This is a genomic window from Legionella nagasakiensis (genome assembly GCF_900639915.1).
GTDB classification, from domain to species: domain Bacteria; phylum Pseudomonadota; class Gammaproteobacteria; order Legionellales; family Legionellaceae; genus Legionella_A; species Legionella_A nagasakiensis.
The window spans coordinates 115,344-173,014 of sequence record NZ_CAAAID010000004.1; the positions used below are offsets into that span (position 1 = coordinate 115,344).

Here is a 57,671-nt window from a genome sequence, read left to right on the forward strand (position 1 = left end):
ATCTTCCTACCAAGATTTAAATTCAAGCCAAAAGTTATTGATAATCATTTTCATTTGGTATAAGGTATCAATCCTGTTGCCCGTCTGCCTGAATCATCATGAATTCATTATCCAAAAAACGCTTAAAAAAACTTCCTTATTACCTTGCCTTGCTGCTGCTGACGACCGGCGCCAGTCTGATTATTGGATTCTTAAGTTTCGGTGGCATGTACGCCTTATGGCCGGTACTTCCTCTGGCTTTCGCCACGTTTGGGCTTTCTGTGGCTTATGAAGGTGAAATTTATCTGCAAAACATCAAGGGCGCTCTGAATAAATTATTCAAGCATCAACATCTGGAACGCCAACTAGCCAAAGAGTACTTGCTCGAACAGTTCCCTGATACAACGTCTGAGGATTGCCCTCAGTTTTTCAAAGATTATGAAGTGCAACTGAACTTACTTCATGCATTCGGGCACCATCGTCTGGATAAAGCAAGTCTGGTACGAAAAAAACAGGTAGAGAAAACGCTGCGCGACATGGAAAAGTGGTTTGCAGCGCAATTGTTTGCCCAACATAACGATGAGAAAGAATTAACGGCTTATGAACTCGAACTGCGTAACTGGCTTGCCCACCATGAACAGGAAAAATGGCTGGCGAAACGCAACCAACGCCAAAACACCTATCTAGGCGTAAAGCTTTTTAGTGGTCTTGCTGGACTATTCATGGGGTTAGGCACGACTTATCTTTTGGTTGAAGCCTTTTCCACCATTCCCTTCATAGCAGCCATCTCATTTACCGCCTGGCCACTCTTCATTGTTCCTATGGCCATCGTTGCCGGCTCTGCTTATGCCTTGCTGACTTACAATGCCGTGACCGACATGATAGCCAACGACACCCTGCGTAAGTGGTATAGAAAAATTCGTGACGATTTAAGTCATGGCTTAAGCATACGCAACGTATTCATAGCGTCTATGGCGGTGGTACTTGTTGCCTTAGCACTTGCATTAACCATTTGCACCGCCGGCACCTGGTGGACAGTCGCCAAAGAAGCCCGCCCGCTTTTTACCTGGATGGGCAGAATGCCTGGATTTATTATGGGGGTTATCAATCCTCTCATCACCGGCTTATCGGCTGTGGTTTTTAACTTGCAAAACACCAGCGAATCACTGGAAATGATTGATGACGTTACCCGCACGAAAGGTAATGTCTTCTCTCGTATGTGGAATGGTATTAAGCATGGTTTTAATTACTTACAACAGCATGAAAACTGGCTGCAACGTCTTAACCCTTTCCGACTGTTATTAAAAATCACCTTAACACCCTTGCGCATTCTGTTGTTTTTTGGACATTTGATAAGCATTGGCGTCACCTCCGATCGCGTGCCCGGCATACCACAAATCGTTTCTGCACTGTTAGGCATCATCAGCGAAGGTTTTGAAGACGCTCATTATTTTGTTAGTCAGGATCATGATGACCATGAGCATCATGACGCGCATGAACACACCAAGTCTTTATTGCAGGAACGATTGGGTGAAGAACATGGCCATAACCATGATGCGGACCTGCCGACCCGTTTTCTTAAATTACTGTTCTCTCCGATTTATTTTCTAGCCGCCAGCTGGGATTATTTAACCAGCAAAATGAATCAGGCACCACGGCAATCCATTACCTTTGTCCGTGCCTGGGAAAAACAAATGGGACTTCAGGAAGAAAAAACCATAACACTTCCGGATGATGCATCACGCCCATCTTCCGCCTGGACGATTGAACACGCCCTCTATCGCATAGAACGACATAAGGAAAAGCAATTACAAGGTACATGGGTTGGCCAAGACATTGCTCAGGAAAAAAGCAAGCAACTAACCCAATTGCAACAGGATATACGGCGATTAGATACCAGCGATAAAACGGCCGTAAGCATCCGGCTAGTCGCCGAGAAAAAATGCGATGTTTATCATAAACACCGCTTCTTCAATTCCGGTCCTACAAGCACGGCTGCCTTCATAGAAGAATTGCCGCAAAGAATCGCCAGTCCCACAGCTTGATGACGCAACGCCATATCCGACCTGGTTATCGCTGTGCGTTAACCAGGCCCGATTAAGCTAATAAACTTTTTATTCCCGCCAGATGAGATTTCGCCAGAGCTTTTGATTTAGCCTCATTACGATCGCCGGCACGTCCAAACCACTCCAGGCTATCTTGTGGTAATTCATCTAAAAAACGGCTGGGAAGGCAATCCTGCAGCTCCCCTCCACGTCTTCTTTGCTTCGCAAGCGATAAACATAATCCCTTTTGCGCACGTGTAATCCCCACATAGGCCAGACGACGTTCTTCCTCAATTTGATCGTCATCAATACTGACACGATGCGGCAGCAATTCTTCTTCCATGCCAACTAAATAAACATAAGGAAACTCTAGGCCTTTTGAGGCATGCAGCGTCATCAGTTGCAAGGTATTGCCATCGTACTCCTCTGTTTGCTCCAGAATATCAATTAAAATCAATTTGTTTATCACATCGGTCAATTGACCATTTGATTCCTGATTCAACAATCGCTCCACCCATTCCAGCAACTCCCAAATATTCTCCATTTTCTTTTGCGCTTTCATGGGTGTGTCGCATTGTTCGTAAATATAGGCCTCATAACCACTATCCTCAATCATCTCGCGCAACACAGCAGTGACAGTTCCCTGTTGGCAGCGAAGGCGGATAGATTCTAACCATTGTTTGAAATTCTGCAAGGCAGCGCGTGGTTGATCACTTACATATTCTGATAATGCCAAGTGATCACAACAGGCATAAAGACTTTGCTCTTGCGATTGCGCATAACGACCTAATGCCGAGAGCGTTGTCTCACCAATACCACGCTTAGGCGTATTAATCACCCGTAAAAAAGCAGCATCATCCGCTGTATTATTTAATAACTTCAAATAAGCAAAGACATCCTTAATTTCGGTGCGGGCAAACCACGACTGACCACCGCTGATGTGATACGGAATGCTATGATGGCGCAATACTTTTTCAAACACTCGGGATTGGTGATTACCGCGATATAAAATAGCGTAATCCCCATAAGACTTCCCGACACGTAACTTATGACTGATGAGATCGGCGATGATTTGCTCCGCCTCATCCTGCTCATCTTTACAACACAGAACACGAATTAAATCACCATGCCCTAGTTCGCTCCATAATTTTTTGATAAACAAATGCGAATTATTGGCGATTAAATGATTTGCCGCATTTAAAATACGTATGGTTGAGCGGTAATTTTGTTCAAGCTTAATAAATTTTAGCTGTGGATAATCTTTTTGCAATTGTGCCAGATTTTCAGGACGAGCGCCCCGCCAGGCATAAATGGATTGATCATCATCGCCCACTACCGTAAAACGAGCCCGTTCTCCCACTAATAATTTTACTAAGGCATATTGGCAAGCATTGGAATCCTGATATTCATCAATCAACAAATGACGAATCTTATTTTGCCAGTGTTCCCGACTATCCGCATGTTGCGTCAGCAAAAAAACGGGCAGACGAATCAAATCATCAAAATCAACGGCATTATAAGCTTGTAGTGATTGTTGATATAGCGGGTAAAGTGATGCGGCCTCTGCAACTAATGGATCTTCGCTCCCTCCTGGATACACCTTATTAGGGGCCAACAATTCATTTTTCCAACGGGAAATCTGCTGTTGTAATCTTAATAAATCGTCGCGTTGATTTGCTCTTGACGCCGGGAGCAAACTACGGAGTACTTGTAAACAATCTTCCTGATCAAAAATGCTAAACCCCGGCTTAAGACCACAATGGTTTGCCTCGCGTTTAACGATGGTTAATCCCAGGGTATGAAACGTCGCTATCTTCAAACCACGGCGAGTGATAGCAGGAAGCGTGGAGGCAACACGCTCACGCATTTCATTCGCCGCCTTATTGGTGAAGGTAACGGCAAAAACGTTGTGAGCGGCATAACCACATTCCTCAATCAGGTAAGCAATTTTTTGGGTAATCACCCGGGTTTTGCCGCTGCCTGCGCCGGCAAGCACCAGTAAAGGTCCGTCAATGTATTTAACCGCCGCCATTTGTTGCGGATTAAGCATGTGGAAATACTCGTGCAAAAAAAGAGCATTATTATGCCATGTAAACCAGGGCAGGAAAATCTTGTTTCATACAGCAGAAAAAAATTATGCTAGAATCGCATCTTTTTGATTGAATGTACATCTCAATGAACGAAACGGATACCTTACAACGCTTCTTGTTTGAACACGCCAATATTCGCGGCGAAATCGTTCATCTACATGAAACTTACAAAACCATTATGAGCCAACACCCCTATCCGCCACAGGTCAAAAGCCTTCTGGGTGAAGCATTGGTTTCCTGTATTTTATTGACTGCCAGCATTAAATTTGAGGGGGAAGTAAGTCTACAGTTTCATGGCGATCAACGCCTGTCGCTGCTTGTCGTCCAATGCGATCATCAATTGCAAGTCCGGGCATTTGCCAAGTACCAGGAGAATGAGCATGCCGTAGACTATCATGAAGCCTTTTTACAAGGGAAAATGGTATTAACCATTAATCAATACCAGCAAACGCAAACCTATCAAAGTGTGGTGCCCATTCGTTCTACCTCGATGAGCGAAAATCTCATGCATTATTTTGCCCAGTCAGAACAGGTATCGACGCGTGTCTGGCTGGCTGCTGACGACCATCAGGCAGCCGGCATGCTGCTGCAGCTCATGCCGGGCCAGGATACCTTACAACGCGAACAATTTTGGGAGTATGCCGTTCAACTTGGACAAACCATTACCGAAAAAGAATTATTTACATTGGATAATCCCACGATTTTACATCGTTTGTATCATGAAACTGAGCTGCGCTTATATCCGGCGCGAGCCATACAATTTCATTGCCGTTGCAGTGCCGAAAAAATGAAAGAAGTACTCAAAATTTTAGGAGAAGAAGATTTAAAGCAGCTGTTAGCTGAAAAAGGTAGTGTTGAAATCAGCTGTGATTTTTGTAATAAAAGTTACGCTTTTGATGCCATTGATGTCACCATGCTCTTTCGTTAATAGGGAAATAAGCAATCTGACCTCATCAAAGATGCTCTAGATTGCCGGAACTGGAATCGCGTCTAAATGTTTTTCCAACTCATTCACTTTGCTTATGGAATTGGTTTCGCTGAAAAATAAAAACCGGCCATTCACTGCCAAATTGATCAACCCGGCAGCAAGATAACCCATGCCCATACCCAAAACAGCAAACCCAATATTGGCCAAAATGTAATTGTAATCCCGATGTTTTTCCAACTCTGGCCGTGCCACCTTAATTGCAGCGTCGCAAGTTCGTTTAAATATTTGATAGGTTGCAGCATTTTTATTTTGTCGATAGGCTGCCATTGCATTGCTAAGGTCTGTGTGAAGGGCTCTGGCATTATGAGCAGCCAACTCATAAGTAGCACGATCTCTTTCAGCCTTATGTTCAAGCTCGCTTGCTTTCGTATGTAAGATAAGCAATTGATCCATAAATTTTTGTTCTGCGGGATCTGCCACAACATTGGCTTGACGATACGCTTCCAGGCAGTGTGCTTTTTCTTCCGTCGACAGGATGTTACGGTCAACAAATACCGTCAAAACCTGACGAAATTTTGCCTCATCAATCGGTGCTCGAAATTGCGCATGCATATGCGTTTCATCCCGGTCAAACGCATCTTGGTGGTATTGATCATGATCAGCGTCTTCCCGATGAATAAAACGGCGAATACCTAACTCTGTGGCACCATGGGTGTATGTAATGATTTGAAATTGCTCTGCTGTAAAATTCGTCACTTCGGCGTAGTAACAATCAATCTCTACAAACACCGGAAGCCCAAAGAGTGACGCGAGCTGTCTTGACTTGCCACCCGTTTTTTTAGGATACAAGGTGATGGTATCGTTGAATAAACTGATATTGACTTTTTCACAAAGATGAGTAAATGCTCGCATGTCAGACCTTGATTTGAAAAACCCAGGCCATTATAAGATTTAAAAATTAACAATTTATTAAGGTTTTTCACTGCATCGGCAAATCAACTGCGGCCAATATGCCACCATGAACATCAGCAATCTGTAAATAATTACCGCGCATGGCCTGCAGGATTTGCTTTAACATCATAAACTGCTTACTGAGCTGAAAATACAAATTGGCTGATTCATTATCCTGCAATTCACCAACGGTCATATAGGCGGCTTGCCCCATATCACTGAAGTAATCCAGACTGACATGACGCTTATTTGCCATACCGGGGAAAAGACCACAAAAGAGCAGGCTTTTATCACCAACATCACGAAGCAGCTCAACTTGGCGTTTGCCAGGAGAGTGCATGGATTCAAGAAAATCAAGCGCGAGGACCGATTCAAGTAATTGGGTAGTTTGAGAAAAACGCATTAACAAGAAGACCAAATAGCTTTCTGTGTTTTCATTAAGAACCAGACGCGTGGATGCTTGAGCCTCATTCACTAAAGCATGCCATTGGCTAGTGTCGGTGGGATGCAAAATTAATTTTTTCATAATTATCCACCTTTTTTCATTTAGCTTACTATTAGTGTAGCAAAGCTTGTGCCACATGAAAGGATTTTTATTACAAAACAGGCATGCTTCGTTGTATAATGGTAAATACATATACAAAAGTTCGTCCATACTGGCATAACGATTTGTTTGTTTTCTCATCATTCTCTCTTTTTGTAAAAGGATCAGGAGGATTTTAAACATCCCTCCCTGCCTCCCTTTAAGAAAGAGAGAGCTTATAAAAATCGTTTTTACCAGTATTATTACTAAAGGCTCCTATGATAGAAAAAATCCGCAACATCGCCATCATCGCGCACGTTGATCATGGCAAAACCACCTTAGTTGACAAATTATTACAACAGACAGGGACACTAAATGAACGCGCACCGATGGTTGAACGCCTCATGGACTCCAATGCATTGGAAAAAGAACGCGGCATTACCATTTTAGCTAAAAATACCTGTGTTCACTGGCAAGGCTATCAAATCAACATCGTTGATACCCCGGGACACGCGGATTTTGGTGGCGAAGTTGAACGCATACTCTCCATGGTTGACAGCGTTTTATTATTGGTCGATGCGGTAGATGGCCCTATGCCCCAAACCCGTTTTGTGACGCAAAAAGCATTTGCGCGCGGATTAAACCCCATTGTCGTCATTAATAAAATCGACCGCCCTGGTGCCAGACCGCATTGGGTTATGGATCAAGTGTTTGATTTATTTGATAACCTTGGAGCAACTGATAAACAATTAGATTTCCCAGTGGTGTACGCTTCTGCACTTCAAGGTTATGCGCGACTCAATTTAGAGGATCATAATGAAGATATGCAGCCCTTGTTGCAAACGATTGTTCATGGCGTTAATCCACCAGATGTTGACGACCAGGGACCTTTCCAAATGCAAATCAGTTCGCTGGATTATTCTTCCTACGTGGGCACCATTGGCATAGGCCGGGTAAGCCGAGGAAACATTAAAGCCAAATCACCCATTAAAATCATTGATAAACATGGCGAGATCCGCAGTGGGCGCCTACTGCAACTTTTGGGCTTTAAAGGACTCGATCGCATTGAAATTGAACAGGCAAGCGCTGGAGATATCATTGCCATCACGGGGATAGATCAACTGAATATATCCGATACTATTTGTGACCCGACCCATGTAGAAGCCATGCCACCATTGACCGTTGATGAACCCACGATTAACATGACGTTTCAGGTTAATGACTCTCCTTTTGCCGGGCAAGAAGGAAAATTTGTAACCAGCAGAAAACTTCGTGAAAGATTGCAAACCGAATTATTGCACAACGTTGCTTTACGAGTTGAAGATACTGAAGACCCCGATAAATTCCGTGTATCCGGCCGTGGAGAACTGCATTTATCCATTCTCATTGAAAATATGCGTCGTGAAGGCTATGAATTGGCCATATCCAAACCAGAAGTTATTTTACGCGAACAGCAAGGCGAATTGCTTGAGCCTTATGAACGATTGACGGTAGATGTTGAAGAAACGCATCAAGGCAGTATCATGGAAAAACTGGGCGAACGCCGTGGTGAATTGCAAAATATGATGCCTGATGGGAAAGGACGAGTTCGGCTGGATTATGTGATTCCTACACGTGGATTGATTGGTTTTCATACCGAATTTTTATCCAGTACATCCGGTACAGGTCTCATGTATCATGTCTACGATCATTATGGTCCTGCGGTCCGTGGCCGGATTGGTAAGCGCAATAATGGGGTATTAATAGCCAATTGCCAAGGAACGGCTCGGGCGTTTGCGCTGTTTAATTTACAGGAACGAGGACGTTTATTTATTGAACCACAAACGGTTTGTTATGAAGGGATGATTGTTGGTATTCATGCCCGCGATAATGATTTGGTAGTGAATGTCACGAAAGAAAAACAATTGACTAATATCCGTGCTTCTGGCAGCGACGAAAATATTATCCTGACACCGCCCGTTAAATTTTCACTGGAACAAGCTTTGGAATTTATTGATGATGATGAGCTGGTTGAAGTAACACCGCAATCCATACGTTTACGTAAGAAAGAACTAAAAGAACACGATCGTAAACGCACAGCACGAGCAGCAAATAGCGAAGATTAATGAGTTTGAAGCAGGGAAAATGTATGGATGGAATACTGCATGACCAAACAAAAATTTAAACGGGTTATTTTATACGCTCGGCAGCACCGTGCTAATCAAGACGTCAATGAAACCCTTCATCGACTAATGGATTATTTAGCAACTCTGCAAATTGATACTTATCAAGACACAGATACTGCCAAAAATTTTAAACTTAAGCTGCCCACGCTTGCTCGCGATAAAATGGGTGCACAAGAAGATTTAATCATCGTGGTTGGTGGTGATGGAAGCTTATTATCTGCCGCTCGCATGGCCATCAAAGTCAATGTGCCAGTGATCGGTATCAATCGTGGGCGTTTGGGGTTTTTAACAGACATTTCGCCCCAGGATATTGAAACGCAGCTCGCAGGCATATTAAATGGAGAATATTCAGAAGAACGACGATTTTTGCTGCAAAGCCTCATCCATGATCAAGAAAGTACTTATTTTCAAGGGGATGCTTTAAACGACGTTGTCTTAAGCCGCGGGAAAGAAACGCATTTAATTGAATTTGATGTTTATATTAACAATCAATTCGTCAGTCATTATCGAGCCGATGGTTTAATTCTTTCTACACCAACTGGCTCCACAGCGTATGCGTTATCGGCAGGCGGACCCATTATGCATCCGCAGCTTAATGCAATAGTGATGGTGCCGATGTTTTCTCATAGTTTAAGCACGCGTCCTCTAGTGGTAGATGGACGGACATCCATCGATTTAAGAATTAGTGAAAGCAATGAAAGTGACTTGCAAATCAGTTGTGATGGTCATGAATCTCATTTAGTCAAACCAGGCCAAATTGTTACTATTGAGAAGAACGCTCAACAATTACGATTGTTGCATCCTAAGGAATATCACTATTATGATACTTTACGTATTAAATTAGGATGGGGAACAAACTCTCAAGGATAATCTATGCTCACCTCCTTACGCATCGAAAACTTTGCCATTGTATCGCAACTGGAATTGGATTTCAGTCAGGGTATGACTGCCTTTACTGGGGAAACAGGAGCCGGGAAATCAATCATGATTGATGCGTTAATGCTTGCACTTGGAGAACGCGCTGATGCTTCAGTTATCCGGCCAGGCGCAGAAAAATGTGACATTAATGCCTGTTTTCATTATGACGAAAACTCCCCCCCTGAGCATTGGCTGCATGAGCATGATGTGGCCACCGAAGACGGCTTGCTTTACTTGCGTCGAATTATATATGCCGAGGGGCGCTCCAAATCCTACATCAATGGCCAGCCTTTTCCTCTACAAAAAGTAAAGGAATTAAGTGGATTATTGGTCGATGTTCATGGTCAACATCAACATCAATCCTTGCTGCAACATACCACCCACCGCCAGCAATTAGATCAGTTTGCTGAACACGCCGATTTATTACAAACGGTTGAAGAGGCTTACCAGCACTGTCAGCACACACAACAGCAATTACAAACACTAAAAAAAGAGCAAGGTTCAAGCAGCGAGCGTGTTGAATTGCTTCAATACCAAATTGAGGAGCTGGCACATTTGAACCTGGAGCATGATGAAATGCAAAAGCTGCATGAAGAACATCAGCTGCTGCATCATGCAAAAGACTATCTCGAACATACACAACAGATTACTGAATTATTCAACGCGGATGAGCAACCCAATGTAACCCGAAACTTAAATTACATTTTGCAATTATTGGCCTCTTTGCCGCAAGAACAAGCTTGCATCAAAAACATCTGTGAACTAGTAAACAGCGCCCTCATTCAATGTGAAGAGGCTTTAGATGAAATAAACAAATTTTCAGCACAAATACAGCTTGATCCTGAACGGTTGCATGAGGTGGAGGAACGGATTAGCCTCTTGCATCAAGCAGCGCGTAAACACCATGTAGAGGCAAGTCAATTGCCAGCACATCACTTAAGCTTACAAAAAGAACTGGAAACCTTACAGAATGCAGAACAAGAGTTCCATAAACGACAGCAGCAATATCAGCAACAATTAGAAACGTATGAAAAAGCCGCACTTGCATTACGACAATCTCGGCACCATTATGCTGAGAAACTTGCTGAAGAAATCAGTCAAACCATCCGTCAACTTGGTATGCCGCAAGGATTTATTAAAATTGAGCTGAACCCTTTGGATAAAATGCAGCAGCATGGCCTCGATAAGGTGGAATATAAAGTGTGCACCAATCCCGGCATGCTCCCAGACAGCCTGGCGAAAATTGCTTCCGGAGGAGAACTGTCCCGAATCAGCCTTGCAATCCATATGGTCACCGCTCAACGTGGTGCCACGCCAACCTTATTATTTGATGAAGTAGATGTGGGGATTGGTGGAGCAACCGCGGCCTTGGTCGGCCAGTTACTGCGTAAACTGGGCGAGCGCTTGCAACTATTCTGCGTGACGCATCAGCCCCAGGTTGCTTCTTCTGCTCATCATCATTTTATTGTGGAAAAATACATTGAGCACGGTCAAACTTTTTCTTCGGTTAAGGAATTGACAAATCATGAAAAAGTTGAAGAGCTCGCCCGCATGCTGGGCGGTTTGAAAATCACTGAGCAGACTCGTTCCCATGCTCGTGAATTGCTGGAGCAGGACTTACGAAAAACCCCAATCTCTGCTTTAAAAAGAAATTCTGATTCGGTCATTTAGTTCGTCTAAACTCCCTCATCAATATTTCTTTTTGCCTTAGCTTTGAGATTTTTCGTAAGTCCTGTGGATTTCTTCGCAAGTTCGGAGGATAACATCATTTATGATTCTCCCGTGAGGTAAGTCCGCCTCTCTTGCATGGTTTCAATACTATTAACAACCGATTGATAACAAATCTCCTTCATGATTGGAATTGAGTCTAACGGCAATCCGGTATGAATGGCATAAGCAATGAAGAGGCAATCTTGCCATGTCCGTTCATTGTTTCGTGCTTTTGGTTTCAGCCATAAGGAAACCCATAAAAAATGAAAGATCCAGCGTTCACGATGTAACTCCATTTCATCCGCGAAGACAGCAGCCATGGCCTCATCAAATCGACAAACTTTTACGCCCTCAACGTAGCTGCAAAAACGATTTACTAAACGATCAATTTGCGCATTTTCAACAAACCATGACTCAGTAAATCGTTTATTTTTTGGCCAACTTTTTGAGCGTATGAATGCTTCTCGCATACGCTCTGGTGTAAATGGGCTGAGTTGAATAGTAAGTTGTTGTAAAACATCGACCACATTCAGCTTGCGGGGAATAAACTGCAAACCAAGCGCCTCTTGCATTTCCAGTAAATGCAAATCAGGCATATGGCCGCGCTCGATGGTCACAGCCAAAAAATGGTTGGTCAACAACTCTAAATAAGGCCTATCTACTGAGCGCAGCATGACGCTGCCATCAAACGATTCATCATAATAACGAGCCACATCCTCTGCAGGAATCACCGGTGTAATCCAGGCATCTTTGATACCTACTTCCTGTTTAAACAACAAACCGCAAAGTCGGCTTTTACGATTTTTTTTAAAATGAATAAAAATACCTTGGGCACCACTACCATCTACTTCACTTGCCTTAATGTCCAGGAAAGGTTTCTTACTGGTTTCACGTGGAAATAAAACACCTTTCTTGCGTTGCTTTTTTATCCAAAAATCAAATTGCTCATGATAAATGGAAGGATACCAGTTTTTTATAGTCTGCAAACGAGAAAGAGAAAGAGAATTTAAGGTAATCTTGTCAATGATTAAATCCAGAGTTGCTACGACCATGGCACGAACGTCTTCTTTAGGATGTAATAAATGCAATAAAGCAATATCCTGACCTTCTTTAATGCTGTAAAGATCAATAACCAAATCAGCGAAAAAATCAGCAGGCATTGCATAACTTTGGGCAAAGAAATTTTCGGCAATATCAAAAATACTTAAGTCTGACAATTCCTCAATCAAATCACGAATGGCATCTAAATGAGAGATGGAATCTTCGGTTGTTAAAACATCGTCTTCATTGGCCAAATTAAAATAAGCCACTTTTAATTCATCAGACAATTCAACATGCACTTCATAAAAGGCATTCAAAACAGGTAACCAGAAACTAAGCGAATGGTTGCCATCACGAATCACGGCAGCCATATGGCTCATCAGCTCATTGAGTCGCTTAGCAGCCAACTTATTTTCAGCCTCAGCCGCAGATTGCAATTGCGCAACACAAATTTCAAGCGCAAAAACACACGCTGAATAATACGCTCGATCGGCATCCACTTCCGACTCATCTAACGTTTCAATTAAATCAACCAAGCGTAACGCCAATTCGGGTTCTTGTAAAAAATGAGCATAATGTTCCGGATCAAGATGCTCGCTTTGTTCAATCAAAACGGCAATATCCTGTATCCAGCGCTGCAAACCGTCTGTATTATCCATCATTTTGCAACAGGCACCATGCGGGGTTGCCCATGCTCATCAATCGCTACGAAAACAAATGTCCCTTCCGTTACCCGATATTTTTTACCCGTTGAAAGTGTCTCAGTCCAGACTTCTACGGCAATCGTCATAGAGGTTTTGCCCTGCTTGATCAATTCAACATGACAACTAACCACGTCACCGACATGCACCGGTTTAAGAAAGGACATGGAATGAATTGCCACCGTAGCGGCACGGCCATGCGCCAGTTTTTTCGCCAGCACACCGGCCGCCAAATCCATTTGTGAAACCAGCCAACCACCAAAAATATCACCATTTGCATTGGTGTCTGCCGGCATCGCCAATGTTTGAATGGTGATTTCACCTCGAGGTGTTGCTATCATTCCGATCCTCGTTTCAATTTTGCCAAGGCATCTGCCATAGCAGTATTAAATATCGGTTTTTTATTTACAGAAGCTTTCTGAGATTTTTCCGGCTTCTTAACCAGTGGTTTAGACTTGATGACGAGCGATTTTTTTAATCGCTCGGATTTTTCTGGCTTTTTCTGTGGCAACGCTGCTTTTTCTTCTTCTAATTTCATACTCAAGCTAATTCGTCGACGCTCTTTGTCTACCTCAATCACTTTAACTTTAATAATATCCCCAGCTTTAACCACCGTTCGCGGATCGGTGATAAATCGCGATGTCATAGCAGAAATATGAACCAATCCATCTTGATGAACCCCAATATCAACAAAGGCACCAAAATTAGTCACATTGCTTACCACGCCCTCCAAAATCATTCCTTCCTGTAAATGGCTGATGTCTTCAATCCCTTCTTTAAAACGAGCCGTTTTAAATTCAGGCCTTGGATCCCGTCCTGGTTTTTCCAATTCCTTTAAAACATCGCAAATGGTTGGTAAACCAAATTGTTCGTCAACATAGTCAGCCGCATTTACACTTTGTAATAATTCCTGACGACCTACTATCTGTGCAATTTCAACCTGCTTATTCGTTAATATTTTCTGAACCAAAGGATAGGCTTCCGGATGCACAGCTGACGCATCCAATGGATTATCTCCTCCCATAATTCGTAAAAATCCGGCCGATTGCTGAAATGTTTTTTCACCCATGCGAGCAACCTGTTTCAGCTGTTCGCGATTTTGGAAACAACCATGCTCATCGCGATATTGCACTAAATTCTTAGCTAATGTTTCATTAAATCCCGATACTCGAGTTAGTAACGCCATCGATGCCGTATTAACATCCACACCGACAGCATTCACACAGTCTTCCACAACCGCCTCAAGGCTACGCGCCAGACGGGATTGATTAACGTCATGCTGATACTGTCCCACGCCGATGGATTTAGGCTCAATTTTCACCAATTCAGCAAGGGGGTCCTGCAATCTCCTGGCAATAGAAACCGCTCCCCGCAGGGTAACATCCAACTCAGGGAATTCATTGGCAGCCAACTCGGAGGCGGAATAAACCGATGCCCCTGCTTCACTAACCATCATTTTATTTAATTTTAAATCCGGATACATTTTAATCATATCCGTTACCAAACGTTCCGTCTCACGTGAAGCGGTCCCATTACCGATGCTGATGAGCTCAACGTTATATTTGGCAGCCAATTTAGCCATGGCAGCAATCGCTTCATGCCACTCATTTTGTGGGGAAAAAGGAAAGATGGTGGTGTAATCTAGAAGCTTTCCTGTGTGATCAACCACAGCCACTTTTACACCGGTACGAATACCTGGATCCAAGCCCATAGTAACCTTTGGCCCTGCCGGTGCCGCCAATAACAGATCACGTAAATTAGAAGCAAATACTCTGATTGCCTCTTCATCCGCCAATTCACGTATACGAGCCAAAAGTTCCAGTTCAAGTTTGGTAAAGAGCTTGATTTTCCAAGTCAGCCTTACCGTTTCCTGCAGCCAGTCTCGCTCTGTCTGTGCTTGCAAAGCAATATTAAAATAAGCAGCAATCCGCTTCTCACCGTAATCTGGCTCATTCGGCAATGTCAGTGCTAATTGCAACACCCCTTCGCGCCGTGCGCGAAACAACGCTAATGCACGATGGGAAGGGATTTTCTTGATTGGTTCTGCATAATCAAAATAATCCGCATACTTACTACCGGCAGCCTTTTTATCTTTTACTCTTTTTGCCTGCAAAATACCCTCACGCCATAGATATTGGCGAAGCTCATCAATGAGATCAGCGTCTTCGGCAAATTTTTCCATCAAAATTTGGCGGGCGCCTTCCAATGCGGTTGCAGCATCTGGCACAGCCGCCTCTGGATTAATAAACTGAACCGCATAGGTTTCCGGATTAAGAGAAGTGTCCTGCCATAAAGCCATTGCCAAAGGCTCCAATCCTGCTTCTATCGCAATGTGCGCTTTGGTGCGACGCTTCGGTCGGTAAGGTAAATACAAGTCTTCCAAACGCGCTTTTGTATCAGCCGCGAGAACCGCTTGCTCCAATTCGGGCGTTAATTTTTCCTGCTCGCGAATACTTTGTAAAATATGAATACGCCGCTCATCCAGTTCACGCAGATAATGCAGACGTTCTGCAAGTAAACGCAGCTGACTATCATTTAGTCCTTGGGTGGCTTCTTTACGATACCGTGCAATAAATGGCACAGTCGCACCATCATCAAGCAAACGAATAGCAGCCTCTACCTGCACAACATTGGCTTTAATCTCCTGGGCAATAATTGCCGCTGCCGTCAACCTTTGTTGAGTCATTTGTTTCCCCGTAAAACATCTGTAAAAAACCTAATCGCGAACTCGTTGACATCGGCTTTCACGGCCGAACATGTCAACAAACATCCGCTATTCTGACCTCTGTATGCACTGCAATGATGCAAAAATCGGCTTATTATATACTCATCAACCATAAAACTGCATCTTACTCTACTGTAACCGATTTTGCTAAATTACGTGGCTGATCGACATCCGTACCTTTCATCACCGCCACATGATACGCCAATAATTGTAATGGAAGCGTATAAATCATTGGTGCTATCCATTGCCCGCAAGCAGGCACCCCAATAAGTCGCGCACCATTGGCCGACCAAGATTGTGAATCATCAACAAAAACAATCAATTGCCCACCGCGCGCGCTGACTTCATGCAAATTCGACTTTAATTTATCAAGTAATTCATCATTCGGGGCTATCGCCACAACAGGCATGTCTTTGTCAACCAACGCCAATGGCCCATGTTTTAACTCTCCAGCAGGATAAGCTTCGGCATGAATATAAGAAATTTCCTTTAATTTCAAAGCCCCTTCCAATGCCACGGGGTATTGCACACCACGCCCTAAAAATAAGGCATGAGCTTTATTAACAAACTGCGTAGACAGTAATGAAATATCCTCATTCATTTGTAAGGCGCGCTCACACAACGTCGGTAATTGCTGCAATTGTGCCAAAACCTCCGAGGCGCGTGCGTCGCGGCAAAGTGCAGTAGCCAACATCAAAAATGCGGCAAGTTGCGTCGTAAATGCCTTAGTAGACGCCACACCAATTTCTACGCCAGCACGTGTCAAAAAGACCAGATCAGATTCCCGAACCAAAGAGCTGGTTGCAACATTACAAATCGCAAAGGTTGCCAGGTAATTCATTGCCTTGGCTTTATGAAGAGCTGCCAAGGTATCGGCTGTTTCCCCTGATTGCGACACCGTAATAAACAAGGTGTTATCATTGACAACTACTTCTCGATAGCGATATTCACTGGCTATTTCCACCTGTGTTGGCAAACCAGCCAAAGATTCCAACCAATATCTGGCGATCAAACCAGCATGATAACTGGTACCGCAAGCAACAATATGTATTTGTTTTACTTCGCTGAAAATTTTAGCAGCCCGCTCACCAAAACTGGCTTTAAGCACCGATAAACTTGCAACGCGCCCTTCCAAAGTGTCCGCAAGCACTTTGCTTTGTTCAAAAATTTCTTTAAGCATGAAATGACGATAAGAACCTTTACTCACTGCAAGAGAATCATCATTTAAAATTTGAATTTGGCGTTGCACAGGCTGATTATGAACATCAAATAATTCCAATTTTGTTGCCGTCAACCGTGCACTGTCGCCTTCCTCAAGATAAATAATTGATTGCGCAAAAGAGCGTAAAGCCAACGCATCGGAAGCAATAAAATATTCGTCAATACCAACGCCAACAACCAATGGACTGCCTTTACGGATAGCCACCAATTCATGAGGGGAGCGTTGATGAATGACGCCAAGGGCAAAAGCCCCTATCATTTGTGCCGCACTAGCCTGCACCGCCGCCAACAGGGACTGAGACTGTTGATAATGATAATGAATAAGATGGGCGGCTACTTCAGTGTCTGTCTCAGAAGTAAACTCATAGCCATGTTCCTGCAAATAATGGCGCAGCTCATCATGGTTTTCAATGATGCCATTATGGACCACTGCAATTTCACCATGTGACATATGGGGATGAGCATTTTGCTCACAGGGCTTGCCATGGGTTGCCCAACGGGTATGAGCAATCCCTGCATTACCGGCAATGGCTGTTTCCTGCATCGCATCAACCAGGGCTTGAACTTTCCCTTGAATCCTTAAGCGTTTTAATTGAAAATCACCATCAATAACCGCAATGCCTGCTGAATCGTAGCCACGGTATTCGAGCCTTCGTAAACCTTCCAACAATATTCGACTGCTTTCCCGGTGTGAAACTGCTCCCATTATTCCGCACATACTCGTTCCTCTCAATTATTTTTTGTACTTTTCATAATCCGAGATCGATCCCGCTGCCAATCCCTTTCTTTGATAGTATCCCGCTTATCATGTGTTTTTTTACCTTTAGCTAGGGCAATTTTTATTTTAATTACATTTTTCTTCCAATACATCGATAAAGGCACCAGTGTATATCCTTGACGTTCTACACTGCCAATGAGTTGATTCAACTCACGCCGATTCAATAATAATTTACGCGTACGAACAGGGTCAGGATGAATATGAGTGGATGCGGTAGGCAATGGTTGAATCTGTGCCCCCAACAACCATGCTTCACCATATTTAACAATCACATGCGCATCAGAAAGATTGACTTTTCCAGCGCGCAGACTTTTTACTTCCCAACCTTCAAGCACCAGACCTGCTTCATATTCATCTTCTATGAAATAATCGAAACGTGCCTTTTTGTTCACTACAATCGTCGTGCTTTGTTGTTTGTTAACCGCCATAAAACACCTAAAAGAGGACTTAGAACAGCAGGGTAAATTGCGTAGGATACCACGTCCTGCTATTATACGCAGTTATTCAGGAGAAATTTCCAATGAATGTGGGTGACGAACTACCATCTTGTTCAATTCAGGCCACTGGTGGCCTTGAAGCACATCTTAACGATTATCGTGGCCAATGGCTAATTCTTTATTTCTACCCCAAAGATGCCACGCCAGGATGCACCAAGGAAGGGCAAGATTTCCGGGATAATTACCAAACGTTTCAATCCTTAAACACCATCATCTTTGGAATTTCACGCGACAATTTAAAATCTCATGAACGATTCAAAACCAAACAAGCCTTTCCCTTTGAACTGATTAGCGATACTGATGAAATACTTTGTCAGCAGTTTGCTGTGATTAAAATGAAGTCCATGTATGGCAAACAGGTACGAGGCATTGAACGCAGTACTTTTCTGTTTGACCCGAGAGGAAAATTACGTCACATTTGGCGCAAGGTCAATGTTAAAGAGCATGTTCATGACGTATTAGACACCTTGAAATCACTACAAGCAGGATGAACTACCCTGCCGCGTAGTGCTTTGGCACTTCTGTAAAGGGGAGAAATGATAGGGACCATACTAATGATATATATCTACTTGACGCCAACCCTTCGTCTTATCAAAATAAATCATCTCGGATGACAGGATAAATTCATGGAACAAACCAGTAAAGAAGCAAAACTCTTCGTGCTTGACACCAATATTCTTATGCACGACCCTACCGCCATCTTCCGCTTTGAAGAACATGATGTTTACTTGCCAATGGTGGTACTTGAAGAGCTGGATAATCACAAAACAGGGCTTTCCGAAGTCGCACGGAACGTTCGTCAGACCAACCGTATGCTGGTAGAATTGATGAGCAATGCCAGTCATGAGCAAATTGTTGAGGGACTGCCCATTCCAAATTATCTTGCGGTAGAACACGTAAAAAGCAGTGGCCGACTCTTCTTCCAAACGGATGATTTTGAACCATTACGGCCAACATCACTCCCTGGCCATAAAGTCGACAATACGTTGCTGGCAACAGCGCTTGGTTTGCAAAAAAAATACTGCGATAAAAAAGTTATTATCATTTCCAAAGACATAAATTTGCGAATTAAAGCCGGCATTCTTGGCATTCATGCCGAAGATTATTACAACGATCGCGTATTAGATGATGTCAATCTACTGCATAGCGGTCTTCATATTCTAGAAAACAACTTCTGGGATTCGCACGCCAAAGACATGGAAGCCTGGCAAGAAAGTGGTACAACCTTTTATCGGCTTAACGGCCCTCTCACCAGCCAATGGAATCCTAATGATTGCCTCAGCACTGAAGATGATCAATTCCAAGCCATAGTCCGGGACGTCGAAGAAACACATGCCGTTATACAAATCGCACGTGACTATACGCAAGACAATCACGCCGTTTGGGGTATTACTGCCCGTAACCGCGAACAAAATTTTGCCTTAAACTTACTTCTTGATCCTGACATTGATTTTGTCACCCTGCAAGGTTCTGCAGGCACCGGAAAAACTCTGCTAACCATTGCTGCCGGTTTAACACAAGTGCTCGATCTGAAGCGCTACACAGAAATTATCATGACACGTGTTACCATTCCTGTGGGTGAAGATATTGGCTTTTTACCGGGAACAGAAGAAGAAAAAATGACGCCTTGGATGGGTGCATTAATGGATAATCTTGAGGTACTGCACAGTGCCCAGGAAGGGGGCAGTTTTGGCCGCGGCGCAACCCAAGATTTGCTGCAAAACAAAATTAAAATTCGCTCGTTGAATTACATGCGCGGCCGTACTTTCTTAAATCGCTTTATTATCATCGACGAAGCGCAAAATCTCACCTCAAAACAAATTAAGACACTAGTCACTCGTGCAGGTCCCGGTAGTAAAATCATCTGTCTTGGTGATATCAAACAAATCGACACCCCTTATTTGAGTGAAACCACTTCAGGACTGACGTTTGCCGTCGACCGATTTAAACATTGGCAGCACAGTGCGCACATGACCTTGACCCGCGGTGAACGATCAAGACTTGCATATTATGCCGCAGAACATTTATAGTACGTGCTTTTGACCAATACTGCTGCAAACAGGATAAATCATGTCAACACAAGCCATTACTTTTGACGATGTGCTGCTCGTTCCTTCCTATAATCACCACGAATCCAGACGGGTAGTCGATATCAGTATGACCGACCGTCTTGGCAAGCTGCATCTGAAATTGCCGGTGATAAGTTCCAATATGGATACCATCACCGAAAGTAAAATGGCCAATTTCATGCACAGCAAAGGCGGGATAGGGGCATTGCATCGCTTTTTAAGCATTGAAGACAACATTAATGAGTTTAAAGCCTGTGAAGGGCCAGTGTTTGTTTCAATCGGTTGTACTGCGGCAGAATTGGAGCGGGCACAAGCATTGCGTGATGCAGGTGCTGACTTTTTTTGCGTAGACGTCGCGCATGCCCATGCCAAGTATGTAGGAAAAACGTTGAAAAGTTTGCGGCAACTACTTGGTGGCGACCGCTGCATCATGGCAGGCAACGTCGCCACCTACGCTGGCGCAGATTACCTTGCTTCCTGCGGTGCCGACATCATTAAAGCTGGAATTGGTGGAGGCTCAGTGTGCAGCACTCGCATTAAAACCGGGTTTGGTGTACCCATGCTGACCTGCATTCAAGATTGTGCCCGCACGGATCGCTCCATTGTCGCTGATGGCGGCATCCGCACTTCCGGCGATATTGTCAAGGCGTTGGCGTTTGGCGCCGATTTTGTAATGATTGGCGGCCTGCTGGCCGGAACAGAACCAACACCCGGAGACATCATTACTAAAGATGATGGCACACAAGTCAAACGTTACCGCGGCATGGCTTCGCGTGAAGCCCAGGAAGACTTTCTTGGGCAAATGCATGAATGGAAAACCGCAGAAGGGGTTGCCACAGAAGTACCCTACCGAGCCCAACAAGATGCCATCATCGCCGATATTATTGGCGGTTTACGTTCTGGTTTGACCTATGCTGGCGCTGATTCCATCAGTGAACTGCAACGAAAACTTAACTACGTACTGGTGACACAGGCAGGCCGACTCGAAAGCTTACCGCATAAACTGATGGAACGTTAGCCAACTACTCAGCATGGGAATATAGATTTTTATCTATGTTCCCATGCCTAGAGTCGATACTGCCTCTAGTGTTTGGTCATCTGCAACAGGGCTAGGCATGCTCGCCTCACTAAGCTGATTTGCTTCATCCGCCCCATCTGGAGAAAGGCTCGCCATCTGTGACAAACCCATCGTATCAGGCAGCGAGCCCATGTTGGCAGTAGCACCCATACCACCATCCAGAGCTGCATCCATACCACCATCCAGAGCTGCATCCATACCAACATCCAAAGCTGCATCCATACCAACATCCAAAGCTGCATCCATACCAACATCCAAAGCTGCATCCATACCAACATCCAAAGCGCCATCAAGAGCAACGTCAGTAGCAACATTCAACACAGGCGCAGCAACCTCCCCTATGCCTCCAGTTGCAACACCGAGAGCAACATCTTCGGCAACATCGACAGCAACATCGACAGCGGCATCAACAGCAACATCGACAGCGGCATCAACAGCAACATCGACAGCGGCATCAACAGCAACATCAACCGTGGCATCAACGGCAACATCAGCCGTGGCATCAACAGCAGCATCAGCCGTGGCATCAACAGCAGCATCAGCCGTGGCATCAACAGCAGCATCAGCCGTGGCATCAACAGCAGCATCAGCCGTGGCATCAACAGCAGCATCAGCTGTAGCATCATCCGTGGGAGCCGCATCATCGTCAGGAGCAGGATCATCGTCAGGAGCCTCATCATCCTTGGATCTGCCTCCAGGTTCATCAGGATTTTCACTCTGCTGAGCGTCGTCTTCTTTCCCTTTTTTAGACCGAAAATCATCCCAGGCCTTTCCAGCTTTTTCAGACAATGCATCTAGGGGTTTTTTTAAGGTCATATCATGAATTTCTTTACCAACCTGCTGCATTTCGGCGGCCATTCTCATCATGCCAGCCGCCCAGCCGCTCATCTCGCCGGCTGCTTGCCCCATATCGCTTTTTTTTGCTTTTTTACGGATCTCATCGGCTGGATCTATTTCTTTCTTCTTCTCATCCTTCTCATCTTCCTCCTCATCATCGTCTTCATCAGCCGTTGCACTGGTTGATTTGGGGGTTGCGTCTGAAGAGGCGTCTGGTTTCGGAGCAGCAGAAGGTGTCGCATCCGAAGTTGCAGGCGCAGGCCCTGTTGCATCAGGCTGGGTTGGTGCAGAAGCAGTAGGGTCTGTTGATGGGGCATCATCGGAAGTCGGTTCTGTCATAAATAAATCTCCACATAAAACACTATTTTAAGTATAGATGAATAAACACCTGTAAGAGGCAGGCCAGTAAACCGCAAACTCAAATAAGCATCGATTCAGAGCAGCCCTGGTCGTAGTGGTCGTAGCATCAGGTTAAAGATGATGGCACACAAGTCAAACGTTACCGCGGCATGGCTTCGTGTGAAGCTCAGGAAGGCTTTCTTGGGCAAATGCAGAATGGAAAACCGCAGAAGGGGTTGCCACAGAAGTACCCTATCGAGCCCAACAAGGTGCCATCATCACCGATATCATTGGCGGTTTACGTTCTGGTTTAACCTATACCAGCGTTGATTCCATCAGTGAATTGCAACGAAAACTTAACTACGTACTGGTAACACAAGCAGGCCGACTTGAAAGCCTGCCCCATAAGTTGATGGAGCGCTAACGGCTTGTGCTCCATCCCAAATTTTACATTGAAGCACTGAGACCTTCCGCTGCGCTTTCATCCATCTGAGGTGCTGGCTGGTCGCCAGAAGAAGGCATACTGCTTTCACTCAGCTGATTTGCTTCAGCTGCCCCATCTGGAGAAAGGCTCACCACCTGTGACAAATCTGCCGTATCAGGCAGCGGGTCCATATCAGCATCAACATCATCCGTGGGAGCCGCATCATCGTCAGGAGCAGGATCATCGTCAGGAGCAGGATCATCGTCAGGAGCCTCATCATCCTTGGATCTGCCTCCAGGTTGCTCAGCGTCGTCTTCTTTCCCTTTTTTAGACCGAAAATCATCCCAGGCCTTTCCAGCTTTTTCAGACAATGCATCTAGGGGTTTTTTTAAGGTCATATCATGAATTTCTTTACCGACCTGTGCCATTTCGGCGGCCATTTTCATCATGCCAGCTGCCCAGCCACTCATCTCACCGGCTGCCTGTCCCATATCGCTTTTTTTTGCTTTTTTACGGATATCATCGGCTGGATCTATTTCTTTCTTCTTCTCATCCTTTTCGTCCTCCTCCTCATCATCGCCGTCTTCATCAGCCGTCGCACTTGTCGATTTGGGTTTTGCATCTGGTTCTGGAGCAGCAGGAGGGGTCGCATCCGAAGTTGCAGGCGCAGGCCCTGTTGCATCAGGCTGGGTTGGTGCAGAAGCAGTAGGGTCTGTTGATGGGGCATCATCGGAAGTCGGTTCTGTCATAAATAAATCTCCACATAAAACGCTATTTTAAGTATAGATCAGGATTTAAGTCCTATAGATAACAATAAACACCTGTAATAGGCAGCGCGAACTCAGACAAGCCTCATTTCGGAGCAACTTTTGGCGGCGTAGCATCGAGGTCTGGAGAAGCACTTGGGCTGCTATCTGGTTGAGTTGCAGCGCTCAGCCCATCCATCTGCGCTGCACTCCGTGTGGAAAGCGCATCTGGTGTGGCCGTCGTACTTGCAGGAGGACTCATGGCCGCAGGCTTTTGTTCTGCTTCCTCTTTTTTACCCGCCCGAAAATCGTCCCAGGCCTTTCCAGCTTTTTCAGATAATGCATCCAGGGGTTTTTTTAAAGTCATGTCATGAATTTCTTTACCGACCTGTGCCATTTCGGCGGCCATTCCCATCATACTTTTGGCCCAGCCACTCATCTCGCCAGCGGCCTGCCCCATATCACTTTTTTTTGCTTTTTTACGGATCTCATCGGCTGGATCTATTTCTTGTTTCTTCTCATCTTTATCCTTTTTATCAGCCTTTTTGCCAGGCTTGGGCGCATCGGGTGATGCTGCTGCATCCGGTTGCGGCGCAGGGGGAGTTGCATCCGCAGTAGGAGAGGCGGCCGTAGGCCCTGCTGTCGTGGGCTGTGCTGGTGCCGAAGCAGTATCTGCTGGCGCACTAAGCGGTGGTGTAACATCGTCTGAACCAGGCATAATGCGAATCTCCTAATCTATTTACTCTATTATTAAAAGTATAGACACCATGCCATCATCATGCGAATAGCAGATCATAGCTATGGGCGTTATACTTAAGATTATTATTGTTAGTATACCGTCTTAACGTTTATTAAAATGATCCAAACTATATTTTTACACTTATTTTTCAAAAATTAACCAATGAGACCGCTCATGAATCTTGATGATTTCCGCTACATGTGGCGAGGAAAAACACTGCAAGCTTTATCCAGCCAACATGCCAATTTACTGGCTCCAATTCATCACCAAAATGGAAAAAAAGAACGGGCACTATTGCTACTGCACGGCTTTTCTTCATCCCCGGCAGTCTTTCGCGAGCTTCTGCCAACGCTTATAAATCTATATGATGCTGTCGTTTGCCCAGCATTACCTGGGCATGCGAGCAACATTGAAATATTTGCCAAAACACAAGCGTCTGAATGGCTTTCTTGCGCTGAAACATCATGTAGCGAACTGTTAAAAGACTATCATGCCGTGGATGTCATGGGGCTTTCCTTAGGGGGATTACTGGCTTGCCATTTAGCAAATCGCTTCTCTTTACATCATTTATATTTGCTGGCACCGGCATTAGCATTACGATTAAATATGACGCTCGCGCTGACGGCTGCTCGTATTTTACATAGGCTGGGCTTCAGGCATCTTCGCAATCGTGCGGGGAATCTGCATACGAATCGCAGCAGTGAACTTGCCTATCGTCAGCTTCCCATCGCAACCATCATCGAAATACTTTCACTCGTTCAAAAGCATCAATTTATTCCACCCACTTGCTCCGTCGACTTATTTTTAGGGCGATACGATGAGGTAGTACAAACCACATTGGTCGCTGAGTATTTTACAGGTTTATCCAATGCTCGTATTCATTGGCTAAACCACTCCGCTCATGTCCTGCCTCTTGATGGCGATGTTGATACCATCATTGCATGCCTTAAGAAAGGTTAGAGACTATTTATTGTAACGATTATATTCTTGCATAAATGGCATATTCCAATCACGCATATCCAATACTGAACCATTGAAGGCCATAAAATCAGTCCTCATTTCCGGAATATTATAAAAATAAATATTACTGGTATCACTGGCAAGCGTGTGTTGGCGATCCACACTGGAAATCTCTGCTAACGATTGATCATGGGTCTTAATAAATGCTCTGCTGGCACGCAAATAGCGACCGTTAAAATGCGCCGAATCACATAATTCAACAAGCAGTTTATCCGCAATTCCGGCCAATTGAATATAGGCATGGTCTCGCCCTCGAACTCTAAGCACTTTACTTTTAACCCAATACAAACTCAGCCGAGCATTTTCTTCCATATTCAAGGAAGCCACATTCACCACCCCGTTTAGTCGCACGTTAGTTCTGCCTGCAAGTTTTAAATTAAGCATCTGGCTATGAATATCATTAATTTGCACCTGCCCTTCGCCACTTAATTCAAGTTTACGCAATCCTAAATATCCGCCCAGCGTTGTGGTGCCTTTATTGTCAATCACAACGTCCAAGAGGCTTGAATGCATCTTCGTGCCAACAATCACCCCGGCTCCCTGATAAACAAATGAATTCAAGTAATGCCCTCGTATTTCCGCTTGCACACTGCCGTAATGAGGAAGACCCTTTGCAAGCTCAACAACTAAGGTGCCCCGAACAACTCTCGTTGCAATAAAAGCCAGATCCCGAGGATCACCGCGCAAAATCACCTGTGGTCGCGAATACCCTGTATGTAAACTCACATTGATGTTGCCACTGACACGAACACGAGTAAACGCCGAAACCGACCGAATCTGCTTGGTGCTATGCACCACAGGAGAAACTGCAACAGGAGGACGACTGCATGCCATGAGTAATAACGTACAAAAAACCAGTAAAAAAGACCGTTTTAACATAGCGACTCATCCTGTTGCGATACTATTAAAAAATTACCATCCGACGCGAGAATAATACATGTTTATCATGCACATAGTACATTAGAGGAAGTTCCAGCATTGTGCAAGATTATCCTCTATTTCCAACAATAGGCCATTCGCTTATACGCTCTTTAGGTGCTTGCATAAAAATCTGAAATAACGACCTTCTGTGGACAACTATTGCCGCGCTTGGCATGACTTGCCTTCTGAACCAAATTAAATAATGGTTCATCTTGTGGGATAAGGGCTGGTAATCGGACATACATATCAACCAAACGACCGCTTTTGCAACCCAAATACACTTTATTTATAGCATCGTGACCAAACGTGTTTTTAATTTCTTCGGTGATTTGCGACAACTCAACCACTTCACCAACATGTTCTTGCAACCATTGTCCTAACGTTGTCTGATTCATCTCATCGGTCAAACGCGTCGCCAACAAGAAATATTGCTCCATGGATAATATCTGGCAGCTGCCATGTTTATTCCACTCATGACGTTCAAGGCAACTGCCATAAGCATAGCTTGGCATAAACTGGCCAAGTTTATCAGCAGCAGGCTCACTTAAAATAACTGGCGGGTAATCACAATGCGCTTTCCGCGCCTCGACACCACAATAACCATAGCTGGTACCACAGACTATGTTATTCGGCCATAAACCATGCAATACCATATGTTTTGCCTGATAAGAATCAGGAGGAAGTTTTAAACACTCCGGCTTCCCCGCCTCATAGCCATAGGTTTCACAAAACCCGGGCAACCAATTAAGCGCCAGCACATGCGAGTCGGCCATACCGGGGGAATTATCGCACGGCTTCTTTTGCTTTATTTCATATTGGAATGTACCACAATCTGCTTTTATCCAGCGCAAAGCAAATTGCTCGCCTGGAAACTCGATCCTGACCCATTGCGGGGGCACACGAATGATCTCATGCAAACGGTAGCGTTGTTGTGCTTGTACATTTAGATTATCGGGATTGGTTGTTTTATTTTTGGAGATAAAGGCAGGACAGGCCTTTTTGGCAGTAAAAGTTCCCTCAACAGGAATGGATGCGCTACAAAACAAGGGAAATATCATGAAAAGCAAGGCGGTAAATCTTATCATCCATGCCTCCTAGCATAAGCATAAGATAATATTCATTATACCGAACTCAGCAAGATATGCCACCGACATTCCACACATCTTCATGGTGCGAAATATAGGATTCCAAATATTGATTAACAGAATTTTAAAATAAAAGCTTTTCCCCTTTATAGCCAATACAATTTGGGCATAAAGGGGAAAATGGGAGAAAAAGTGGGATTAAACCGCAGATACCTCTTCGGCTTGTAAACCTTTCGGTCCCTTAGTTACTGTGAACTCTACACGTTGACCTTCCATCAGAGTTTTGCGATTTGCTGAGCTGACAATTGAACGAAAATGGACAAATACATCATCTTGACCATTATCACGGCTGATAAAACCATAGCCTTTATCATCATTAAACCACTTTACGTGGCCAGTTTCTTTAACAGACATGTCTACTTTCCAAAATTAAATTAAAAACACACTTACTGCACACGAAATCATGGAAAAACATTAACAATATAAATTCACTGCCTTAGAATTTAACAAAGAGGGAACTTATGAATAATACTGTTTATCGTGAAAAATGTACTAGTAAGTGTTCTTAGTATAACTCAAAACACATGAAATAGCGAGAATAAGTTTCACTTTCTAAGAGCCAAAGGGCAAGTGTTCATATGTTTTGCGCCAAGAGACTCAGTCAACTTTGCCAAAGCTTCCTCATTATTCTTATAAAAATGATGCTCGCCCAATTGATCAAATAATCCACCACGTTTTAAGACGGTTAGGACAGGTCGCCGTACACGAGTAAACCATAATTCAAGCCCACCTTCCTGCAAACGAGAACAAACACTACGCAATGTTTCCAAACCACTTGCATCCAATTGATTAATGCTGACGCAATCAAGAATGATGTAGCGCAGCTTTTGCTTGGCGGAAATCAGCTTTAATATTTTTTCTTCAAAGTATGCGGCGTTGGCAAAATATAATGAACCATTCAATCGTACCAAGCTTATAAGGTAACAGGTTTCCTGTTCATCCTCCTCACTAACTTCGACTAATTCTCCTTCTTCATTACGAGTTAATTCAGTAAATCTCGGCCGCATGGTTTCATAAAGATAAAGCCCCAGTGATAACAACATACTTAACAAAACAGCATAAGCAAGTCGTGGTGCTAACACAAGCGTTAATAAAAAGGTCACTAACACCACCACACCTTCTTTTCGACTTACGTTCCAAACTCTCCACATTTCCTTAACATCAAGTAGACCCAACACACCAACCATGATGACCACTGCCAATGTCGCATAAGGCAGGTAATAAAATAACGGGGTGAACCACAGCAAGACGGTCATCACAATTAAGCCTGCAACAATGGATGAAAAACCGGTTTTAGCACCGGCTTGGAAATTCACTGCCGAACGGGTAAACCCGCCGGATACGGGCATGGATTGAAAGAAACTGCCCACGCATTTTGCCAATCCCTGGCCCACCAACTCCTGATTGATATTTAATCGCTGGCGACTTTCCGTAGCAATGCGCTTGGCAATCGTAATGGCTTCTGTAAAACCAACCAAAGCAATTACAATCGCTGCCATAAACAAATTTGACATGGCATCCCAGTTAAAAGTAACTGACTTAAAGGCAGGTAACCCACGAGGAATGTTGCCAACAACTTCTCCTCCGGCTTGTAATGTTAATTTACCATCACGCGGCAAACTCGCGATTCGCCACTCGTAGGAATCCACTTCACCAATGGGCGTCATTTGCTCATCCACAAAGAATACTTCTTGCTGGTTATGGGTCATTAAACGGCGAAAACGCAAACGGCTTAATTCGCCGACCTCAACATTATGGCGGGTAATTAAGCGCTCTAGCTGCCATTTAGCCTGAGCAGCGTTATTGAAAGCTTCATCCGTTTCTTCCGCATTCGGACCCGCTTTCTTAATTGTCTTTTGTACGATTTTTTTAGTCTTGGTCACTTCTTCTAACAGGTGCTGCATCTCTTCAGGATAATGCTGATAATTTGCAAGCATTTGTTGTACGGGCAAATTAATAATTTGATCAACCCGAATGGTTTCCAGCTTTTCATATCCGCTCAACCAGGCAATGATGGTCGTGACTACCACAGCAATAAGAATATGAGGAAGATTTGGCCATAGCCAGCGTCCACCAAGAATGATAATAAATGCTAATGTCGCGATCCCTACCGTCGGCCAATGGATATTGATGATTGCGTCATTCAGTACCTGCCAAACCATTTGATAATAATGCGGTGCCGTGACTGCATAGACACCGAATAAATTGCCGAACTGCATACTGGCAATGATCAGTGCCACGGCATTTATGAATCCAAGAATCACAGGATAAGAAATAAAATTCACCACCACGCCAAATCGCAAAAATCCCAAAGCCAGTTGTATGGCACCAGCAAGGAAAGTCAGCAATAAAACATATTGGATGTAATCGGTTGTACCGGCAGCTGCCAAAGGTTGCATGGCAACAGCCGTCAGTAGCGAAGCAACGGGAACAGGGCCTGTAGACAAAATACGTGATGAGCCAAATAAAGCGGCAATGATAGGGGGTAAAAAGGCAGCGTATAAACCCATGTAGACGGGCAATCCTGCTAAATGAGCATAAGCCATAGACTGAGGAATCAATAACATGGCAACCGTAAAACCTGCGATTAAGTCGGCTCTAAGCGTTCCCCATTGTTTAAGTTCCGATAACCATTCCAGAAAGGGGAAAATCCGGCTCAATACAACACGCCATTGTAACCAATAGGTTTGCAGAAGCTGCATTTATATACCCTATCTTTTATAGCGGATTAATAGGAGGTAAATCACCTGTTTTATTATCTTTAGACACTTTACCTTTTCTATACGCGACAATACATTGCCATAACTCTTTGCCCTGCCAAGGTATTTTTTTATCTGGACTGTATAGTATCTGTGACAAAAGATGCAGTTGTTTTTTAAATTGCGAATCATGTATTCGTTTTGTCAAATCCCTTAAATTTAAAAACTCAAAGCCAGGCCATTGTAATCTTGCCCAATGCAATAAGGCATCGCGCGCTTCATAAGGATTATTATAGATGCACGCTTTATGCAAGCGTTTCAGCACCAAACGTTTATCATGATTTTTAAGTAATTTGGAACGATACCACCAGATAATGAGCGTCATGACCCAAATAGCAGCAAATCCAGCCGCCAACCACCAAGCGATATTATTTGATTTTTCTGTACGGGAGGGAAAAGTCATTTTTTCTTGAGATTGGGATGACAAATCATTTGATTTTATTGACACAACCGCATTAGGTGTTTCAGGTTGTTGTGATGCTGCATATTTTGCTGTAATGTTTATCGTACGCTCTGGCAATACAGCAACTTCTTCTTTACCAGTCATGGTATTAAACCAGGGAAGTTCCAGACGCGGGATAGTAACGTGGCCCGGTTTATTCAGTAAATAGGTTACCTTAGTCGTGGCTTCCCCTATTAATTCTTGCTGACGAATGACATTATTCACCTGTGGTTTCTCAGGATAAACACTGTATTGACTGCCCGCAAAATCCAAGGTAGGTAACAACTGCCCAGGTACGGCTGCCGCCTGCAACGTCACCGTACGTACCAAGGTATCTCCCTCGGACATCGTTGCGACATCCTTATCATATTGTTCAGCCAGTGTGACCTGTTTTGCCGGCAACCATAGCCTATTGTTAAAATTAGGCGGAACTGGCTTTACAGTCAGCGTGGTTACTTGCGAACGTTGATTGATTTGTCGTGGAATCGTATCATAACTTAAAGCATGAAATGATGGACCGATAATTCTTACCGTTCCACTTTTTTGTGGGAACACCGCATAGCGTTGTTCTTCAACCATATAGGCTCGACCATGTTCTACCGTTTGATAACGATCCGCATCCCCCAGCGCGATAAGCAGCGCGTTTTCCGCTTTGGGTGGCTGATATTCCGCGTCTAATAAACGTCCGCTATTGTATAGTCTAACGGTATAAATAACTTGTTGACTCACATAAGGATTGTTTTCACTTACCTCTGTTTTCAGCACAACTTCTTCCTGCGTTGCCGCTAAAGGCTTTGTATCAGATGAAGTCACTGTCGATGCATCATCAAGTACTTCCACACGCATGGCCTTGCTCTGCTGGTGACCGACTTGCAACGGTGGAATGGATAAGACACCCACTTTTTTGGCAATTAACAAGACGGTCCATCGGCTCGTAGCACGTGATTGACCATTGATAAACGTATAATTCATACTTCTTTCTGTTCCCACAATACGAAAATCTTTCTGCAGAGGTGTCAAATCAGGCACTCCAGTAGATTGAGCATCATCCGTCATTAAAATCAATCGGATTGTATCTCCCAATTGGACTTTGTCAGGTTCTACTTGAACTGTTATGGCCGCTAATGCCATCACAGACCACAAACATCCTATAAAAATCAGCAATAAAGATTTATTCATTTTGCCACCCATGTTGCCTACGTAAATGATCTCGCAGGAATTTTTCTCGCATTAAACCACCAGGATCGTCAGGAATCAGACGCAACCATTGTTCTTTGGCCTGTTGCTGTTCTTGCTTACTCTGCGATGGTTCTGGTGATTGCAGGCTTTTTTCTTGCAATTTTTTTTGTTCTTGCATGCTTTGATCTCGCTTGTCCTGGCTTTGCTTGTCCTGGTTTTGCTTGTCCTGGTTTTGCTTGTCCTGGTTTTGCTTGTCCTGGTTTTGCTTGTCCTGGTTTTGCTTATCCTGGTTTTGCTTATCCTGGTTTTGCTTATCCTGGTTTTGCTTATCCTGGTTTTGCTTATCCTGGTTTTGCTTATCCTGGTTTTGCTTATCCTGGTTTTGCTTATCCTGGTTTTGCTTATCCTGGTTTTGCTTGTCCTGGTTTTGCTTGTCCTGGTTTTGCTTGTCCTGGTTTTGCTTATCCTTTCTGAGCAAATCTTCTAACAACCGACGATTGTGCAATGCGTCCTGGTGATCTGGATTTAGAGTCAGTGCTTGATCATAAGCCTTGATCGCTTGTTCATATTGACCCATATGAGCCAAAGCATTTCCCTGATTATAAAATCCCTCTTCATCATTAAACGATTGATACAATCGTGCAGCCTGCTCATAGTCTCCTGCGCGATAGGCAGCAGCAGCCTGCCAATCATTGCGTTTGAACGTATCTTTTGCCCTAGAATACTGTCCTTTATTCATCATCATTTGAGCTTGTTGATTTTTAGTTGCCCATAAATCCTGCCAACTGATTGCATACGTTGGCGAAATGACGCTGCTCAAAATAAATACCAATAAGCTGCCATACTTCATGCTATAATCCTCTGCAGCCATCCGCGTTGAAACACCGGTAACAATAAAAAAAGAGCGGGGATAAGAAACCAGCGTCCTTGATCTCGCCATACTGGAACATCATTTTGTAAATCGGCACCAAATTGACGCTCCTTTCCTGTGGTCAACAACCATTGTTCCAGATCGGTTGACGTATCGGCAAAAGGAAGGACTTCCCCTTGACCCGCAGAAGCAAGCTGCTGAAACATTGTTGACGATGGACTTTTAAGTATAGGCATGACGGATGTATGAATGCCTTGATTTGCTAAAGCTTTGGCTTCATCAATGGCTGCCGACGAAGGAGACTCGGCCGTTAATACCAGAATTTCACCGTGATGAAAACCTGCCTGGGTGATTAACTGACCAGCCTGCCTCAAGGCGATATTCAGTCGATGCCCTTCAACTGGCATGATGTCTGGTGTCAGTGACGACAGCAACGCATCAATGGTTTCGGCATCGTCTGTCAACGGCGAAACAACGAAAGGCTCACCAGTATAAACCACTAAACCAAACTGCCCCACCCCTTTTTTCCTAAAAAGATCATGCAGCTTGAATTTTGCCCGACTTAATCGATCCGGAGGCAAATCATTGATTAACATTGCATCCGACATATCTAATACCACCACCCGGGGTTGAATTGGCTTGTAAATAGGAACAGGTAGCCGTGACCATGTCGGTCCAGCCAACGCAATAACCATCAACAATGCGCTGTTCATAAGCAGTAATAATGAAGTCACGCGCTTACTTTGGCTCTGTGTTTTCATTAAATGCGATAACAAATGGGGATCACAAACCTCCCCCCATGCCTGCATAGCCGGTTTACGCCGCATTAAAAACCAAGCTAATAAGGCAAGTGGCAATAAAGAAAACAACCATAAAGGGCGGATAAAATGAAATTCGGTCATCATGGTGAAGCCCTCTCACGCCAAGCAAATTTAAATCGGGCAAAAAAGCGCCCTTCTTCAGCAAGCCAATAAAGAAAGACAAAAAAGGCAAGTGCAAGAGGCCAAGGATAATAATCATGCTGTGGTCGAACGGTGGCTTGTTCTTGCGAGACTTTTTCTAATTGATTGATAACTTCATAAATAGTCTGCAATGATTGCATATCGGTCGCACGAAAATAACGTCCACCGGTCACCTTGGCTACCTCCTGTAGTGTTTCCTCGTCCAAATCCGCTGAAGCGTTCATATTAAAAAACAAACCACCCAATGCGCGTGGATCTGTCTCAGCCCCTAGGCCAATAGTATAAATTTTAATGTCATCTGCACGTGCCAATTCTGCGGCCTTCATGGGTACCAAAACACCAGAGTTATTTGCCCCATCCGTCAGTAATATAATCATTCTTCCTTTCTCAGGAACATTCTGCAGTCGTTTAACCGCCAAACCAAGCGCATCCCCGATTGAGGTTGTTTTGCCAGCTAATCCAACTGTCGCGTCTTCTAAACGCATCAGAATATTCTGGCGATCATAAGTTAATGGGGTTTGCAGATAAGCGCGACTGCCAAATAAAATCAATCCAATTTTATCGCCGATTCGCTCACGCACAAACTGTTCAGCAGCCCGTTTAACAACCGTCAACCGACTTGCCGGACGTCCATGCAGCATCATATCCGGCAGCTCCATACTGCCAGACAAATCCAATACCAGCATAATATTATATCCTTCTCGCGCTAACGGCCTTGGCTCCCCTACCCAGCGAGGACCTGACAACGCGAACAACACCAAAAACCAAATTAAGAAAAATAAACCAATTTTTTTGTGCCTGACAAAACTCTGTTTTTCATGTTTAACAATCTCAACCATTGCATTAAAGAATGGAATTTTAAGCGCTCCAGGCAAAAACAAAGAAGCGCTTGGCAAAAAAAACCATATCAAAATAGGAACAGGCAGGAACGTTAAAACCCACGGCAACGCTAATTCAAACATGCTTTTCTCCGTTGGTTAATCCATTTTTTCGCCATGTTGAAAAGCAGGGATAAATCGCTTTCTTTTATTACCATTTTGTGCTGGTAAGGAAGCTCTAACAATTGCGAACGAATCTGACTGAAATCCACGTCTTTTCCCGTTTCGTTCAAAAAGGATATCCACGCATCCCCCTGCAAACTGGCCACTTTCTTTCTTGGAAAATAAACCAATGCAACTCGTTTTAATAATTCAGAAATGCACGCGCTGATGCGTTGTGCATTTTTTTCTCGTTCATATTGCTGCTGATAAGCTGAAAGTAGGCGCAATGCCTGCCGTCTGGCTTGTCCATTTAGATAAGAACGCCATAGGAAAATCATGACCATCCCCAACATAGCAATGGCGAATAGGATAAACACATACCAACCCGGGGCTAAGGGCCACCAACCAATGGGTGACGGCAAATGAATATCACGTAATTGCGCCAATGCCTGATTGCTTGCATGACCAGAGAAATTATCGCCCTGCAATACCTCATCTGCCGCACGGCATTGACCAGAAAGCATCAGCAATGAACTCAAAAAAACAATACCGCGTTGATGGATTCTTTTTTTAAACAAGCCAGGGCATGTCTTCAATTCATTCTTTTCATTCTTTGAAGCGAAAATGTGGATGATTGAGGGGTATTTTGCGCTTGAATGAGGCGAATAGCAGGCTCTATTTAACGAGTTCAAGCGCAAAATACCCTCCATTAGACGCATTTGCACCCGTAGAATGAATTGAAGACATGCCCTAAACATTTAGCCTCCGCGGATAAGTCTGTCGAACCAGTAAAGGTAAATCCAATTCTCCCGTCACTTGTACATATTGAATTTGTATCCGTTTTAATATCCCTTTTAATGCAGTCATCCGTTGTTGACAATAGTGATGGTAGGCAGCATTTACTTCAGTTAATGTCGTATCCAGTAAAATCTCTTGCTGGCCGTCAGTCATGGCATATTGCTGGGGTTTGGGAGGCGCTAATTCAAGTGGGTCGCATATATGATAAGCCAAAATATCATTATGAGCCCTCAGACGACTTAAATGCTGCTCACTTTCATCATCCAAATTATAAAAATCGCTGATTAACACCAAAATACTACCGGGACGAGTCACTCGCCGCAAACGCAATAATGCATGACTTAAAGAGCGAACTTGAATACCAGGCTCATAGGTATGAGATTGCGCGTGAGTGTATTCGCTTAAACCAGCCAAAAAAGGCAAAATGCCAATTTCTCGGCTTCTCGGAACAAATTCATGATGCTTGCTGGATGAAAATAATAATCCACCAACTCGATCACCTTGCGCGACGGCAGTCCAGGCAATTATTGCAGCCAAACGGGCTGCCACAACCGATTTGAATGCCATACGTGTGCCGAAACACATCGATGGATTGAAATCGGTAAGAATAATTGCCGGCCGCTCCCGCTCTTCCTGATATAATTTAATGTGAGGCCTGCCAGTGCGAGCAGTAACTCGCCATTCCATGTGCCGAACTTCATCACCAGCCTGATAATTACGCACTTCGGCAAAATCCATACCACGCCCACGTATTTTTGCAAGATGATTTCCTGCACGCATGGCTCTCTTTTCAGGGCGATAACGTACTTGCTGAACATACCGCCGTAAAGAAATTAATTCGTCCAATTCCGCAGCAACACCATTACTCATATTGCCTCCTCGGCATACAGACTTATCAACAGGAGTTATGAAAAACCCCACTCTCTGCGTTAAAAAAACATGTTGATTCAGTCATTTAGTTTGTCCAAACTCCCTCATCAACATGTCTTTTTGCCTTGACCTTGAGGTTTTCCGTAAGTCCTGATCAATTTGCAAGACTTGATTTCCCCACACAGCAACACACACTGAATTCGTTTCCCAGCCCACCAACCACCAACAAAACGATAATAGTTTAGGCAACCAGCATTGTACGACGCTACAATGCAAGCAATAGCTGGCAGTTTGAAATCCATCCTGTACCAAGATAGTAAGAGACGAAAAAAAGCTCGAATGAATATTACAATAGCACACCTAGACTCACCAATCAGTCCATGCCACTTAGGGCAGCGCCACCAGCCGCAACAATTCATCAAGAAAATCATCACTGCTAACACCTTCAGCTTCTGCTTCAAATGTTAATAAAATACGATGTCGTAAAACATCATGGGCAATGACGTGAATATCTTCGGGCGTTACATAGTCACGACCCGACAACCAAGCATGTGCTTTTGCGCATCGATCAAGTGCAATGGTTGCTCGTGGACTAGCACCGTATCGTAACCACCGATGAAGCGACTCACTATAAGCTCGAGGATTTCGAGTGGCCACAACCAATTGCACCAGATAATTTTCTAATGCATCACTGGTGTGAACATTCAGCACTTGTTTGCGTGCTTCAAACAATTGCTTTTGCGACAAAGGGGCAATGGCTGCAGCAGCCTCTTGTTCAGACTTGGCCATACTGGTTGCCGAGAGGGCTTCATGTCGAGCTAACCTGAGAATATCATGCTCAATTTTTGCATCTGGGTAACCAATTTTGACGTACATTAAAAATCGGTCAAGCTGCGCTTCCGGTAATGGGTAAGTCCCCTCCTGCTCAATCGGGTTTTGGGTTGCCATAACTAAAAACAACTCTGGCAATGGATATGTTTTGCTACCAATGGTCACTTGGCGCTCAGCCATGGCCTCCAATAAAGCAGACTGTACTTTTGCAGGAGCACGGTTAATCTCATCAGCCAACACCATATTATGAAAGATTGGTCCAGGCTGAAAAATAAAAGAACCGTCTTCAGGACGATACACATCCGTTCCTGTCAAATCCCCAGGAAGCAGATCTGGTGTAAACTGAATACGATGAAAATGGCCCTCAACTCCATAAGATAATTCTTTTACAGCACGAGTTTTGGCCAATCCCGGAGCGCCTTCCACTAATAAGTGGCCATCCGCAAGCAAGGCAATGAGCAAGCGGGATATCAAGTCTTTTTGACCAAGAATTCGCGAATTAAGATAGGTACTTAAACGCAACATCTGTTGCTGCACTTCTTTCAAAGAAGAAACTTCTGCCTGTTCCATTTATTTTACCTTGAACAAAAAATAATATCCTAACGTGAAATAACACTTGTGCCAAGCAAGGTATTTTTGTATTTTCCCTTACATCAGGCCACTTACAGCGATGCTCCCTTTTTATAAAGATACTTATGATACCACATTTAGACATCCTCACGATTGAACAACCCGGCTCTTCCTCTATTTTAAAAAACCAATCAGAATCTGTTTCCTTTCCTTTGCACGCGGAAAACCAGGCCCTCATCCTTGCGATGAAAGATAAATTATATCAGTTAGGTGGTGTTGGATTGGCCGCGCCGCAAGTTGGACACAATAAGAAAATCATTGCTATTTATATTCCCGAAGAAGCTGCGCTGTTGCGCGAACATGTCAAGCCCTATCCAATGCATATACTCATTAACCCCTCTTACAAGATTTGGAAGGATAGTCCTACCGTTCATGATTTTGAAGGCTGTTACTCTGTTACCAGCAAGGCGGGCAAAGTTCCTCGCTATCAAACCATCCGACTTACCTATCAAGATGAGAATGGTCAATCCCATACAACGAATGAATCCGGATTTTATGCACGAGTTCTCCAACATGAAATTGATCATCTCAACGGCTTATTAATTACTGATCGGTTAACGCCTGATTGCCTGCAAGGCAGCGTTGAAGACATGATGGCTATAAGAAGAAAGGAACTTTCGCCTGAGCAGCAAGAGCAGTTTGATAAAATAATGCGCAAAAAATTCAACCGGACTTAAAATTAAAACAGGACTTACGCCACGTCTCTGCCTTAAAAACAAATTTATGTTCAGTTAGTTACTTCGTCTAAACTCCATCACCAACCTGTCTTCTTGCCTTGTTCCCGGGTTTTTTCGTAAGGCCTGTTATAGGTTTGTAAATTTTGAAAAAATCCGTTGTTGCCGAGGTTAGATCATCCCGATATATCTTATTCTTTGCTTTTATTTTAGGACAAACATACATCATATTAACCAACGAATTTTCCCAAGTAAGTGGAACAAGCGAACAATAGGGAAAGACAGCATGAATTGTATTAAATACAGTGCGAGAATAATCATCGTGAAATAAAGGATTGGCAATAATATTGACAATAAGCAACCCTTCGGAAGTTAAATGTTCAGCAACTGCCTGAAAATATTCCACGGTGAGCAACGAAGAAGGAATGGCCGCCTGATTGCTGTATACATCTGATATAATCACATCATAGGAAGCATCGCTTCCTCGCAGATACCGACGGGCATCCTGAGCGATAAATGTGCCGTTGATTGGCTGCTCTAAAAAATGCTGCTCAGCCAATTCTTTAATTGCAGGATCTATATCAAGGTATGTAATTGTATTACTATGAGTCCCTGCGGCAGTAAGACTAAAACCACCGGCGCCAATTACCAATATACGCTTATGCTGTAGATTAAGTTCTTTAAGCAGTAAATTGCGAATGAATTCGATATAAGGGAATCCTTTTTTTTCCGCCGTTAACAGTGAACTGCTGGATAGATTAATTTGCAACAACTTATTAAATTCGGTGGAATGAATGACTTGATAGTTGCCATAATTATTGGTTGTTTTAAATTGAGCATTTTCCATGCTCACATTCAGCATAAAAATAAAGAATAATCCCGGCAGCAGTATCAAAACAGGCAATAACGACATTTGATTGTAATAACGAATATAAGTAATAAGGGCAAAAAGCAACATGCAATTGATAACCACCGTCCATGCCACACCCAGGTATTGAAACAGCAATAAAGAAGTCAGCAGTGCGCCAAGAAATGAACCCAAGGTGCTTAGAAATAATGCCCGACCACTAATGTGGCTCACCCGCTGTGCCTGATTAAATAAATTTGTGGTGAGCGGCACTGTTTGGCCCAGCCAGTAAACGATAGGGGCAAGCACCAGTAACAAATAACAGGTCAAACTGATTAAAAAAGAAAATCCTGCCTTATAAATGCTTATGAAATAAAACGAAGAAACAAACACATAGCTTAAGCCAATACCGACCCAAAATAGGCTTAAAATGAAATTACAACTTAGTCGCCTGAAAAAATCGTGCCGATGACTACCACCCCGCCAATATCCCAACGCCAGAAAAAGCAAAAAAACACCAATAATAATACTGGTAATCAGTACGCTTCCACCAAAAAATGGCAACAGTTGACGAATGGTAAGGACTTCGATTGAAATAGTAATAAATCCTTCCAACAACAAAATAGCAAGAAGCAGAAAAAGCATCCTAGACGTCTCTATAAAAACCCTGAACCAAAGTATCACTTTTAGGAGTTTCAGGTCTATAAGACCGCCTCGATGTTTTGGCAAGTCAATTAAGCCATAAACAAAAATACGCTGGTTAATAAAAAATGAGGGCTTGTTATCGCCGGCAAGCAAAAAGCAGACGATTGTTATTGTTTTTCTCTCTTATTTGTAGCACGATGAAGTTTGGTCCAAACATCAGGAGGATGCTATGAAAAAAGGAATTGTTTCATTTTTGGCGATGGCGGCAACGATAAATACTTATTCAGCCTCCCAACAAATGATCTGGGGAGAGGTAGACCAATCGATACCTAATCTTAAGCAAAAAACACCATTTACGACACATGGCTTGTTAGGGACGATAAATTCCCAGCAGCAAGATGATTATCAACTGGAATTGATTGACAATCCTTCTCCAGATGCAAAGCACGCGCGCTACCAGGTTATGTTTAAAGGCCTCCCTGTATGGGGACATCAATTGGTGTTTCATTCCCAATCCGGCGCAAATCCGACCGTGACTGGGATTAATATTACCGGCGTTGAGAAAGATATTACAAACACAGAGGGGAAATTATCCGCTTCAGAAGCAGAACAACAAGTCTTGGCCAACATCACAGAACCGGTAAAATTTAAAAAAACACAAAAAGTTATTTATATTGACTCTGAAGAAACAGCCCATCTTGCTTATCATTTCACTTATTATGTCAATGATAAAAAAATGCTAATCAGCGTTCCTAACTATCTGATTGATGCCGATACTGGCGCCATTCTAAAACAATGGAACGAAGCCCGTCACAAAAAAGCACCGCGCCCTCATCCTAAAAAGGAAGCTCGTCATCCCAAAAGAATTGGCCAAGGGCTTGGCGGCAATGCCTTTCCACTTCCTTATCGTGTAGGAATGTTCCAATATGGTGAAGCGCTCCCCGGGTTACCATCACTTGGAAAGTTTGACGTGCAAGTTAGAAATGGTCATTGTCATGTGCAAAATAGAAACATACGCGTCATAAATTTGGAAAACTATACTTTGGGCTATGAAGCCTTTCCTATCACCGTGCTTGATGAGGCACGATATAAACTCAATGCATTTTCCTATCCGTGTGATGAATCAAGTTTTTATCTAAACTACGCTGATGGGGCCACAGGACCAATCAATTATTCATTTTCTCCAGTCAACGATACCATGTTCTTCGCTCAGAAAACGGTAGAAATGTACAGAAAATTGTACGGCGTAAAAAATCCACTTGGTGATGATTTGCCAATCCGTGCTTATACGCATTTGGGAGAAATGGATAATGCCTTTGCTATTCCAACCATTCGTGTAAACGGATTATTGTTGGCACATCAACAAATTGTCATTGGTAATGGCGATTACTTTTTAACGGCTCCTTCACAATCAGTCATTGCTCATGAATTGTCGCATAACTTCACCGAACTTAATTCCGGATTGTTGTATGAAGGCCAAAGTGGTGGCATCAATGAGGCATTTTCTGATATGGCAGCCATCGCCCTGCAAGACTATTTACGTAAAGAATATCCATGGTATTGGGATGGTGAAGACTGGTCTTTAGGGCGTGAGGCAGTCATTGGCGCTCAACCTCTGCGTTATATGGATGACCCAACCAAAGATGGACGCTCCATTGGTCATGCCGGTGATTATACAGATGAGCTCGATGTGCATTTCAGCAGTGGCGTTTTTAATAAAGCGTTCTATCTGTTGGCGCACAAGCCAGGCTGGGATGTACAATCTGCATTTCAGGTGATGGCTGATGCCAATCAACATTATTGGTCACCTATTGCCTATTTTGATTTTGCAGCTTGTGGAGTCATTCAAGCCGCTATAGACCGTAACCTCGACGAAACACCAGTAATCGAGGCATTTTCTGAAGTTGGTGTCGTCTGTCCAACGCACAAAGTCTAAGTGCCTTGAGTTTGTAATATAAATCCCTCCTAACCTCCCTTTAAATAAAGGGAGGAATTTATGCGTTCCAAGTATGATTAGGTTTGATTACTACACGGAATGGCGTAAAATTAATAATAAACATACTGTAATTGCCTGAAGCAGACAACTTGATTTCCTAATTCATTTAAAATTCTATGTTATCCGATTACTTAAAAACATTTCCTCATTATCTGTTACCTAAACAAGCCTTAACGACTTTTTCTGGTTTCTTGGCAAACGTAAAAAAACCGGCCATTAAAAACCACCTCATTCGTCGTTTTATTCGACAATATGGGGTGAATATGAGTGAAGCACTCGAAGAAACACCGGAAAATTATGCTTGTTTTAATGATTTTTTTATTCGTCATTTAAAACCGGAATGCCGGCCAATTTCTACCACCGATATTGTTTCACCTGTTGACGGCTTTGTGAGTGAAATAGGGGACATCACGGCAGGAAAATTATTGCAGGCAAAAGGACGGTATTATTCTGTACCTCAGCTGTTGACCTGTGAGCAAGAAAAAAGCTCGTCGTTTAATCAAGGGCGTTTTGCAACGCTTTATTTATCTCCAAAAGATTACCACCGGGTACATATGCCCATAGAAGCGACATTGAAAGACATGATTTATGTGCCAGGGAAACTTTTTTCTGTGCAGCCAGTCACAAGTCGCACAATCCCCCATTTATTTGCGCGAAATGAGCGTTTGGTTATTTTTTTTGACACAGCCGCCGGTTTAATGGCCATGGTTTTAGTTGGCGCCACCATTGTTGGCGGGATAGGTACAAGCTGGCATGGCGATATCAGGCGCGGACGCCAAAAAATGCATTTTATATATCCCAGCGACACCAATCGCATTTTACTGCCAAAGGCCGCTGAAATGGGGTATTTCAAGCTAGGCTCAACCGTCATACTATTATTTGCGGAAAACCAGCGTGTAGAGTGGCTGGAAAAAATCCACCCGGGGAGTCGAATTCATTTTGGTGAAGCACTAGCAACGCTCAAATAAAAAAAGCGCGATGTATCCCAGACCAAAATTGTTTCTATCAAAAACTTCTTGCGAAACTTGCAATAGAAGTTTGCAAGAAGTCTACTGAAAAAACTGTTTTAATCTGTATATACTACTGTATGGATGTAATGGAAAATGATGCCCCCATAAGGAGTTAAACGTGACTGAATACATTTATAGAGGATTTAAAATTTCTTATAAAATCATCACCACTGAAATCGAACAAAATTTAAACTTATATAAAGCAGATGGCACAGTAACCTATTTGCTAAGCAGACCAAAATCTTTCCTACCAGTAAAGTTTCATACCGAATATGACACCTACGCTGGCGCTGAACATGAAATTAAAAAATTGCTTGAAAATTATGTAGACTTTGAATTAAAAAATTTTTACGACATGGAGAAAGAAAAAGCTCGATAACAAACCATGCATGGTACCGAGAAGAGGACTCGAACCTCCACGGGGTTGCCCCCACTAGCACCTGAAGCTAGCGTGTCTACCAATTCCACCACCTCGGCAATCGACGCTAACTTACTCAAGATTACAGTAACTGTCAATTATTATTTAACAAATGCATTTTTTGGAACCAAAAGAGGGTCATAAATGCTATTTTTTCGTCGGTAATCATGATTCTTAATTATTTGGAAAAATTGATTGATGTTTGGTTTTCCTTACTGCCAAGGCCTCGTCCAACTCAAGAACAAGCCTGTCAAGCCCATTTGATAGCACACCGTGGCGCGCATGATGACTCTCTTGGAATTCAGGAAAATACCGATGCGGCTTTTGCGCGGGCATTAGAACTAGGCTGCTGGGGAATTGAACTGGATATCCATGCCTGTGCAGATGGTGTGCTGGTTATCAACCATGACCCAACATTACAGCGACTATGGGAGCAAAATATCGAAATAGTTAAACACGATTTTAAATCGATACGTACCTTAGTCCCGCAACTACCCAGCCTGGAAGACATAGTAGACAAATACGGTAAACAGCTCCATTTATTTATTGAACTTAAAAGTGCTCAGATTTCCCAAAAGATTTTACTAGAAACATTAAAATCATTAACACCTTGTAAGGATTATCATTTACTCAGCTTAGATGAACCGCGATTACAAGCCTTCAATCAATTTCCTAGAGACTCTTTGCTACTGGTTCCGCTTCATAATAACGTCGAGTATTTCTGCAAACTCAGCATGGAAAAATCGTACGGCGGCGTACTGGGTCATTACCTTTTGCTGCGCGATAGTTACATCAAAACACTTAAAACGGCCAAGCAAATAGCGGGCGTTGGTTTTGTCGATTCAAAATATAGTTTATATCGTGAACTCAATCGAGGTTTGCGCTTTTTATTTACTAATAAGGCGGCGGCAACAAGTGCTTTCTTACAGGAATTGACAAAATAACCTAAACGCATGTTGTTGATCTAAATTTGTCATCCTCCGCGCACGCGGAGGATCCAGCGATCATTCAATTTTCATAACACGTTTTATTCTTTATCCAGGCGATATCATTTTTTCTGGTTTTACATAGTCTGCAAATTGTTCGGCGGTTAAAAAGCCCAATTTGACAGCAGCCTCTTGCAATGAAATATCTTCCTGATAAGCCGTTTTAGCAATTTTTGCTGCCTTATCATAACCAATATGCTGGTTCAATGCAGTAACCAACATCAAAGAGTGGTGTAGATAATAATCAACCTTGGTTTTATTCACTTGCAGTCCTTCAATACAAAACGCCTGAAACGACTGACATGCATCACTAAGGAGATTAAGCGAATGCATCACATTAAAAATAATAATGGGCTTAAATACATTCAATTCAAAATTACCCTGACTTGCGGCCATGGCTACCGCCATATCATTACCAATAACCTGGACACATACCATGGTCATCGCTTCTGCCTGCGTCGGATTAACTTTCCCTGGCATGATGGATGAACCGGGTTCATTTTCAGGCAAATGTAACTCACCAATTCCGCAACGCGGTCCTGAACCCAGCCAACGAATATCATTTGCGATTTTCATTAAGGCGCAAGCCAGAGCTTTCATCGCGCCATGCGCATTGACTAATGCCTCATGAGAAGCCAGGGCTGCAAACTTGTTCGGCGCCGAGACAAAAGGAAGCTTCGTTAGTGAAGCGATATGAACGGCCGCTTTTTCAGCAAATTGTGGATGAGTATTCAGACCCGTTCCCACGGCGGTTCCACCCAAGGCCAATTCATATAACTGAGGTAAAACAAGCTCTATTTGCTTGAGACAACCATCCAGTTGAGCTACGTATCCTGAAAACTCCTGACCAAACGTTAAAGGCACCGCATCCTGTAAATGGGTTCGGCCTATTTTAACGATGCGCTTAAATGCCTCCATTTTTTTAGCCAAACCATCCCGCAAGCAACGAACGGCAGGGAGCAGTTTTTGATGCAATGCAAGCGCCGCAGCAATGTGCATGGCTGTGGGAAACGTATCGTTGGATGACTGTGACATATTAACGTGATCATTAGGATGTATGGGGGTTTTACTTCCCAAGTTACCACCTGCAATCTCAATGGCGCGATTAGAAATGACTTCATTGGCATTCATATTAGATTGCGTTCCGCTTCCTGTCTGCCAGACATGTAAAGGGAAATGCTCATCCAATTTACCTTGGCTAACTTCTTCAGCAGCCTGAATAATGAGGTTTGCTTTATCTTCAGCTAATTTTTTTAATTCCAAATTAGTCAGCGCCGCGGCTTTTTTCAAAATGCCAAATGCATGCATGACTTCACGCGGCATAATATCGCTGCCAATATTGAAATGATGCAGTGAGCGCTCTGTTTGCGCTCCCCAATATTTATCAGCAGGAACTGAGATTTCTCCCATGCTGTCCGTTTCTATACGTGTGCTGCTCATAGTCTTTATTCTCATCTGCCATAAAATACGGAGTTTAACACAGCAAGGCAGCGCATCTAAGATACTTGTTAACAAATTCTATTAAAAATGAACACTAGCCGTTATTTTCTGTGCTCCGATACTCACGTACTCGAATTTGTTAACAAGCTCTAAATATCCAAGATTCATTTACAGGACGAAAACCCTAATCTCTGCTATACTGCACGGAAACCTGCCTATTGCCCGCTTCTGGTAAAAATTGAGAAAAATACGTATTTATCAACCAGGCCATTACGCGACCGGACAAATCCTTGAACTGTCTTCCGGCGCCAGTCAGCATGTAGGCGTAGTGCTGCGCATGCAACCTGGAGATAAATTCATTCTCTTTGCGGGCGATAACCGCGAATATTCAGCAACCATCTCTGAAATTCATAAAAAGAAAGTGATTGTAACAATCAATGCCGTTGCAACAATCGATCGGGAATCACCACGTCCCATACATCTTGCCCAAGCCATTTCCAAAGGCGAACGCATGGAACTGGTGATACAAAAGGCTGTTGAGCTGGGAGTCACCAGCATCACCCCTTTATTAACTGAACGCTCTGTCGTTCGATTGGATCCCGAGCGTCTGGCCAAAAAACATGCTCAATGGCAAGCCATTGCCATTGCAGCTTGTGAACAATCTGGAAGAAACAAGCTGCCGCTTATTCATCCCGCCTCTTCTCTGGATGATTATTTGCGGCAGTGCAATTCCACACTAAGACTCGTGTTATATCCGCATGCCTCATGCTCCTGGAAAGAGTATACCTTTACAGGCGACATTGCCTTACTGATTGGGCCAGAGGGTGGATTAAGCGCTGATGAAATCGCCAAGGCCCAGGCCATGCAATTTAAGTCGTTGAGTTTAGGGCCAAGAATTTTACGTACTGAAACAGCTGCAATCACAGCACTTAGCGTGTTGCAAGCTGTGAGCGGTGATCTATAATGTCAATTGATTTAATCAACAGAGGTTTATTCATGAGCGAACATATTAAAACCGTAACCGATGATAGTTTTGAGCAGGATGTTTTAAATGCAGGCAAGCCTGTGCTCGTTGATTTTTGGGCCGAATGGTGTGGGCCTTGTCGCGCACTCACCCCTATTCTCGAAGAAGTGGCCGCTAATAACAGTGATAAAATAACATTTGCCAAGATTAATATCGATGAAAACCCCCAAGCTCCTTCTAAATATGGAGTCATGAGTATCCCTACCCTTATTTTATTTAAAAATGGGCAAGTTGAGGCAGTCAAAATGGGGTTGCTCTCCAAATCACAATTGAGTGCATTTGTCGATAGTAATATTTAAATGCCTAGAGCTCGTTTGAAAATTTACTAAATTGAGAGTTATTAGGGTTTTCCGAAGTGGAAATTGAGCTAAAATAGCTCAATTTCCGCCTGCGCGGAAATGACTCCAATTAAAGTATAACAATCAAAATATGATCTGCCCTATCATCACAGGTAAATCAGTTAAAAAAATATAGATTCCATGGGATTCTTGTGATAAGATAAAAATAACTACGGTATATCTTGAGCTAAATAAAAGTTTAGGAAATACCATTAGGCAGCAGCTTCTCTAGCTGTCCTTCCCGTGAAAACTATCCTGGATATTCATTTCATTTAACTAACACATCAAGTGAGAAGTATGAATTTTAGTGAACTTAAGCAGTTACCTATCGCTGATCTCGTCAATATTGCTCAGGAAATGGGGGTTGAAAACACCTCTCGTATGCGCAAACAAGACATTATTTTCGCAATCCTCAAAGCCCATGCACTGAAAGGGGAAGATATTCATGGTGACGGGGTAGTTGAAGTACTGGCTGACGGTTTTGGGTTCTTACGTTCTTCCGATGGTTCTTATCTGGCCGGGCCGGATGATATTTATGTTTCCCCCAGCCAAATCCGGCGATTCGGTTTACGTACAGGTGACACTGTTTCTGGAAAAATTCGCCCCCCTAAAGATAATGAACGTTATTTCGCCTTATTAAAAGTTGACCAAATTAACTACGAAACACCAGACAGTGCCAAGCGTAAAATTTTATTTGAAAATCTAACGCCACTATTTGCTTCAGAACGGTTGGTCATGGAGCAAGGAAATGGTAGTACGGAAGATCTGACTGCCCGTGTCGTTGATTTGTGTGCACCCTTTGGACGTGGCCAACGTGGTTTAATCGTTTCGCCTCCTAAAGCGGGCAAGACACTGATGTTACAAAATATTGCCCATTCTATTGAAAAAAACTACCCAGACTGTTATCTCATTGTTTTATTGATTGATGAGCGCCCCGAGGAAGTCACCGAAATGCAGCGCTCTGTTAAAGGTGAAGTCGTTGCCAGTACCTTTGATGAGCCAGCCAATCGCCACGTTCAAGTAGCCGAGATGGTCATTGAAAAAGCTAAACGTCTGGTCGAACATAAACGTGACGTTGTTATCTTGCTTGACTCAATCACCCGTTTAGCACGAGCATACAATACTGTCGTTCCTTCCTCCGGCAAAGTATTGACTGGGGGAGTTGATGCCAATGCCCTCCAACGACCAAAACGACTGTATGGTGCAGCCCGTAATATTGAAGAGGGTGGCAGTTTAACCATTATTGCAACGGCTTTAGTCGATACTGGTTCAAAAATGGATGAAGTGATTTATGAGGAGTTCAAGGGAACCGGTAATATGGAAATTCATCTAAGCCGTCACATTGCTGAACGCCGTGTATTCCCCGCCATTAACATCAATCGTTCAGGCACACGTCGTGAAGATCTACTTCTTAGTCCAGAGGAATTACACCGAACCTGGATATTACGCAAGATTCTGCAATCGATGGATGAATGCGATGCTATCGAGTTTTTACTTGAGCGAATGAAGAATCATAAAACAAATGCAGAATTTTTTGAGGCGATGAAGCGGCAGGAATAATTTGGAATGAAATATGGCGATCTTCGCGATTTTATCACGCAGTTAGAAACCCGTGGTTTATTACAACGGATCGATTATCCGGTATCACCATACCTGGAAATGACGGCAGTAAGCGATAAAGTACTGCGCAATGGTGGCCCTGCCTTACTATTCACGAACCCTAAAGATCAAAAAATACCTGTACTTACTAATTTATTTGGTACGGTTGAGCGTGTTGCCTTAGGGATGGGAGAGGAATGCATCAGCGCCTTGCGTGACATTGGTCGATTGCTTGCTGCCTTAAAAGAACCTGAGCCACCTAAAGGATTTAAAGATGCATTTAACAAATTGCCTTTGCTTAAACAGGCCCTCAACATGGCTCCCAAATATGTCCAAAAAGCAAGCTGTCAAACCCATGTATGGGAAAAAGAAAAGGTTGACTTAACAACACTGCCAATACAAACCTGTTGGCCAAATGATGCCGCCCCACTCATCACCTGGGGACTTGTTACGACGAAAGGACCCAAGCAATCTCGTGAAAATATTGGAATTTATCGTCAGCAAGTTATTAGTAAAAATCAACTCATCATGCGCTGGCTTTCTCATCGTGGCGGAGCACTGGATTACCAAGACTGGCAAACCGTATACCCAGGTGAGCGTTTTCCAATTGCAGTCACACTTGGAGCGGATCCAGCGACATTGCTAGCGGCCGTTACCCCTGTTCCTGATACCTTATCCGAATATGCATTTGCCGGCTTATTACGAGGACAGCGAACTCAACTTATTCGTTGCATTGGCCATGAATTGCACGTGCCAGCTAGTGCTGAAATCATTTTAGAAGGCTATCTTGAACCTGGGTTGGAAGCGCCAGAAGGTCCTTTTGGAGACCACACAGGCTATTATAACGAAATACAATCCTTTCCTATCTTCACCGTGGAACGCATCACTCATCGTGATCAACCTATTTATCACAGCACGTACACCGGCCGGCCACCGGATGAGCCAGCCATATTAGGCGTTGCTTTGAACGAAGTCTTTATTCCACTATTACAAAAGCAGTTTCCCGAAATTGTTGATTTTTATCTTCCTCCCGAAGGTTGCTCTTACCGCCTGGCTATAGTAACCATTAAGAAGCAATATCCAGGGCATGCTAAACGCATCATGATGGCTGTATGGTCATTTCTAAGACAATTTATGTACACTAAATTTGTTATCGTCTGTGATGACGATGTTGATGCCCGCAATTGGCAAGACGTCGTTTGGGCGATGACTACCCGCATGGATCCTCAGCGAGATACAGTCATGATTGACAACACCCCAATTGACTATCTTGATTTTGCATCCCCAATAAGCGGTCTAGGTTCAAAAATGGGGATGGACGCAACCAACAAGTGGACTGGTGAAACACAACGCGAATGGGGAAAAGCCATTATCATGGACCCTGAAATTCTACAACGTGTAAAAGAATACTGGCCGCAATTAGGACTAGGGGATGACTAATCAATTAATTCATGCGCGCGTGGAGCGCATCTCACCACTGACAAACAGCATTTTACAACTTATCCTTGCTCCTGATGTTTACGTTGATTATCACGCTGGTCAATACCTGCAAATTATTTTAGACCAGGAAGCATTTAGTTATTCAATTGCCAATGCTCCGCTGGGTTCAAAAAAATATGAGCTACACATTCGTCACAGCCACGATAATCCGTATAATCAGGCTTTGCTTGCAAATATTAGAAAACATGGCGAAGTAACCATCCATGTTCCTTTAGGAGAATGTCATATAAGCCGTCTGTACCCTCAGAAACCGATTCTATTTATTGCCGGCGGAACAGGCTTTGCACCAATTAAAGCCATGATAGAACATTTATTGGCCACAGATGAAACACGTTTTTTTGAGTTATATTGGGGAGCTCGCTCACAAAGTGACTTGTATATGGATGAAAAAGTAAGTCATTGGCAAACGCATGTGAGTCATTTCCAATACTTTTCTCTTTTATCGGAAACAAGAAAAGAGTCGCTTGCTTCTATGGTTCTTGAACGACACAAACACGATTTAAACGACTGGCAAATTGTGATCGGTGGTCCTTTTGACATGGTGTATAATACTCGAGATTTACTGATTACCAAGGGTGCTTTATCTGAAAATTTATTCTCAGATGCATTCAGTTTTGAAACAAAAAACAGCTAACGTAAGTGATTCAACAAGGCATTGGACATGGAAACTTTTTATCAAATACTAGGACTGTTGGCGGCAGGTTTAATTGTTTGGGTATTATACCGTGCGATTAAAGGGCGACCAGAGCAATTTAGCCGCGAAAATCTAGCCAAGAGCTTTTCAAGCATGGGCATCTTGGCATTACTCTTAATTGGATTTGTGGCTTTGCTGGTCTTGTTCCTAAGAACCACATAACATCTAATAGCTTTAAGAGAATGGTTTGAACGTTAATGGCCTCTGGAATTACTATGATAATGTCCATGGCGCACCACCAGATAGTCATCAATATTTGGATTATTTATTTCCTCTTCACTGTTGTCAGGTAGCAAGAGGCATTCTTCTACATAAGTCATCTGACTGCTTTCATCAACCAATAATCGATACCATGGATTTTTACAGGCAAAATCGCGTTTGCAGGCTTGGGGATTATAACGACCTGAGGCTTGAAATAAGGGATCAATATCAATCACCACAGCGCGATAACCTTGACGTTTATGAATAACCAGATCACCAATGTTAAATTTTGCGGTCTTATTCATCGGCTACTCCTGTTTATTTTCCATCCGATAATGGCGGGTACTGAATCAAATTCATTAGTATGATTATCGGTTCTACAAGCAAAACCTTGAGATATTTTGATACATATGGAAAAATAATTGCTCAGACAGTTTAAAATTCACAGGCTTCATATTTATAAGGCAAATAAAATTTGCAGATGGTAACTATTTTTCCTGAATCACGCATTTTCACTAATATTTTATCCGCGGCACGCCGGTAAGGACTGTTAATTGGAAAAGCAAAAGCAAATTCATCATTCTTAAGGTTTAGATCGGCCACAACGATATCGGATAAATTCATTTGTCGAATTGCATGACGCAAGGTGAGTTCATTACTAATAGCAGCAAAAGCTTCTTTGTTTTGCACTGCTTGGATTGCACTATTAATATCTTTTCGAGGGAGAGGAGTCGCTTTCACTTTCTTTATTGTATCAAGGTAAATTTGGCCTCTGACATAAGCAATCGGTCGCCCAGTTAGTTCCTCAATACTTCGTAAGGTATAAACCGGATTAACAATTTTTGCTGTAATATAAGCTGTATAAGTAGAACTCACAATTAAAAAAATGGATAGGGCGATAACAAGCCAAAACGTTAGAATAAGACGTGCGGTCACGGAGGAAGGCCGATAAAATAAACCGCCTTTGAAAAAATGAGTCGTGAATACCCAGCAAGAGTAGAGTATCCCTCGAAGATAACGCTTCGGCATTTCGGGGTTTAATCGTCTCTCACTGAGCCAAATAACGTTGGCTACGATAAACATCAGGAACGAAATTAAAACGACAATTCTGGCAGGAAGATTTTTGAATAAATCAATAATTGCAGTTAGAGGCGAGATTTGTTGATGATTAATTGCCACTTTGACGTTACTAAGAAAAAAAGGACGACCAAAAGAAACTAGATTGATTCTTTTTTCATTAATTGAAATGGGACCAATCAAAACATCATAGTTGTTAGCAGCAAGTTCATTAATGGCTTTATCTACATTATTTCCCACAGGCGTTATTTGATATTGCCAACCATTGCGTTGTGCCATTTCAACAAACAAATCGATGGCAATTCCTTCCATTCCTCCTCTTGAATTAATCATGACAAAAGGGAACTCAACAATTGCGGCAACACGTAAGTATTCTTTAGGTGCTAAACTGTTCTGTGCCAAAATCACCGAGTTTAATAAACACAACCCCACTATGATGAGTAATTTATAAAAAAAAGACTTTACCATTTTACAGTTATTTTTTTAAACAGACTCTATTTAAGTATAGGGCGATTACACGGCAAAATGCTCCAGAATTACCGCTAATAAATCAATGTGTAATCGTTATCATTAAAATTGATCAAATTTCGAGCGAATGCTTCTAATCTTTCATCACTCATTAAAACGCGCGACAGGAGTGTGGCAATAAGGAACTTTTTCATGTTTGCCATAATAATTCTGATGATATTCTTCTGCGGGCCAGAAAGGCTGAGCTGCAAGCAACCGAGTAGCAACATCGTATCCTTTCTTTCTTAGCTGTTGAATCAGATCTTCAGCCTGTTCACGTTGCTCCTGATTATAATAAAAGATTACACTTTGATATTGCTGGCCAAGATCAGGGCCTTGTCCAGTACGTTGAGTCGGGTCATGGATTTCAAAAAATCGTTTAAGCACCGCCTTATAATCTGTTATTGATGGGTCAAAAAGAACACGAACCACTTCATAATGGCCCGTATCACCCTGGCAAACTTGTTGATAAGTCGGATTAAGAACCGTACCACCAGAATAACCTGCTTCTATTTTAAGCACACCGGGGATGCGTCGCAGGAAAAAATCAACGCCCCAAAAGCAACCACCCGCTAAAATTGCTTCTTCACTATCGGATACCTTGTCGTCCATAACAAAATCAATAGAAGCGGAATTGACGCAATAACGACGATTTTTTGCTGTTAGATATTCATCAGTAAATACATGGCCTAAGTGCGCTTGGCAACGATTGCAAAGAATTTCGACGCGCTTGCCATCTTTATCTGGCGTTTCTTTAATCGCTTGTGCAATTTCGACATCAAAACTTGGCCAGCCACAGCCACTGCTAAATTGACTGTCGGCACGAAATAATGCTAAACCGCACCGCCGACATAAATAACTGCCTGTTAACCGTATAACATTGTAAGCCCCTGTATGCGGATACTCGGTTGCTTTATCACAAATAATGCGGCGAGCAGTTGGCGTTAGGCTGGCTGTTTTATCAAGATACATTGACATAGATCCAAGTTTTAATTTGTCCGCTGACAGATTTTATCGGCCAAATAGCCAATCGCTCCAGCATAATAAATAGAATTATTATAACGCAGGATCATTTTATAATTTGGATAAGCTAGAAATACAGGGCCACCATACGGTTGAACAATACTTGCCTGCAAATTCTGATAAGGCAGTGGCTTACCATCTTCCATACGTACACCCATAGCACTCCACTCGCTTACTGGCTTGACGATTGACTTGCCTTCCAGCTTTTCATCAAAATTTGCCGGCAATTTTACATGAATAGCCCATGGCTCTCCGCTTTGCCAACCATTCTGTTTCATATAGTTAGCAATAGAAGCAAAAACATCAGGCTTTGAATCCCATATGTCTTTACGCCCATCTCCATCATAATCAACCGCATATTTCATCCAACTGGAAGGCAAAAATTGCGGTTGACCTGATGCTCCGGCCCACTCGCCTTTAAAACGACCAAGGGACACATGACCATCGTTAACAATATGCAAGGCATAAAACAGCTGCTTCCGGAAAAAATCTCGACGATTTGAATCATAGGCAAGGGTAGCCAGTGACTTAATCACTGGGAAATTTCCCATGTAATTGCCATAGCTCGTTTCCATGCCCCAAAAAGACATGATAAAACAAGGATCGACACCATACTGACGCGCAACCTCATCAACAAGTGCCTTATGTTTTTTATATTGTTTACGCCCAATAGCAATACGGTAATTGTCAACACGTGAATTACGATATTTAAGATACGTTAGCCGATGCTCCGGTTGCGAGCGGGCCAGACTTTTTACCTGCCGGCTAGGCTCATGGATATCTGCGAATGCTTCATCAAATAAAACGGGAGAAATGCCTTGATTCAATGCTTCCTCACGCACCTCAGCCACCCAGCGATTCCAACTTTGCTGATTTGCAAATACAAATGGGGTAAGCAATGCCCCTATCCATATCGATAAAATTCGCCCCCATTGTCTCATCATGATGTCCTCTTTTTCGTTTAATGCTGAATGATCCAGCATAGCATAAAAATCTTTCAATCATGGCATCGGCCATAATAGTTGAAACTTTAGTGCGAGCCTGTAATTATAAATGAATCATAAAAGAATCATTAAAGCCTTTATCATGAAGTCTTTTAGAACGCCAACCATCAGCGCCTTCTACCGCACCGTAATCATCATCACAATTGTATTTTTCCTTCTCCTATATATCCTCGTCTTGTACGCCATCTATAATCAGAATCGAATTTTCCAAAAAACTGGAAAAAACATTAATGAATTAACCCTACTTGCAGAAAAAACCTTTAACTACATAGACAGCCTTGACCCTGACAATAAAAAACGAGCGCAAGAATTCACAACCTTACACACTAGACAACAAAATATTTTATATATTTTTCAAATTGTTATATTATTCGCCCTCCTTCTTTGTATCCGCGCCTACCGTTACACCAGCCGACACATTGTTTATCCTATCCAAGAATTGCATCAACAAGCTGAGAAAGTAGCAAATGGTGACTACAGCATCCGTAATGACATTAGAGCTAAAAATGAACTAGAAACCTTAGGCCATACATTCAATAAAATGTGTGGGTTTATTGAAAAAGATATTCGCAATCAAAAAAAATTAACTGAATTACTGCAACAAAGCGAAGAACGGTTTCGCAATGCTGTTGAACATGCACCCATAGGGATGTCCATAAAAACCTTGGCCGGAAAATTATTACAAGGCAACCATGCATTATGTGAAACGCTCGGTTATGACAAAGAAGAAATAAAACAGCTGACCAATAAAGACATCATTCATCCAGAAGATTTGACAAAAGAAGAAGCACTGGAACAACGACTTATCCATGGCGAAATTAAACAATATCAGCATGAAAGCCGTTATCTTCATAAAGATGGGCATGTGGTATGGGTGCTGCTAAATGCTTCATTAATACATGATAGTCACGGTAACCCCTTGAATGTAATTTCTCAAATACAAGACATCAGCCCCCGCAAACAAGATGAAAAAACAATGGCGGCTTTGAATGAACAAATGTCGGTGACCTTGGTCGAACTTCGACAACGAGAACATGAAAACATACTGCTTAATAAAATGAATGAATTACTGCTGACCTGCCAAGATGCGGAAGAAGCTTATTCTATCATCTACATTATGGCAAAAGAATTATTTCCATCGCTAAGTGGCGGGCTATCTATTTACAATAAAACACAAGGCCAGTTGGCAACGGTCCGCCAGTGGGGAGAGCATCGCATTTTACAATCAGAATTTCTCCCCAACGATTGCTGGGCCTTGCGGAATGGCAACATGTATGTTGTTGATAACACTGAAAATTCCATACTTTGCCGCCACTATACTACGATCCCAACTGGAGGTTATATTCATTTGCCGCTCCTTGTACGCGGTGAAACCATCGGTCTTCTTGACTTGCATTGCTTAAAGAAAAGCATTAACAATAAACAGCAACAATTAGCCATAACCTTCAGTGAAAACATTAAACTTGCTTTAGCAAATATTTATTTGCGCGAAGCATTGCGTTTTCAAGCCATACGCGATGTATTGACAGGTCTATTTAACCGCCGCTATCTAGACGAAACCTTGCCACGTGAACTAGAGCAAATAAAACGTCATAAAAGCTTATTATCCATTGCCATGATAGATATCGATGGCTTTAAAAAACTCAATGACGAATACGGTCACGAAGCAGGAGATGAAGCACTAAAATTCGTAGGAAGTCATTTACAACAAGCAATCAGAGCGGGAGATATTGTATGTCGTTTAGGAGGGGATGAATTTGTAATTATCTTAATTGATGCCCGCTTGAATGACGCACGCCAACGAATAGAACAACTGTGTGAACAAATAAAAAACAGTCAATTACATTTACAAGGCCACCTCTTACCGCAAATAACATTATCGGCAGGTATTGCTGAAGCCCCGACGCATGCAGACAAGGCAGAAGGATTAATGAGCGCCGCTGATGAAGCGTTATACGCTGCTAAAAAATCCGGCAAAGATACCGTCAAAATATACCAGCCCTAGTTCCCCTCATAGAGCTTATTAACAAGATCAGGAGTTATAATGCCGCTCGTAAAGACATCATAGGCTCTAACAAAGCCGCGCGCCGGGCGGGATAAAAGCCAAAAAATACGCCTATCGCAACAGAAACGACAAAACCTGCGAGCGGTGGCAGTAAATACAAAGTAAACGCCCAATGATTAAAATAAGCAACAAACCATGTGAATAGCAAACCAAGAAACACCCCTAAAAAACCACCCAATAGCGACAATAGCACCGATTCTACTAAAAAAAGCGTTTGAATTTCCCCATTTTTTGCCCCGACTGCTTTACGAATGCCAATTTCTTTTTTACGTTCGCTAACAGACACCAGCATCACATTCATAACGCCAATGCCTCCTACCAATAAGGAAATACTCCCAATAATGGCAAGCAACATGGTAAAAATGCGACCTTGATTTTCCATGCTGGCCACGATTTGTTTGGCACTGCGGATAAAAACATTCAATGAAGGAGCTTGCCGCTCAATGATTTGCTTTAATTGTTCAATCACCTCATCAATTTTACTGTCTGAACTTAATAGCAATACCGCATTATTAATTTTAATCTCTTTATTGACCAGCGCCATACCAGCTATTGGAATAATAACGGCCCGATTTACATCCTCATTAAAAAAACCATTTTCCTGCCAGGGCATTGCCACGCCAATGATCGTATACAATGCCTGTCCAATACGAAGTTGTTTCCCAAGAGGTTCCTCGAGGCTAGTCGAGGCTAATTGCCGTGCCAGCTCAT

The 57,671-nt window shown here is 43.1% G+C and carries 50 protein-coding genes, 1 tRNA gene and 1 pseudogene (1 of these 52 only partly in view); 22 read left to right on the forward strand and 30 right to left on the reverse strand.

The features are described from left to right. Positions 1 to 98: 98 nt before the first annotated feature. Positions 99 to 2,024 (forward strand): hypothetical protein, encoded by a 1,926-nt coding sequence (locus tag E1O52_RS04955; protein WP_133127600.1) that lies wholly within the window; start codon positions 99 to 101, stop codon positions 2,022 to 2,024. A 52-nt stretch (positions 2,025 to 2,076) separates the two neighbouring features. Here E1O52_RS04955 and E1O52_RS04960 read toward each other — a convergent pair whose 3' ends face one another. Beyond that, positions 2,077 to 4,074, reverse strand: coding sequence for a UvrD-helicase domain-containing protein (locus E1O52_RS04960; RefSeq protein ID WP_133127601.1), 1,998 nt, complete (start codon positions 4,072 to 4,074; stop codon positions 2,077 to 2,079). Between the two features lie 125 nt (positions 4,075 to 4,199). Here E1O52_RS04960 and hslO point away from each other — a divergent pair, with 125 nt between their 5' ends. Beyond that, positions 4,200 to 5,042, forward strand: a complete 843-nt coding sequence (gene hslO, locus E1O52_RS04965) for an Hsp33 family molecular chaperone HslO (protein ID WP_133127602.1) — start codon at positions 4,200 to 4,202, stop codon at positions 5,040 to 5,042. A 36-nt stretch (positions 5,043 to 5,078) separates the two neighbouring features. On the opposite strand, the gene E1O52_RS04970 is transcribed toward hslO, so the two are convergent. Further along, complete coding sequence (locus E1O52_RS04970) at positions 5,079 to 5,954, reverse strand: hypothetical protein (protein ID WP_133127603.1); 876 nt, start codon at positions 5,952 to 5,954, stop codon at positions 5,079 to 5,081. Positions 5,955 to 6,021: 67 nt separating this feature from the next. Then, positions 6,022 to 6,519, reverse strand: coding sequence for a hypothetical protein (locus E1O52_RS04975; protein WP_133127604.1), 498 nt, complete (start codon positions 6,517 to 6,519; stop codon positions 6,022 to 6,024). Between the two features lie 275 nt (positions 6,520 to 6,794). Between E1O52_RS04975 and typA the strand changes: the two genes are divergently transcribed. The 3 genes from typA to recN are packed head-to-tail and all read left to right on the forward strand — an operon-like array spanning position 6,795 to position 11,270. Beyond that, a complete protein-coding gene (gene typA, locus E1O52_RS04980; RefSeq protein WP_133127605.1) occupies positions 6,795 to 8,621 on the forward strand; it encodes a translational GTPase TypA in 1,827 nt (608 codons plus the stop codon). 39 nt (positions 8,622 to 8,660) lie between these two features. Beyond that, on the forward strand, positions 8,661 to 9,551 hold the full coding sequence (locus tag E1O52_RS04985) for an NAD(+) kinase (protein WP_133127606.1): 891 nt from the start codon (positions 8,661 to 8,663) through the stop codon (positions 9,549 to 9,551). 3 nt (positions 9,552 to 9,554) lie between these two features. Continuing rightward, positions 9,555 to 11,270 (forward strand): DNA repair protein RecN, encoded by a 1,716-nt coding sequence (gene recN / locus E1O52_RS04990; protein WP_133127607.1) that lies wholly within the window; start codon positions 9,555 to 9,557, stop codon positions 11,268 to 11,270. A gap of 98 nt (positions 11,271 to 11,368) precedes the next feature. Here recN and E1O52_RS04995 read toward each other — a convergent pair whose 3' ends face one another. The 5 genes from E1O52_RS04995 to smpB all read right to left on the reverse strand — a co-directional run bounded on the left by E1O52_RS04995 (position 11,369) and on the right by smpB (position 18,203). Further along, entirely contained in the window at positions 11,369 to 13,012 is a 1,644-nt protein-coding gene (locus tag E1O52_RS04995) for a hypothetical protein (protein ID WP_133127608.1), read from the reverse strand. Further along, on the reverse strand, positions 13,009 to 13,392 hold the full coding sequence (gene yciA / locus E1O52_RS05000) for an acyl-CoA thioester hydrolase YciA (RefSeq protein ID WP_133127609.1): 384 nt from the start codon (positions 13,390 to 13,392) through the stop codon (positions 13,009 to 13,011). The genes E1O52_RS04995 and yciA overlap by 4 nt, the downstream gene beginning before the upstream one ends. Then, a complete protein-coding gene (locus E1O52_RS05005; RefSeq protein ID WP_133127610.1) occupies positions 13,389 to 15,737 on the reverse strand; it encodes a Tex family protein in 2,349 nt (782 codons plus the stop codon). Before E1O52_RS05005 ends, yciA begins: the two co-directional genes overlap by 4 nt. Before the next feature lie 163 nt (positions 15,738 to 15,900). Further along, a complete protein-coding gene (gene glmS, locus E1O52_RS05010; RefSeq protein ID WP_133127611.1) occupies positions 15,901 to 17,715 on the reverse strand; it encodes a glutamine--fructose-6-phosphate transaminase (isomerizing) in 1,815 nt (604 codons plus the stop codon). Between the two features lie 11 nt (positions 17,716 to 17,726). Beyond that, positions 17,727 to 18,203: an SsrA-binding protein SmpB gene (smpB, locus tag E1O52_RS05015; protein WP_133127612.1), complete on the reverse strand. Its 477-nt coding sequence runs from the start codon at positions 18,201 to 18,203 to the stop codon at positions 17,727 to 17,729. 92 nt (positions 18,204 to 18,295) lie between these two features. Here smpB and E1O52_RS05020 point away from each other — a divergent pair, with 92 nt between their 5' ends. The 3 genes from E1O52_RS05020 (at position 18,296) to E1O52_RS05030 (ending at position 21,359) form a co-directional block, all read left to right on the forward strand. Further along, entirely contained in the window at positions 18,296 to 18,763 is a 468-nt protein-coding gene (locus E1O52_RS05020; protein ID WP_133127613.1) for a peroxiredoxin, read from the forward strand. Positions 18,764 to 18,898: 135 nt separating this feature from the next. Next, positions 18,899 to 20,302, forward strand: coding sequence for a PhoH family protein (locus tag E1O52_RS05025; protein ID WP_133127614.1), 1,404 nt, complete (start codon positions 18,899 to 18,901; stop codon positions 20,300 to 20,302). A gap of 40 nt (positions 20,303 to 20,342) precedes the next feature. Beyond that, complete coding sequence (locus tag E1O52_RS05030) at positions 20,343 to 21,359, forward strand: guanosine monophosphate reductase (RefSeq protein ID WP_133127615.1); 1,017 nt, start codon at positions 20,343 to 20,345, stop codon at positions 21,357 to 21,359. A gap of 33 nt (positions 21,360 to 21,392) precedes the next feature. Here E1O52_RS05030 and E1O52_RS05035 read toward each other — a convergent pair whose 3' ends face one another. Then, on the reverse strand, positions 21,393 to 22,595 hold the full coding sequence (locus E1O52_RS05035) for a hypothetical protein (RefSeq protein WP_133127616.1): 1,203 nt from the start codon (positions 22,593 to 22,595) through the stop codon (positions 21,393 to 21,395). A 134-nt stretch (positions 22,596 to 22,729) separates the two neighbouring features. Between E1O52_RS05035 and E1O52_RS13435 the strand changes: the two are divergent. Continuing rightward, positions 22,730 to 23,019: pseudogene (locus E1O52_RS13435) on the forward strand (IMP dehydrogenase); the annotation flags it as partial. A 23-nt stretch (positions 23,020 to 23,042) separates the two neighbouring features. Here E1O52_RS13435 and E1O52_RS13145 read toward each other — a convergent pair. Continuing rightward, positions 23,043 to 23,768: a hypothetical protein gene (locus E1O52_RS13145; protein ID WP_165474712.1), complete on the reverse strand. Its 726-nt coding sequence runs from the start codon at positions 23,766 to 23,768 to the stop codon at positions 23,043 to 23,045. Positions 23,769 to 23,871: 103 nt separating this feature from the next. After that, positions 23,872 to 24,483, reverse strand: coding sequence for a hypothetical protein (locus E1O52_RS05050; RefSeq protein ID WP_133127617.1), 612 nt, complete (start codon positions 24,481 to 24,483; stop codon positions 23,872 to 23,874). Positions 24,484 to 24,678: 195 nt separating this feature from the next. Between E1O52_RS05050 and E1O52_RS05055 the strand changes: the two genes are divergently transcribed. After that, the gene (locus tag E1O52_RS05055; protein ID WP_133127618.1) at positions 24,679 to 25,464 is read left to right on the forward strand and encodes an alpha/beta hydrolase; all 786 of its coding nucleotides are present in this window, start codon (positions 24,679 to 24,681) and stop codon (positions 25,462 to 25,464) included. A 3-nt stretch (positions 25,465 to 25,467) separates the two neighbouring features. Here the strand turns inward: E1O52_RS05055 and E1O52_RS05060 are convergent, their stop codons facing one another. The 11 genes from E1O52_RS05060 to E1O52_RS05110 form a co-directional block, all read right to left on the reverse strand. Further along, positions 25,468 to 26,403: a GIN domain-containing protein gene (locus E1O52_RS05060; RefSeq protein ID WP_133127619.1), complete on the reverse strand. Its 936-nt coding sequence runs from the start codon at positions 26,401 to 26,403 to the stop codon at positions 25,468 to 25,470. A gap of 152 nt (positions 26,404 to 26,555) precedes the next feature. Further along, positions 26,556 to 27,530 carry a ribonuclease T2 family protein gene (locus E1O52_RS05065; RefSeq protein WP_133127620.1) on the reverse strand — a complete coding sequence of 325 codons (975 nt, stop codon included), beginning with the start codon at positions 27,528 to 27,530 and terminating at the stop codon, positions 26,556 to 26,558. A 198-nt stretch (positions 27,531 to 27,728) separates the two neighbouring features. Beyond that, positions 27,729 to 27,944: a cold-shock protein gene (locus E1O52_RS05070; RefSeq protein ID WP_133127621.1), complete on the reverse strand. Its 216-nt coding sequence runs from the start codon at positions 27,942 to 27,944 to the stop codon at positions 27,729 to 27,731. Positions 27,945 to 28,135: 191 nt separating this feature from the next. After that, complete coding sequence (locus tag E1O52_RS05075) at positions 28,136 to 30,292, reverse strand: SulP family inorganic anion transporter (RefSeq protein WP_133127622.1); 2,157 nt, start codon at positions 30,290 to 30,292, stop codon at positions 28,136 to 28,138. A gap of 16 nt (positions 30,293 to 30,308) precedes the next feature. After that, positions 30,309 to 31,970: a BatD family protein gene (locus E1O52_RS05080; RefSeq protein WP_165474713.1), complete on the reverse strand. Its 1,662-nt coding sequence runs from the start codon at positions 31,968 to 31,970 to the stop codon at positions 30,309 to 30,311. Next, a complete protein-coding gene (locus E1O52_RS05085) occupies positions 31,963 to 32,820 on the reverse strand; it encodes a tetratricopeptide repeat protein (RefSeq protein WP_133127624.1) in 858 nt (285 codons plus the stop codon). The genes E1O52_RS05080 and E1O52_RS05085 overlap by 8 nt, the downstream gene beginning before the upstream one ends. Next, positions 32,817 to 33,746, reverse strand: coding sequence for a vWA domain-containing protein (locus tag E1O52_RS05090; RefSeq protein ID WP_133127625.1), 930 nt, complete (start codon positions 33,744 to 33,746; stop codon positions 32,817 to 32,819). The genes E1O52_RS05085 and E1O52_RS05090 overlap by 4 nt, the downstream gene beginning before the upstream one ends. Then, positions 33,743 to 34,765: a VWA domain-containing protein gene (locus E1O52_RS05095; protein ID WP_133127626.1), complete on the reverse strand. Its 1,023-nt coding sequence runs from the start codon at positions 34,763 to 34,765 to the stop codon at positions 33,743 to 33,745. Before E1O52_RS05095 ends, E1O52_RS05090 begins: the two co-directional genes overlap by 4 nt. Continuing rightward, complete coding sequence (locus tag E1O52_RS05100; protein ID WP_242602164.1) at positions 34,753 to 35,361, reverse strand: DUF4381 domain-containing protein; 609 nt, start codon at positions 35,359 to 35,361, stop codon at positions 34,753 to 34,755. The genes E1O52_RS05095 and E1O52_RS05100 overlap by 13 nt, the downstream gene beginning before the upstream one ends. A gap of 172 nt (positions 35,362 to 35,533) precedes the next feature. Then, entirely contained in the window at positions 35,534 to 36,451 is a 918-nt protein-coding gene (locus tag E1O52_RS05105) for a DUF58 domain-containing protein (protein ID WP_133127627.1), read from the reverse strand. A 387-nt stretch (positions 36,452 to 36,838) separates the two neighbouring features. Continuing rightward, positions 36,839 to 37,852, reverse strand: a complete 1,014-nt coding sequence (locus tag E1O52_RS05110; protein ID WP_133127628.1) for an AAA family ATPase — start codon at positions 37,850 to 37,852, stop codon at positions 36,839 to 36,841. Between the two features lie 125 nt (positions 37,853 to 37,977). Here E1O52_RS05110 and def point away from each other — a divergent pair, with 125 nt between their 5' ends. Beyond that, the gene (gene def / locus E1O52_RS05115) at positions 37,978 to 38,589 is read left to right on the forward strand and encodes a peptide deformylase (protein WP_133127629.1); all 612 of its coding nucleotides are present in this window, start codon (positions 37,978 to 37,980) and stop codon (positions 38,587 to 38,589) included. 67 nt (positions 38,590 to 38,656) lie between these two features. Here def and E1O52_RS05120 read toward each other — a convergent pair whose 3' ends face one another. After that, entirely contained in the window at positions 38,657 to 40,078 is a 1,422-nt protein-coding gene (locus E1O52_RS05120) for a fused MFS/spermidine synthase (RefSeq protein WP_133127630.1), read from the reverse strand. Between the two features lie 229 nt (positions 40,079 to 40,307). Here E1O52_RS05120 and E1O52_RS05125 point away from each other — a divergent pair, with 229 nt between their 5' ends. The 3 genes from E1O52_RS05125 (at position 40,308) to E1O52_RS05135 (ending at position 43,463) form a co-directional block, all read left to right on the forward strand. Beyond that, positions 40,308 to 42,014, forward strand: coding sequence for a M4 family metallopeptidase (locus E1O52_RS05125; RefSeq protein WP_133127631.1), 1,707 nt, complete (start codon positions 40,308 to 40,310; stop codon positions 42,012 to 42,014). A 176-nt stretch (positions 42,015 to 42,190) separates the two neighbouring features. Further along, positions 42,191 to 43,042 (forward strand): archaetidylserine decarboxylase, encoded by an 852-nt coding sequence (gene asd / locus E1O52_RS05130; RefSeq protein WP_133127632.1) that lies wholly within the window; start codon positions 42,191 to 42,193, stop codon positions 43,040 to 43,042. Between the two features lie 160 nt (positions 43,043 to 43,202). Next, a complete protein-coding gene (locus E1O52_RS05135) occupies positions 43,203 to 43,463 on the forward strand; it encodes a hypothetical protein (RefSeq protein ID WP_133127633.1) in 261 nt (86 codons plus the stop codon). Positions 43,464 to 43,474: 11 nt separating this feature from the next. Here the strand turns inward: E1O52_RS05135 and E1O52_RS05140 are convergent. Next, a tRNA-Leu gene (locus E1O52_RS05140) sits at positions 43,475 to 43,561 on the reverse strand. Positions 43,562 to 43,669: 108 nt separating this feature from the next. Here E1O52_RS05140 and E1O52_RS05145 point away from each other — a divergent pair. Next, entirely contained in the window at positions 43,670 to 44,446 is a 777-nt protein-coding gene (locus E1O52_RS05145; protein ID WP_133127634.1) for a glycerophosphodiester phosphodiesterase, read from the forward strand. Between the two features lie 90 nt (positions 44,447 to 44,536). On the opposite strand, the gene fumC is transcribed toward E1O52_RS05145, so the two are convergent. Beyond that, positions 44,537 to 45,928, reverse strand: coding sequence for a class II fumarate hydratase (gene fumC / locus E1O52_RS05150; RefSeq protein ID WP_133127635.1), 1,392 nt, complete (start codon positions 45,926 to 45,928; stop codon positions 44,537 to 44,539). Between the two features lie 238 nt (positions 45,929 to 46,166). On the opposite strand from fumC, the gene E1O52_RS05155 reads away from it, so the two are divergent. From E1O52_RS05155 to E1O52_RS05180, 6 genes are all read left to right on the forward strand, one after another. Further along, on the forward strand, positions 46,167 to 46,892 hold the full coding sequence (locus tag E1O52_RS05155; RefSeq protein WP_133127636.1) for a 16S rRNA (uracil(1498)-N(3))-methyltransferase: 726 nt from the start codon (positions 46,167 to 46,169) through the stop codon (positions 46,890 to 46,892). A 32-nt stretch (positions 46,893 to 46,924) separates the two neighbouring features. After that, a complete protein-coding gene (gene trxA, locus E1O52_RS05160; RefSeq protein ID WP_133127637.1) occupies positions 46,925 to 47,251 on the forward strand; it encodes a thioredoxin TrxA in 327 nt (108 codons plus the stop codon). Positions 47,252 to 47,587: 336 nt separating this feature from the next. Further along, positions 47,588 to 48,850 carry a transcription termination factor Rho gene (gene rho / locus E1O52_RS05165; RefSeq protein ID WP_133127638.1) on the forward strand — a complete coding sequence of 421 codons (1,263 nt, stop codon included), beginning with the start codon at positions 47,588 to 47,590 and terminating at the stop codon, positions 48,848 to 48,850. A 6-nt stretch (positions 48,851 to 48,856) separates the two neighbouring features. Beyond that, on the forward strand, positions 48,857 to 50,329 hold the full coding sequence (gene ubiD, locus E1O52_RS05170) for a 4-hydroxy-3-polyprenylbenzoate decarboxylase (protein ID WP_133127639.1): 1,473 nt from the start codon (positions 48,857 to 48,859) through the stop codon (positions 50,327 to 50,329). Then, positions 50,322 to 51,023: an NAD(P)H-flavin reductase gene (locus E1O52_RS05175; protein WP_133127640.1), complete on the forward strand. Its 702-nt coding sequence runs from the start codon at positions 50,322 to 50,324 to the stop codon at positions 51,021 to 51,023. Before ubiD ends, E1O52_RS05175 begins: the two co-directional genes overlap by 8 nt. 27 nt (positions 51,024 to 51,050) lie before the next feature. Further along, a complete protein-coding gene (locus tag E1O52_RS05180; protein ID WP_133127641.1) occupies positions 51,051 to 51,245 on the forward strand; it encodes a hypothetical protein in 195 nt (64 codons plus the stop codon). 32 nt (positions 51,246 to 51,277) lie between these two features. On the opposite strand, the gene hspQ is transcribed toward E1O52_RS05180, so the two are convergent. From hspQ to E1O52_RS05200, 4 genes are all read right to left on the reverse strand, one after another. Then, positions 51,278 to 51,589, reverse strand: coding sequence for a heat shock protein HspQ (gene hspQ / locus E1O52_RS05185; protein WP_133127642.1), 312 nt, complete (start codon positions 51,587 to 51,589; stop codon positions 51,278 to 51,280). Between the two features lie 130 nt (positions 51,590 to 51,719). Then, positions 51,720 to 52,829, reverse strand: a complete 1,110-nt coding sequence (locus E1O52_RS05190) for a substrate-binding periplasmic protein (RefSeq protein ID WP_133127643.1) — start codon at positions 52,827 to 52,829, stop codon at positions 51,720 to 51,722. Positions 52,830 to 52,973: 144 nt separating this feature from the next. After that, entirely contained in the window at positions 52,974 to 53,846 is an 873-nt protein-coding gene (locus E1O52_RS05195; protein ID WP_133127644.1) for a bifunctional methionine sulfoxide reductase B/A protein, read from the reverse strand. Between the two features lie 11 nt (positions 53,847 to 53,857). Further along, positions 53,858 to 54,832: a lytic murein transglycosylase gene (locus E1O52_RS05200; RefSeq protein WP_133127732.1), complete on the reverse strand. Its 975-nt coding sequence runs from the start codon at positions 54,830 to 54,832 to the stop codon at positions 53,858 to 53,860. A gap of 112 nt (positions 54,833 to 54,944) precedes the next feature. On the opposite strand from E1O52_RS05200, the gene E1O52_RS05205 reads away from it, so the two are divergent. Continuing rightward, complete coding sequence (locus tag E1O52_RS05205) at positions 54,945 to 56,900, forward strand: diguanylate cyclase (protein WP_133127645.1); 1,956 nt, start codon at positions 54,945 to 54,947, stop codon at positions 56,898 to 56,900. 34 nt (positions 56,901 to 56,934) lie between these two features. Here E1O52_RS05205 and E1O52_RS05210 read toward each other — a convergent pair whose 3' ends face one another. Next, a protein-coding gene (locus E1O52_RS05210) for an ABC transporter permease (RefSeq protein ID WP_133127646.1) crosses the window boundary here: on the reverse strand, positions 56,935 to 57,671 show its 3' portion. 460 nt of this gene lie beyond the right edge of the window; only the last 737 of its 1,197 coding nucleotides appear in the window; the start codon falls outside the window, past its right edge; the stop codon is at positions 56,935 to 56,937.

Bases quoted from the DNA above. Each gene is read 5' to 3' on its own strand.
- E1O52_RS05175 (WP_133127640.1), top strand. From the start codon at position 50,322: ATGACTAATCAATTAATTCATGCGCGCGTGGAGCGCATCTCACCACTG.
- E1O52_RS05205 (WP_133127645.1), top strand. From the start codon at position 54,945: ATGAATCATAAAAGAATCATTAAAGCCTTTATCATGAAGTCTTTTAGA.
- rho (WP_133127638.1), top strand. From the start codon at position 47,588: ATGAATTTTAGTGAACTTAAGCAGTTACCTATCGCTGATCTCGTCAAT.
- E1O52_RS05035 (WP_133127616.1), bottom strand. From the start codon at position 22,595: ATGACAGAACCGACTTCCGATGATGCCCCATCAACAGACCCTACTGCT.
- E1O52_RS05200 (WP_133127732.1), bottom strand. From the start codon at position 54,832: ATGAGACAATGGGGGCGAATTTTATCGATATGGATAGGGGCATTGCTT.
- E1O52_RS04995 (WP_133127608.1), bottom strand. From the start codon at position 13,012: ATGATGGATAATACAGACGGTTTGCAGCGCTGGATACAGGATATTGCC.
- E1O52_RS05105 (WP_133127627.1), bottom strand. From the start codon at position 36,451: ATGAGTAATGGTGTTGCTGCGGAATTGGACGAATTAATTTCTTTACGG.
- E1O52_RS05095 (WP_133127626.1), bottom strand. From the start codon at position 34,765: ATGTTTGAATTAGCGTTGCCGTGGGTTTTAACGTTCCTGCCTGTTCCT.
- E1O52_RS04955 (WP_133127600.1), top strand. From the start codon at position 99: ATGAATTCATTATCCAAAAAACGCTTAAAAAAACTTCCTTATTACCTT.
- E1O52_RS05120 (WP_133127630.1), bottom strand. From the start codon at position 40,078: ATGCTTTTTCTGCTTCTTGCTATTTTGTTGTTGGAAGGATTTATTACT.
- E1O52_RS05025 (WP_133127614.1), top strand. From the start codon at position 18,899: ATGGAACAAACCAGTAAAGAAGCAAAACTCTTCGTGCTTGACACCAAT.
- asd (WP_133127632.1), top strand. From the start codon at position 42,191: ATGTTATCCGATTACTTAAAAACATTTCCTCATTATCTGTTACCTAAA.
- E1O52_RS05060 (WP_133127619.1), bottom strand. From the start codon at position 26,403: ATGTTAAAACGGTCTTTTTTACTGGTTTTTTGTACGTTATTACTCATG.
- E1O52_RS05125 (WP_133127631.1), top strand. From the start codon at position 40,308: ATGAAAAAAGGAATTGTTTCATTTTTGGCGATGGCGGCAACGATAAAT.
- glmS (WP_133127611.1), bottom strand. From the start codon at position 17,715: ATGTGCGGAATAATGGGAGCAGTTTCACACCGGGAAAGCAGTCGAATA.
- E1O52_RS04960 (WP_133127601.1), bottom strand. From the start codon at position 4,074: ATGCTTAATCCGCAACAAATGGCGGCGGTTAAATACATTGACGGACCT.
- smpB (WP_133127612.1), bottom strand. From the start codon at position 18,203: ATGGCGGTTAACAAACAACAAAGCACGACGATTGTAGTGAACAAAAAG.
- E1O52_RS05080 (WP_165474713.1), bottom strand. From the start codon at position 31,970: ATGAATAAATCTTTATTGCTGATTTTTATAGGATGTTTGTGGTCTGTG.
- E1O52_RS05075 (WP_133127622.1), bottom strand. From the start codon at position 30,292: ATGCAGCTTCTGCAAACCTATTGGTTACAATGGCGTGTTGTATTGAGC.
- E1O52_RS04985 (WP_133127606.1), top strand. From the start codon at position 8,661: ATGACCAAACAAAAATTTAAACGGGTTATTTTATACGCTCGGCAGCAC.
- yciA (WP_133127609.1), bottom strand. From the start codon at position 13,392: ATGATAGCAACACCTCGAGGTGAAATCACCATTCAAACATTGGCGATG.
- E1O52_RS05050 (WP_133127617.1), bottom strand. From the start codon at position 24,483: ATGCCTGGTTCAGACGATGTTACACCACCGCTTAGTGCGCCAGCAGAT.
- E1O52_RS05110 (WP_133127628.1), bottom strand. From the start codon at position 37,852: ATGGAACAGGCAGAAGTTTCTTCTTTGAAAGAAGTGCAGCAACAGATG.
- hspQ (WP_133127642.1), bottom strand. From the start codon at position 51,589: ATGAATAAGACCGCAAAATTTAACATTGGTGATCTGGTTATTCATAAA.
- E1O52_RS05085 (WP_133127624.1), bottom strand. From the start codon at position 32,820: ATGAAGTATGGCAGCTTATTGGTATTTATTTTGAGCAGCGTCATTTCG.
- ubiD (WP_133127639.1), top strand. From the start codon at position 48,857: ATGAAATATGGCGATCTTCGCGATTTTATCACGCAGTTAGAAACCCGT.
- E1O52_RS05090 (WP_133127625.1), bottom strand. From the start codon at position 33,746: ATGATGACCGAATTTCATTTTATCCGCCCTTTATGGTTGTTTTCTTTA.
- hslO (WP_133127602.1), top strand. From the start codon at position 4,200: ATGAACGAAACGGATACCTTACAACGCTTCTTGTTTGAACACGCCAAT.
- E1O52_RS05195 (WP_133127644.1), bottom strand. From the start codon at position 53,846: ATGTCAATGTATCTTGATAAAACAGCCAGCCTAACGCCAACTGCTCGC.
- E1O52_RS05145 (WP_133127634.1), top strand. From the start codon at position 43,670: ATGATTCTTAATTATTTGGAAAAATTGATTGATGTTTGGTTTTCCTTA.
- typA (WP_133127605.1), top strand. From the start codon at position 6,795: ATGATAGAAAAAATCCGCAACATCGCCATCATCGCGCACGTTGATCAT.
- E1O52_RS13145 (WP_165474712.1), bottom strand. From the start codon at position 23,768: ATGACAGAACCGACTTCCGATGATGCCCCATCAACAGACCCTACTGCT.
- E1O52_RS05055 (WP_133127618.1), top strand. From the start codon at position 24,679: ATGAATCTTGATGATTTCCGCTACATGTGGCGAGGAAAAACACTGCAA.
- fumC (WP_133127635.1), bottom strand. From the start codon at position 45,928: ATGAGCAGCACACGTATAGAAACGGACAGCATGGGAGAAATCTCAGTT.
- E1O52_RS05065 (WP_133127620.1), bottom strand. From the start codon at position 27,530: ATGATAAGATTTACCGCCTTGCTTTTCATGATATTTCCCTTGTTTTGT.
- E1O52_RS05020 (WP_133127613.1), top strand. From the start codon at position 18,296: ATGAATGTGGGTGACGAACTACCATCTTGTTCAATTCAGGCCACTGGT.
- def (WP_133127629.1), top strand. From the start codon at position 37,978: ATGATACCACATTTAGACATCCTCACGATTGAACAACCCGGCTCTTCC.
- E1O52_RS04970 (WP_133127603.1), bottom strand. From the start codon at position 5,954: ATGCGAGCATTTACTCATCTTTGTGAAAAAGTCAATATCAGTTTATTC.
- trxA (WP_133127637.1), top strand. From the start codon at position 46,925: ATGAGCGAACATATTAAAACCGTAACCGATGATAGTTTTGAGCAGGAT.
- E1O52_RS04975 (WP_133127604.1), bottom strand. From the start codon at position 6,519: ATGAAAAAATTAATTTTGCATCCCACCGACACTAGCCAATGGCATGCT.
- recN (WP_133127607.1), top strand. From the start codon at position 9,555: ATGCTCACCTCCTTACGCATCGAAAACTTTGCCATTGTATCGCAACTG.
- E1O52_RS05180 (WP_133127641.1), top strand. From the start codon at position 51,051: ATGGAAACTTTTTATCAAATACTAGGACTGTTGGCGGCAGGTTTAATT.
- E1O52_RS05030 (WP_133127615.1), top strand. From the start codon at position 20,343: ATGTCAACACAAGCCATTACTTTTGACGATGTGCTGCTCGTTCCTTCC.
- E1O52_RS05005 (WP_133127610.1), bottom strand. From the start codon at position 15,737: ATGACTCAACAAAGGTTGACGGCAGCGGCAATTATTGCCCAGGAGATT.
- E1O52_RS05190 (WP_133127643.1), bottom strand. From the start codon at position 52,829: ATGGTAAAGTCTTTTTTTTATAAATTACTCATCATAGTGGGGTTGTGT.
- E1O52_RS05070 (WP_133127621.1), bottom strand. From the start codon at position 27,944: ATGTCTGTTAAAGAAACTGGCCACGTAAAGTGGTTTAATGATGATAAA.